48 protein-coding genes and 1 tRNA gene (2 of these 49 running past the window's edge) are annotated in these 57,671 nt (G+C 42.5%); 22 read left to right on the top strand and 27 right to left on the bottom strand.

Annotated elements, in window-relative coordinates; genetic code table 11:
* On the top strand, positions 1 to 52 hold the end of the coding sequence (locus ACZ41C_RS03105; RefSeq protein ID WP_464564252.1) for a DinB family protein. It extends 464 nt beyond the left edge of the window; 52 of the gene's 516 nt are visible here — the last part of the coding sequence; its start codon lies off the left edge, out of view; it ends in the stop codon at positions 50 to 52.
* A gap of 264 nt (positions 53 to 316) precedes the next feature.
* Here the strand turns inward: ACZ41C_RS03105 and rsmG are convergent, their stop codons facing one another.
* Complete coding sequence (rsmG, locus tag ACZ41C_RS03110; RefSeq protein ID WP_464564254.1) at positions 317 to 952, bottom strand: 16S rRNA (guanine(527)-N(7))-methyltransferase RsmG; 636 nt, start codon at positions 950 to 952, stop codon at positions 317 to 319.
* Between the two features lie 119 nt (positions 953 to 1,071).
* Between rsmG and ACZ41C_RS03115 the strand changes: the two genes are divergently transcribed.
* Together ACZ41C_RS03115 and ACZ41C_RS03120 are read left to right on the top strand one after the other, a co-directional pair.
* On the top strand, positions 1,072 to 2,172 hold the full coding sequence (locus ACZ41C_RS03115) for a fatty acid desaturase family protein (protein ID WP_138259368.1): 1,101 nt from the start codon (positions 1,072 to 1,074) through the stop codon (positions 2,170 to 2,172).
* Positions 2,173 to 2,185: 13 nt separating this feature from the next.
* A complete protein-coding gene (locus ACZ41C_RS03120) occupies positions 2,186 to 3,376 on the top strand; it encodes a pyridoxal phosphate-dependent aminotransferase (protein ID WP_464564256.1) in 1,191 nt (396 codons plus the stop codon).
* 80 nt (positions 3,377 to 3,456) lie between these two features.
* Here ACZ41C_RS03120 and ACZ41C_RS03125 read toward each other — a convergent pair whose 3' ends face one another.
* A complete protein-coding gene (locus ACZ41C_RS03125; RefSeq protein ID WP_464564258.1) occupies positions 3,457 to 4,950 on the bottom strand; it encodes a TrkH family potassium uptake protein in 1,494 nt (497 codons plus the stop codon).
* A 1-nt stretch (position 4,951) separates the two neighbouring features.
* Positions 4,952 to 6,301 (bottom strand): Trk system potassium transporter TrkA, encoded by a 1,350-nt coding sequence (trkA, locus tag ACZ41C_RS03130; protein WP_154920665.1) that lies wholly within the window; start codon positions 6,299 to 6,301, stop codon positions 4,952 to 4,954.
* A 264-nt stretch (positions 6,302 to 6,565) separates the two neighbouring features.
* Here trkA and ubiE point away from each other — a divergent pair, with 264 nt between their 5' ends.
* Positions 6,566 to 7,363 (top strand): bifunctional demethylmenaquinone methyltransferase/2-methoxy-6-polyprenyl-1,4-benzoquinol methylase UbiE, encoded by a 798-nt coding sequence (gene ubiE, locus ACZ41C_RS03135; protein ID WP_464564260.1) that lies wholly within the window; start codon positions 6,566 to 6,568, stop codon positions 7,361 to 7,363.
* A 23-nt stretch (positions 7,364 to 7,386) separates the two neighbouring features.
* A complete protein-coding gene (gene porT, locus ACZ41C_RS03140) occupies positions 7,387 to 8,115 on the top strand; it encodes a type IX secretion/gliding motility protein PorT/SprT (RefSeq protein WP_464564262.1) in 729 nt (242 codons plus the stop codon).
* A 15-nt stretch (positions 8,116 to 8,130) separates the two neighbouring features.
* Here the strand turns inward: porT and ACZ41C_RS03145 are convergent, their stop codons facing one another.
* Positions 8,131 to 8,853 (bottom strand): TrmH family RNA methyltransferase, encoded by a 723-nt coding sequence (locus ACZ41C_RS03145; protein WP_464564264.1) that lies wholly within the window; start codon positions 8,851 to 8,853, stop codon positions 8,131 to 8,133.
* A 75-nt stretch (positions 8,854 to 8,928) separates the two neighbouring features.
* On the opposite strand from ACZ41C_RS03145, the gene tamL reads away from it, so the two are divergent.
* From tamL to rpe, 12 genes are all read left to right on the top strand, one after another.
* On the top strand, positions 8,929 to 11,469 hold the full coding sequence (gene tamL, locus ACZ41C_RS03150; RefSeq protein WP_464564266.1) for a translocation and assembly module lipoprotein TamL: 2,541 nt from the start codon (positions 8,929 to 8,931) through the stop codon (positions 11,467 to 11,469).
* A gap of 61 nt (positions 11,470 to 11,530) precedes the next feature.
* Positions 11,531 to 12,598 carry a class II fructose-bisphosphate aldolase gene (gene fbaA, locus ACZ41C_RS03155; protein ID WP_464564268.1) on the top strand — a complete coding sequence of 356 codons (1,068 nt, stop codon included), beginning with the start codon at positions 11,531 to 11,533 and terminating at the stop codon, positions 12,596 to 12,598.
* A gap of 30 nt (positions 12,599 to 12,628) precedes the next feature.
* Complete coding sequence (gene accD / locus ACZ41C_RS03160; RefSeq protein ID WP_464565695.1) at positions 12,629 to 13,498, top strand: acetyl-CoA carboxylase, carboxyltransferase subunit beta; 870 nt, start codon at positions 12,629 to 12,631, stop codon at positions 13,496 to 13,498.
* Positions 13,499 to 13,598: 100 nt separating this feature from the next.
* Entirely contained in the window at positions 13,599 to 13,868 is a 270-nt protein-coding gene (gene rpsO, locus ACZ41C_RS03165; RefSeq protein ID WP_138259359.1) for a 30S ribosomal protein S15, read from the top strand.
* Positions 13,869 to 14,068: 200 nt separating this feature from the next.
* A complete protein-coding gene (locus ACZ41C_RS03170; protein WP_138259358.1) occupies positions 14,069 to 16,291 on the top strand; it encodes a polyribonucleotide nucleotidyltransferase in 2,223 nt (740 codons plus the stop codon).
* A 152-nt stretch (positions 16,292 to 16,443) separates the two neighbouring features.
* Positions 16,444 to 17,307, top strand: a complete 864-nt coding sequence (locus ACZ41C_RS03175) for a sigma-70 family RNA polymerase sigma factor (RefSeq protein ID WP_073180565.1) — start codon at positions 16,444 to 16,446, stop codon at positions 17,305 to 17,307.
* A 209-nt stretch (positions 17,308 to 17,516) separates the two neighbouring features.
* Positions 17,517 to 19,499, top strand: coding sequence for a type I pullulanase (gene pulA, locus ACZ41C_RS03180; protein WP_464564271.1), 1,983 nt, complete (start codon positions 17,517 to 17,519; stop codon positions 19,497 to 19,499).
* Between the two features lie 6 nt (positions 19,500 to 19,505).
* On the top strand, positions 19,506 to 19,718 hold the full coding sequence (locus ACZ41C_RS03185) for a VF530 family protein (protein ID WP_464564273.1): 213 nt from the start codon (positions 19,506 to 19,508) through the stop codon (positions 19,716 to 19,718).
* Between the two features lie 158 nt (positions 19,719 to 19,876).
* Positions 19,877 to 22,519: a c-type cytochrome gene (locus tag ACZ41C_RS03190; protein ID WP_464564275.1), complete on the top strand. Its 2,643-nt coding sequence runs from the start codon at positions 19,877 to 19,879 to the stop codon at positions 22,517 to 22,519.
* A 90-nt stretch (positions 22,520 to 22,609) separates the two neighbouring features.
* On the top strand, positions 22,610 to 25,714 hold the full coding sequence (locus ACZ41C_RS03195) for a WD40/YVTN/BNR-like repeat-containing protein (RefSeq protein WP_464564277.1): 3,105 nt from the start codon (positions 22,610 to 22,612) through the stop codon (positions 25,712 to 25,714).
* A gap of 2 nt (positions 25,715 to 25,716) precedes the next feature.
* On the top strand, positions 25,717 to 26,700 hold the full coding sequence (locus tag ACZ41C_RS03200; RefSeq protein ID WP_464564279.1) for a tetratricopeptide repeat protein: 984 nt from the start codon (positions 25,717 to 25,719) through the stop codon (positions 26,698 to 26,700).
* 67 nt (positions 26,701 to 26,767) lie between these two features.
* Positions 26,768 to 27,433 (top strand): ribulose-phosphate 3-epimerase, encoded by a 666-nt coding sequence (rpe, locus tag ACZ41C_RS03205; RefSeq protein WP_464564281.1) that lies wholly within the window; start codon positions 26,768 to 26,770, stop codon positions 27,431 to 27,433.
* Positions 27,434 to 27,492: 59 nt separating this feature from the next.
* Here the strand turns inward: rpe and ACZ41C_RS03210 are convergent, their stop codons facing one another.
* Entirely contained in the window at positions 27,493 to 27,918 is a 426-nt protein-coding gene (locus tag ACZ41C_RS03210) for a CBS domain-containing protein (protein ID WP_464564283.1), read from the bottom strand.
* A 180-nt stretch (positions 27,919 to 28,098) separates the two neighbouring features.
* Here ACZ41C_RS03210 and ACZ41C_RS03215 point away from each other — a divergent pair, with 180 nt between their 5' ends.
* Positions 28,099 to 29,082: a YpdA family putative bacillithiol disulfide reductase gene (locus ACZ41C_RS03215; RefSeq protein ID WP_464564285.1), complete on the top strand. Its 984-nt coding sequence runs from the start codon at positions 28,099 to 28,101 to the stop codon at positions 29,080 to 29,082.
* Here the strand turns inward: ACZ41C_RS03215 and ACZ41C_RS03220 are convergent.
* From ACZ41C_RS03220 to ACZ41C_RS03310, 19 genes are all read right to left on the bottom strand, one after another.
* Positions 29,079 to 30,482 carry a TolC family protein gene (locus ACZ41C_RS03220; protein ID WP_464564287.1) on the bottom strand — a complete coding sequence of 468 codons (1,404 nt, stop codon included), beginning with the start codon at positions 30,480 to 30,482 and terminating at the stop codon, positions 29,079 to 29,081. The genes ACZ41C_RS03215 and ACZ41C_RS03220 overlap by 4 nt on opposite strands.
* A 15-nt stretch (positions 30,483 to 30,497) precedes the next feature.
* Positions 30,498 to 33,635 (bottom strand): efflux RND transporter permease subunit, encoded by a 3,138-nt coding sequence (locus ACZ41C_RS03225; protein ID WP_464564289.1) that lies wholly within the window; start codon positions 33,633 to 33,635, stop codon positions 30,498 to 30,500.
* Positions 33,636 to 33,664: 29 nt separating this feature from the next.
* A complete protein-coding gene (locus ACZ41C_RS03230) occupies positions 33,665 to 34,786 on the bottom strand; it encodes an efflux RND transporter periplasmic adaptor subunit (protein ID WP_464564291.1) in 1,122 nt (373 codons plus the stop codon).
* A 20-nt stretch (positions 34,787 to 34,806) separates the two neighbouring features.
* Positions 34,807 to 35,265 (bottom strand): GbsR/MarR family transcriptional regulator, encoded by a 459-nt coding sequence (locus ACZ41C_RS03235; RefSeq protein WP_161595367.1) that lies wholly within the window; start codon positions 35,263 to 35,265, stop codon positions 34,807 to 34,809.
* Positions 35,266 to 35,569: 304 nt separating this feature from the next.
* Positions 35,570 to 35,643, bottom strand: a tRNA-Arg gene (locus ACZ41C_RS03240).
* A gap of 117 nt (positions 35,644 to 35,760) precedes the next feature.
* Positions 35,761 to 36,210 (bottom strand): GatB/YqeY domain-containing protein, encoded by a 450-nt coding sequence (locus ACZ41C_RS03245; protein ID WP_464564293.1) that lies wholly within the window; start codon positions 36,208 to 36,210, stop codon positions 35,761 to 35,763.
* A gap of 85 nt (positions 36,211 to 36,295) precedes the next feature.
* Positions 36,296 to 38,206, bottom strand: coding sequence for a cell division protein FtsZ (gene ftsZ, locus ACZ41C_RS03250; RefSeq protein ID WP_464564295.1), 1,911 nt, complete (start codon positions 38,204 to 38,206; stop codon positions 36,296 to 36,298).
* A gap of 40 nt (positions 38,207 to 38,246) precedes the next feature.
* Positions 38,247 to 39,572, bottom strand: a complete 1,326-nt coding sequence (gene ftsA / locus ACZ41C_RS03255; protein WP_464564297.1) for a cell division protein FtsA — start codon at positions 39,570 to 39,572, stop codon at positions 38,247 to 38,249.
* A gap of 4 nt (positions 39,573 to 39,576) precedes the next feature.
* The gene (locus ACZ41C_RS03260; RefSeq protein ID WP_464564299.1) at positions 39,577 to 40,296 is read right to left on the bottom strand and encodes a cell division protein FtsQ/DivIB; all 720 of its coding nucleotides are present in this window, start codon (positions 40,294 to 40,296) and stop codon (positions 39,577 to 39,579) included.
* On the bottom strand, positions 40,286 to 41,638 hold the full coding sequence (murC, locus tag ACZ41C_RS03265; RefSeq protein ID WP_464564301.1) for a UDP-N-acetylmuramate--L-alanine ligase: 1,353 nt from the start codon (positions 41,636 to 41,638) through the stop codon (positions 40,286 to 40,288). Before murC ends, ACZ41C_RS03260 begins: the two co-directional genes overlap by 11 nt.
* Before the next feature lie 5 nt (positions 41,639 to 41,643).
* Positions 41,644 to 42,732 carry an undecaprenyldiphospho-muramoylpentapeptide beta-N-acetylglucosaminyltransferase gene (gene murG, locus ACZ41C_RS03270; protein WP_464564303.1) on the bottom strand — a complete coding sequence of 363 codons (1,089 nt, stop codon included), beginning with the start codon at positions 42,730 to 42,732 and terminating at the stop codon, positions 41,644 to 41,646.
* The gene (locus ACZ41C_RS03275) at positions 42,719 to 43,921 is read right to left on the bottom strand and encodes an FtsW/RodA/SpoVE family cell cycle protein (protein WP_138259341.1); all 1,203 of its coding nucleotides are present in this window, start codon (positions 43,919 to 43,921) and stop codon (positions 42,719 to 42,721) included. The genes murG and ACZ41C_RS03275 overlap by 14 nt, the downstream gene beginning before the upstream one ends.
* A gap of 3 nt (positions 43,922 to 43,924) precedes the next feature.
* Positions 43,925 to 45,259 (bottom strand): UDP-N-acetylmuramoyl-L-alanine--D-glutamate ligase, encoded by a 1,335-nt coding sequence (gene murD, locus ACZ41C_RS03280; RefSeq protein WP_464564305.1) that lies wholly within the window; start codon positions 45,257 to 45,259, stop codon positions 43,925 to 43,927.
* Positions 45,260 to 46,480, bottom strand: coding sequence for a phospho-N-acetylmuramoyl-pentapeptide-transferase (gene mraY, locus ACZ41C_RS03285; protein ID WP_138259339.1), 1,221 nt, complete (start codon positions 46,478 to 46,480; stop codon positions 45,260 to 45,262). It lies immediately after the preceding gene.
* A 76-nt stretch (positions 46,481 to 46,556) separates the two neighbouring features.
* A complete protein-coding gene (locus ACZ41C_RS03290; protein ID WP_464564307.1) occupies positions 46,557 to 48,020 on the bottom strand; it encodes a UDP-N-acetylmuramoyl-L-alanyl-D-glutamate--2,6-diaminopimelate ligase in 1,464 nt (487 codons plus the stop codon).
* A complete protein-coding gene (locus ACZ41C_RS03295; protein WP_464564309.1) occupies positions 48,017 to 50,023 on the bottom strand; it encodes a penicillin-binding protein in 2,007 nt (668 codons plus the stop codon). Before ACZ41C_RS03295 ends, ACZ41C_RS03290 begins: the two co-directional genes overlap by 4 nt.
* A 3-nt stretch (positions 50,024 to 50,026) precedes the next feature.
* A complete protein-coding gene (locus ACZ41C_RS03300; RefSeq protein WP_138259336.1) occupies positions 50,027 to 50,359 on the bottom strand; it encodes an FtsL-like putative cell division protein in 333 nt (110 codons plus the stop codon).
* 10 nt (positions 50,360 to 50,369) lie between these two features.
* Positions 50,370 to 51,284, bottom strand: a complete 915-nt coding sequence (gene rsmH, locus ACZ41C_RS03305) for a 16S rRNA (cytosine(1402)-N(4))-methyltransferase RsmH (protein ID WP_464564311.1) — start codon at positions 51,282 to 51,284, stop codon at positions 50,370 to 50,372.
* Positions 51,253 to 51,726, bottom strand: coding sequence for a division/cell wall cluster transcriptional repressor MraZ (locus ACZ41C_RS03310; protein ID WP_138259335.1), 474 nt, complete (start codon positions 51,724 to 51,726; stop codon positions 51,253 to 51,255). Before ACZ41C_RS03310 ends, rsmH begins: the two co-directional genes overlap by 32 nt.
* 259 nt (positions 51,727 to 51,985) lie before the next feature.
* Between ACZ41C_RS03310 and ACZ41C_RS03315 the strand changes: the two genes are divergently transcribed.
* Positions 51,986 to 52,750, top strand: a complete 765-nt coding sequence (locus ACZ41C_RS03315; protein ID WP_138259334.1) for an alpha/beta fold hydrolase — start codon at positions 51,986 to 51,988, stop codon at positions 52,748 to 52,750.
* 10 nt (positions 52,751 to 52,760) lie between these two features.
* Positions 52,761 to 53,387: a ribosome biogenesis GTP-binding protein YihA/YsxC gene (gene yihA, locus ACZ41C_RS03320; RefSeq protein WP_138259333.1), complete on the top strand. Its 627-nt coding sequence runs from the start codon at positions 52,761 to 52,763 to the stop codon at positions 53,385 to 53,387.
* A gap of 16 nt (positions 53,388 to 53,403) precedes the next feature.
* On the opposite strand, the gene gldC is transcribed toward yihA, so the two are convergent.
* Both gldC and gldB read right to left on the bottom strand, forming a co-directional pair.
* Positions 53,404 to 53,739 carry a gliding motility protein GldC gene (gene gldC / locus ACZ41C_RS03325; protein ID WP_464564313.1) on the bottom strand — a complete coding sequence of 112 codons (336 nt, stop codon included), beginning with the start codon at positions 53,737 to 53,739 and terminating at the stop codon, positions 53,404 to 53,406.
* Complete coding sequence (gene gldB / locus ACZ41C_RS03330) at positions 53,740 to 54,696, bottom strand: gliding motility lipoprotein GldB (RefSeq protein ID WP_464564315.1); 957 nt, start codon at positions 54,694 to 54,696, stop codon at positions 53,740 to 53,742.
* Between the two features lie 89 nt (positions 54,697 to 54,785).
* Between gldB and nadE the strand changes: the two genes are divergently transcribed.
* A complete protein-coding gene (gene nadE, locus ACZ41C_RS03335; RefSeq protein ID WP_138259330.1) occupies positions 54,786 to 55,574 on the top strand; it encodes an NAD(+) synthase in 789 nt (262 codons plus the stop codon).
* Between the two features lie 170 nt (positions 55,575 to 55,744).
* The gene (locus ACZ41C_RS03340) at positions 55,745 to 56,374 is read left to right on the top strand and encodes a response regulator (RefSeq protein ID WP_138259329.1); all 630 of its coding nucleotides are present in this window, start codon (positions 55,745 to 55,747) and stop codon (positions 56,372 to 56,374) included.
* A gap of 61 nt (positions 56,375 to 56,435) precedes the next feature.
* Here ACZ41C_RS03340 and dnaG read toward each other — a convergent pair whose 3' ends face one another.
* A protein-coding gene (gene dnaG, locus ACZ41C_RS03345; protein ID WP_464564317.1) for a DNA primase crosses the window boundary here: on the bottom strand, positions 56,436 to 57,671 show its 3' portion. It continues 744 nt past the right edge of the window; only the last 1,236 of its 1,980 coding nucleotides appear in the window; its start codon lies beyond the right edge, outside the window; its stop codon occupies positions 56,436 to 56,438.

A 57,671-nucleotide genomic window follows, 5' to 3' on the forward strand; every position in this document is an offset into this window, starting at 1 on the left:
ACTTATTGCTTATGCAAGAACTAATGGCGTGGTGCCACCCTGGAGCGAATAATCTTTTTCACAAACTAAATTTAAAGCGCCTTACCGGCGCTTTTTTATTTCCAAAAACATCCAATTGAACAATTTCAATGTAAATTTAACGTTAATTAATTGTAAATTAAATGTATTTTGTAGAATTTTGAATGGATATGAACTTGATTTTCAGAACATATAAGCATTGTAGGATGTACATACTCTGTACTCGGATACATTATTGGAATCGGTTAAAGGAATATGCAAATAAAAGTCGGAAGGTTTATAAGACCATTTATAGTCTTTAGCCTTTAAATTTCATGGGAAGATATACGACCTTTTTGGTATCAAAAAAATCCTCCTCAAAATAATCAGTAAGGTCAAATATTTCAGCTGTGCGATAGCTTTCCAATTCCTCCTGTAAATCCCCTCCCTTCAGGTACAGAATACCGTTTCTTCTTTCATGTTGCGACTCCTTTTTTATTTTTCCCTTTACCCAATGTACGAACGTAGGCATGGCCGCGACCGCCCTACTGACTATAAAATCAAATTGATTTGGAACCTCCTCCACTCTTGAATTAACGGTTTGGACATTCGTGAGGCCAAGCCCCTCCACTACCTCATTGACGACCTTTATTTTTTTTCCGATAGAATCCACCAGGGTAAAATTCACTTCAGGAAATAAAATTGCCAAGGGAATACCCGGAAATCCACCCCCAGTACCTACATCCAAAATTTCAGATCCATCCTTAAATGTTTGGACTTTGGCAATCCCAAGCGAGTGGAGCACATGTCTTAGGTACAGTTCGTCAATATCCTTTCTAGAAACCACATTGATCTTTTGGTTCCAATCTTTGTAGAGCTCCTCTAATGAATTTATTTGTTTTTGCTGCTCTACTGTTAAATTGGGGAAATATTTAAAAATGGTTTCGGCTGTCATGCGTATATTTGTAGAATTAGAAAAAGAATACATTATTTTTTGCAAAGATTTCTATTTTGGGCAACCTACCCAACAAATAAAAATTTATTTGCTCGATTTTTTAAAAAAGATTATCGGTTATGGAGAACAAAACCATCAGATTTCCCCGAAGAGATTCAACACAATTTTTCAAGACCCTGAACGCTAGGGTCAATGATTATTTTAAGAACAACAAGATCAAGAAAACAGGCAACTGGAAATTGCACTTAAAGACCCTAGTAATGTTTACCCTATTCTTGGCTCCCTATTTCCTAATTTTAACCTTGGGACTACCAACTTGGGCCAATATATTGCTTACCATTGTCATGGGCGTTGGAATGGCCGGTGTGGGCATGAATGTAATGCATGACGGAAATCATGGGTCTTATTCCAATAAAAAATGGGTGAATAAAATCATGGGAAGTAGCATTTACATTCTTGCTGGCAACGTTTACAATTGGCAGGTGCAGCATAATGTGCTCCACCACACCTATACCAATATCCATGAACACGACGAGGATATGGAAGCAGGAAGGATATTGCGCTTCTCCAAACATGCGGAATGGAAGCGCTATCACAAGTTCCAACATTATTATTCCATCTTCCTTTATGGGTTATTGACCTTTAACTGGGCCATAACTACAGACTTTATGCAGATGTATCGATATATGAAGCGTAAACTTTCCTATGGCAAGTTGCCCAGCGCGACCATCAATTGGAGTACTTTGATAATCACCAAAATCCTTTATGTGACGATTTGGATCGTATTGCCTATGTTGATTTTGGACATCGCTTGGTGGAAAATCCTCATTGGATTCTTTCTGATGCATTATGTTGCAGGAGTAATTTTAAGTGTGGTTTTCCAATTGGCACATATCGTGGACCATGCCGATACGCCCCTACCCGATGATCACGGCACCATGAAAAACACCTGGGCCATCCACCAACTGTTTACAACCGTGAATTTTAGCACCAAAAATAGGATTGTAAATTGGTTCACCGGTGGTTTGAACCATCAAGTGGAACATCATATTTTCCCGAATATCAGTCACATCCATTACACAAAAATTTCAAAAATTGTGAAACAGACTGCAAGGGAATTTAATTTACCATATCACGAATATGAAACTACTAGAAAAGCTATAATTTCGCACTTCAAACATTTAAGGGAATTAGGCAAGCAGCCTACTTTACAGTACTAGTAATTTTATTGATATGAACAATCAACTTTCGGAAAGGATAAATAGCCTTACTCCTTCCGCTACACTTGAAATGGCCGCGAAAGCCCGTGAACTTAGGGCGGCTGGAAAAGATATTATCGGGTTGAGTTTAGGGGAACCTGACTTTAATACCCCGGAATACATCAAAGATGCCGCTATACAGGCAATCAACGACGATTACAATGCGTACACCCCGGTGGATGGATACGTGGAGCTAAAGAAGGCCATCATCACAAAATTTAAAAGAGACAATAATCTTACGTACGAACCCTCCCAAATCGTGGTTTCTACAGGAGCCAAACAATCCTTGTACAATGTTGCGCAAGCGATGATCAACAAGGGCGATGAAGTAATTCTACCCTGCCCCTACTGGGTCAGCTATGCGGATATTGTTCAGTTATCCGATGGTGTTCCAGTGGAAGTGCCAACTTCATTGGAGAACGATTTTAAAATGACCCCAGAGGAATTGGAAGCCGCCATTACGCCAAAAACCAAAATGCTCTGGTACAGTTCTCCTTGCAACCCTAGTGGTTCTATCTATAGTAAAGAGGAGTTGAGGGCATTGGCCGATGTACTTCAAAAATATCCACAGATTATTGTGGTCAGCGATGAAATTTACGAACACATAAACTACGGTGTTACCAAACACGCCTCCATGGCAGAATTCGAGGACATGTATGACCGTACCGTTACGGTAAACGGGGTAGCGAAAGCCTTCGCCATGACAGGATGGAGAATTGGATACATTGGAGCTCCTAGCTATATTGCCCGGGCGTGTAATAAATTACAAGGTCAGGTGACCAGTGGTGCCAACTGTATTGCGCAGAGGGCCGTAATAACCGCCTTGGAAGAATCTCCCGACCGAATTCAGTATATGGTGGATGAATTCAAAAAACGCAGAAAGCTGATTCTGGATTTGCTGAACGATATCCCAGGATTTAAATGCAATGAACCGGAAGGGGCATTTTATGTATACCCAGATGTAACCGCCTATTTTGGAAAAACCTTGAACGGAACAAAAATCAATAATGCTTCGGATTTTGCCATGTACTTATTGGAGAATGCAAATGTGGCCACGGTCACAGGTGACGCTTTTGGCAATGGAAACTGCATCAGGATTTCTTATGCGGCATCGGTCAAGGAAATAGAGGAAGCGATAGCAAGAATTAAAAAAGCACTTTTATAAATCTAACGAAAAGGATATTTACAAAAATCCCGCATTTTCATAATACGGGATTTTTGTTTTCAAAAGAGTTGATCAATAGTTTAAGTCCTTTTCCAAAAATAAGGATTCAATAATATCAAAACGGTAAAAAGTTCCAACCTACCGGCCAACATCAAAAACCCGCACCACCATTTTGCCAAAGCAGGCAGGCTATTAAAATTGCTAACGGGATTTAAACTGCCCAAGGCAGGACCCACATTGCCCAAGGATGAAGCCGACCCACCAATGGCCGATTCAAAATCAAGACCGAGCATCCCCAATACCAAGGCCCCAATAATGAACAACAGCATATACAGCACAAAAAAGCCAATGATATTGTAGACAATCTTTTCCTTTACCGTTTTGTTGTTGTACCGTACAGGGATGATGGCATTGCTGTGCAAGGTCCTTTTGAATTCCAATAGTCCATTCTTTATGATCAAAAGATGTCGCATGATTTTGATACCCCCGGATGTAGAACCTGCAGATCCTCCCATGAAGAACAAACCGAAAAAGAATATTGTCAAAAATGGGGTCCACTGGGTAAAGTCGGCACTAACGAATCCGGTTGTTGTTATAACGGAAATAACCTGGAACAGGGCATGCCTAATGGAACTTTCCGCTTTTCCAAGTACCATGGGATAACCCGGGGTATCCTGGGTAATATTAGCCTGAAAATAAATGACCCCAGCTACGACTATGGTGAATATCAAAATAGCGAGCGAATAATATTTCCATTCCTCATCCCTTAAAATTCGCTGCACCTTGCCCTTAAAGGCAAAGTAGCTCATTACAAAATTGCTTCCGGCCAAAAACATGAAAAGGATAATGATATACTGTATCAATGGCTGATCGTTCCAATACGCAATACTGGCGTTCTTGGTAGAGAAACCTCCTGTGGAAAGCGTTGCCAAGGCATGGTTGATAGCATCAAAGAAGGACATTCCAGCCAACTTCAAAAGTATAGTTTCCGCTATGGTATATCCCAAGTAGATCAACCACAACCTTTTTGCGGTATCCGTAATTCTTGGATGTAGTTTATCGGCACTAGGTCCGGGTGCTTCGGCCGAAAATAGCTGCATGCCTCCAATACCCAAAAGAGGCAAAATAGCTATGGCCAATACAATGATACCCATACCGCCGATCCAATGCGTAAGGCTTCGCCAAAAAAGGATTCCTTCTGGCATGGATTCAATATCATCCATGATAGAGGCCCCGGTAGTCGTATAGCCCGAAACCGTTTCAAAAAAGGCATTGGTAATATCTGGCACCGCACCGGAAAAAATATAGGGAAGCGTTCCTGAAATGGACATGACCAACCATCCAAAAGTAACTATGATATAGCCTTCCTTTTGCTTTACCTCTTTTCGGTGTCCCCTCGTGTAATACATGGCAAAAACCCCTACAAACATGGTTGCCACGGAAGCCAAGGTAATACTAAGGGTCGCCCCGTCATCGTAGATGCCACTTACCAAAGCGGCCAAAAGCATAAATCCGCCATTGCAAAGAAGCAATAGCCCCATCAGATGAAAAATAATTCTTGAATTCAAGCGCATGCTAGAGGAACATTCGTTCTATTTTAGGGATTTGCTCCGGATGGCAACAAACGACCACCCTGTCCCCAGCTTGGATCGTAAAACCACCCAAGGCAATGATTCCTTCACCGTCCCTTACCACACCACCAATCGTGGCATCTTTGGGAAAGTTCAATTCCCGGATGGTGGAACCGGTAACCTTGGAATCCTTTTTTACGATAAACTCCAAAATTTCCGCATTCAGGTTGTTCAAGCGCATCAAGGCCACGACTTCGCCCTTTCGTATATGACGGAAAATATTGTTGGCAGCCAAGAGTTTTTTGTTGATCAAGGTATCGATACCAATGGAATGGGACAGCTGAAAATAATCCATATTCTCCACCAAGGCGATGGTTTTCTTGATATGTTTGGATTTAGCCACCAAACAGGACATGATATTGGTTTCTGAATTTCCAGTTACCGCGATGAAGGCATCCATGGACTCCAGACTCTCCTCGTCCAACAACTCCACATTTCTTCCATCTCCATTGATGACCAAGGCATTGGGAAGGTCATCGGCCAAATCAAAGGCCTTTTCCTTGTTTTTTTCTATCAATTTAACATTAAAACGTTTGGAGCATAAATCCCGGGCTGTTTTGAACCCAACCTTACTCCCACCAAGAATCATAACGTTTTTAATTTCCTCCTTTTTCTTGCCAGTGAGCTTATAGAGCTCGTCCACCCCTTCCTTAACCGTTATAAAGTAGACCTGATCACCTTCCTTGAAATAGGTGTCACCACGTGGTATCACCGTATATTGTGTCCCCAGTCTTTGGAGGGCGATTGGCATGAAGTGTAATTCCGGAAATACCTTGGCAGCCTCCTTGACCATTTTACCAACAAAAGGTGCCGACTTGGGCAGGGATACCCCCACCATTATCAACTCCCCGTCTTCAAATTCGTAGGTGTCGTTAAATGCCGATTTGTTCAACAATAACTGAATCTCTGTAGCGGCGAGCTCTTCCGGAGAAATAAGCTCATCAATGCCCAATTGGGAAAATTTCAACAATTCCTTGTTATCAACGAACTCCGTATTGGAAATTCTGGCTATGGTTCTTTTACAGCCCAATTGTTTGGCCAACATACACAAGGTCAAATTCGTGGTCTCCGAAGATGTTACACCAATAACGAGCTCGGAATCCTGTACCGATGCATCCTTTAAAATTGAAATGGAAGTGGCATCGCCCCTGAGCACCCTAATGTCCAAATGGTTGTCCGCATATGCCAGACTTTCCTTATCAGTATCGATCAAAGTAATATTCTGGGATTCGTAGGAGAGTAATTTCGCCAAATGAAATCCAACCTCACCAGCTCCAGCAATTATTATTTTCATTTAAAATCTTAAGCTAGCTTCCCTGGAAACGTGTCTTCACCTCCAGGTCCTAACCCTCATTGGGTCAATAGCTATGTTCTACAAGTAAGTGAATTAATGGGTACAAAATTACATAATTTTATGAGGTTTCAATTTATTTTCAAGCTTTTAAGAAGGATTTAATCGATACCTAAACCAACCTTATTGTTAGTCCTAATGGCATTTAAAGAAAAAGAATCTCGGTCTTGAAACGGTATTGGATTTCCATGCGCTTCGACGCTACCAATGAATTCCGTAAAATTTGAAAGAACCTCTTGCTATATTGTATCTTTGCCCAAAAATTTGCAAATGGCCAAAAAGGTTACCCCATATAAGGACTCCAACTTAGGGAAAAAAGAACAGGTCACTAAGATGTTCGATACCATTTCTACGGATTATGATGGCCTAAACCGCGTAATTTCCTTTGGTATAGATGTAAAATGGCGAAAAAAGGTAGTGGCTATTCTAAAGGAGGAAGCTCCCAAAACCATTTTGGATATTGCAACAGGAACCGGGGATCTTGCGATAGCCATGGTAAAAACGGGGGCAAAAAAAATTGTGGGTTTGGATATTTCCCCAGGCATGCTTGCGGTTGGAGAAAAAAAAATCAAGGAAAAAAACCTATCCCCCATTATTGATATGGTGGTGGGCGACAGTGAAAACCTGAGCTTCGAAACCAATTCCTTTGATGCCGTAACCGTCTCCTTTGGGGTCCGTAATTTCGAAAACCTTGAAAAGGGTCTGGCCGAAATCCTGCGTGTTTTACGACCTGGTGGGACTTTGGTTATTCTCGAAACGTCTATACCTACCAGAACACCTTACAAACAAGGGTATAAAATTTACTGTAAATACATACTTCCTTTGATAGGAAAACTGTTTTCAAAAGACAATTCCGCGTACGGCTACCTCAGCGAATCTGCAGCCGCCTTTCCCCATGGAGAAAACTTCAACAATATTTTACGGGAAATCGGGTTTATAGATGTAGCGAACAAACCTCAAACTTTTGGCGTATCGTCAATTTACATCGCCAAAAAACAAGGGTAGCACAACGATTGACATTTGAGTAAATGAAAAAATGGTTTTTCACATGTTTGGGTGTACTAATATTGACCCCGGCCCTTTATGGCCAGTTCAATGAAAATCCCGTACTAAATAAGGAGAACGAAGATAAAAAATTCCTGAACTGGGGATATTTTTTAGGTTTGAACCAGTATGACTTCAAGTTTGAATACGAGGACGATTTGGGGTTCGATGCCAACGGCAAGGATCTTACCAACGTACAAGTTGCCAAGTCATTGGGATTCAACGTAGGATTAATTGGGGAAATGCGTATTAACGAATTTCTGGACGTACGGTTGGAACCGGGCCTTCACTATACTTCAAGACTTTTAGGTTTTCCCTCCCCATTATTGGAAGAAGAAAGGGATGCACTTAGAGAGGTAAAATCGACCTACATAAACTTTCCGTTACTTTTAAAAGTAAGCACCCGAAGACTAGGTAACTGGAAACCGTTTTTAATAGGTGGTGGTTCAGCGTCCCTAAATTTGGGTAGTAACGAAGCTAGCTTGGACGATAACCTTTCCCGTACCTTTAGAATGACCAAATGGGTCTATAATTATGAGTTGGGCTTTGGTATCGATTTCTATCTGGAGTATTTTAAATTCAGCCCGTCCATAAGAGGGGTATTTGCACTTACCGATGAATTGATAAGGGACAACGATCCCAACAGCCCCTGGACCGGGAATATCGCCTCCATGAAATCCCGAGGCATCTTTATCAATTTCACCTTTGAATAGAGGTGGATAAGTTTGCTACTTGCGTTTAATTTCATTCAAAAATATGGCCGTGGCAGTGGCCACGTTCAAACTTTCGGTGGTTTTTTTCCCGAATTGCGGAATACTAACTTCATAATCACACAACTTTCGAACGGTATCTGAAATACCGTTTCCTTCATTTCCAAGAATCAGGATGCCATTTTCCGGCAATTTTGTTTTATGGATATTTTCACCTTCCATGAAAGTGCCGTATATAGGTACTTTGGTAGCGTTTAGAAAGTTTGTCAAGTCCGTATAAAAAATAGTGACGCGGGCAATGGAGCCCATGGTGGCCTGCAACACCTTTGGATTATAGCAATCTACGGTCTCTTTGGAACAAATGAGGTTCTCAATCCCGAACCAATCGCACAACCTGATGATAGTACCTAAATTTCCGGGGTCTTGTACACCATCCAAAACGACCGTCCACCCATCCACCTTTAAATCGGTAGTTATTTTCTTATGGAAAACCCCCAAAACCCCGTTCGGATTTTTTAAACTGCTGATCTGCTTCAGTTCCTTCATGGATATAGGTGCTACTTCAAAAGCCTTTGCTCCTTGCAATTCTTGTCCAGTCGTAAAGATATTATAGGCCTTAAATCCAGACTCCAAAAGTTCCTCCACCGCCTTTTTACCTTCCATCACAAAAAGGCCATTTTCATTTCGGTATTTTTTTTGCTGTAGGTTTTTTATAAGTTTCAATTCACTTTTTACAACCATTCAAATGATGTATTTTTGATTTCTATGAAGACGGTAGCATGCTATAAATACCACATAGCTAAAATAAGCTTAATCTTGCTACTGGCAATAGGTTCCACATCCTGTAATTCGCTCAAAAAGGTTGAGGAAGACGAGTATCTGATCGTGAAAAACACCATCTTGGTGGATTCTGTGAAGGTAACGAACGAGGACGTTCAAAGTCTCATTTATCAGAAGACCAATACCGCTATTTTAGGATATCCCTTGCGACTGAACCTCTATAACCTGGCAAAGGAAAATCCGGATTCCCTTTATCAGGCTTGGCTCAACAAAAAACCGAATAGGGAGAAGCGACTTGAGAAACTGCTCTCCAAAAAACAAGTGGACCGATTGGGCGAGTCCTTTCTGGTAAAGGGTCTAAGTTTATGGCTCAAGGATGTGGGCGAGGCCCCGGTAATTTTGGACACCACCCAAACCAGACGAAGTTTGGAACGGCTGAGTGCCTTCTACAACAGCAAAGGGTATTTTAACAACAGTACCACCTACCTCATTGATTCCACGAACGGAAAAAGAAAGGTGGCGGTAGATTATAGGATCAATTTGGGTAAGCCTTATTACATCGATTCCCTTTCCAATGATATTTCCTCAAAAGCGATCGATTCCCTTTATTTTTTACATGCTGATGCATCCCTGGTGAAGAAAGGCGAACAATTTGACCTCAACAATTTTACCCTGGAGCGGGAACGTTTGACGGGCATTTTTAGGAACAGTGGCATTAGAAATTTTCAGGAAAGTTCCATCACATTTGATATTGAAAGGGATACCGTAAGGGCATCGGACGATCAAAAGATGAATATCAATCTCAATATTGGCGATTTAAGGAGACGGGGCGAAAATCAGGTTACCACATCGGAATATAAGGTAGAGAAAATCAACAAAATCAATGTTTTTACGAATTTCTTATCGAGTGTGGACAGTGCCCCCTTGGATTCCGTTCAATACGAGGACCTGAATATTTACTACTCCGGAAAATTCAAAATCAGGCCAAAGACCCTGGCCGATGCCATTTTCTTTGAAAAAGACAGTATCTATAGGGATCTGGACAAGATCAGAACATCCAGACAGCTGAACAGTCTTAACATTTTTAAATATCCCAATATTATTTTTGAGGAGGACAGTATCCAAAATTTGGTCAACACCATTATCTATCTCGCACCAAAATCAAAATATTCCTTGGGCACGAATTTTGAAGTGAGCCGGTCGAATTTACGTCGCATCGGTGTGGGTATGGGTGCCTCTTTGTTGATACGGAACATTTTTAAAGGCGCGGAAAATTTAAGTATTTCTGCCGATGGCACCTTTGGCCTTTTAAGTACCGATATTTTCCCCGATGATTTTTTCTCCGAAATCGGTGGGGACATTTCCCTCGATTTCCCAAGAATATGGTTTCCGTTTGTAAACAAGACCAACCTAATACCCGATTATTCCCTACCAAAAACAAGAATTTCAGTGGGAACCAGTTTTCAAAAAAATATTGGTTTGGACAAACAAACCCTGAATGCCATCTTGGGTTACAATTGGTCCCCCAACGATTTTAAAAAACACGCCGTTGAACTATTGAATATCCAGTTCGTTAGAAATGTGAACCGGGATCGTTTTTTTGATGTGTACAGAACAACCTACAATCAACTAAATGCAATAGCGGCCGATTCCGATGTTGTCAATCCAGATTATTTTGATGAGAACGATAACCTCTCCACCGTAACCACGAGCACTAATGATACCATTGGTACTTCCAGCTTTATAAGGGACGTAATTTCAGGTGAAATAAACGATCTCAACCAAGAACAAATTGGCGATGTGAGAAGTATCGCAGAGCGGGAACAACGGTTAACGGAAAACAACCTAATTTTCACCACCAACTATACCTTCAATAAGAATAACCGAAATGGTATTTTGGATAACAATTTTTATCAGTTCCGATTCAAGGTTGAAAGTGCCGGGAACTTACTCTCCGGTTTTTCCAATTTTATCCCTTTTAATGAAAATGATGATGGACAACTTTTGGTTTTTAACGTACCCTTTTCACAGTATATAAAGACCGAGTTCGACTATGTGAAATATTGGGACCTGTCCCGTTCCAATGTATTGGCGGCCAGAACCTTTTTTGGTATCGCTATCCCCTATGGAAATTCGGACAACATACCCTTTGTGCGTAGTTATTTTGCCGGAGGCTCGAACGACAACAGGGCCTGGTTCCCCTATTCCTTAGGGCCGGGGCGTACGTCTGCCCTAAATGACTTTAATGAAGCTAATTTAAAATTGGCCTTAAACCTGGAGTATCGGTTTCCACTTTTTGGCGATTTAAACGGCGCCTTATTTGCGGATGCCGGAAATATCTGGAATGTTTTTGACGATGTGGAAAACGAGGATGCCACCTTTAACGGACTGGAATCCTTACGGGATATTGCCTTGGGCTCGGGTTTTGGGCTACGCTATGATTTCACCTACTTTTTATTCCGGTTAGACCTTGGATTCAAGACCTATAATCCCGCTGAAATTCCTTCAAAAAGATGGTTTCGCGATTATAATTTTGCCAATTCAGTTTTGCAAATTGGCATAAACTATCCCTTCTAAGTATATTTGTTTTATTACTTTTGTTGCACATTTTTAGAAACTAATTAGACCCACAAAGATTATGGCTCACAATATTAAGCCGGGCGTAGCTACCGGAGATCAGGTTCAGGAAATTTTCAAGTATGCAAAAGAAAAGGCATTTGCATTACCTGCAGTAAACGTAATAGGTTCCAACACCATAAATGGAGTACTTGAAACCGCCGCAAGCTTGAACGCACCGGTCATCATCCAATTTTCAAATGGTGGTGCCCAGTTCAACGCAGGAAAAGGGCTTTCCAATGAAGGGCAGAAAGCGGCCATATTAGGAGCGGTTGCCGGTGCCAAACATGTACATCAATTGGCTGAAGCGTATGGAGCCACGGTAATCCTGCATACAGACCATTGTGCAAAAAAACTATTGCTATGGATCGATGGACTTTTGGACGCCAGTGAAAAACATTATGCCGAAACTGGAAAATCCCTGTTCAGTTCGCATATGATAGACTTATCAGAAGAGCCTTTGGAGGAAAACATCGAAATCTGCAAGCAGTACTTGGAGCGCATGAGCAAGATGGAAATGACCTTGGAGATAGAATTGGGAATTACCGGTGGAGAGGAAGATGGTGTGGATAATTCTGATGTGGACGATTCTAAACTGTATACCCAACCGGAAGAAGTAGCATACGCTTATGAGGAGCTCTCCAAAGTAAGTCATCGATTTACCATCGCAGCGGCCTTTGGGAACGTTCACGGTGTATACAAACCAGGAAACGTAAAGCTTACCCCAAAAATCCTTAAAAATTCCCAAGAATTTATTTCGGAAAAATACGGCGTTGGGCACAACCATATCGATTTTGTATTCCACGGTGGATCCGGTTCTTCCGTTGAGGAAATCAGGGAAGGCATCAGCTATGGGGTGATAAAAATGAATATCGATACAGATTTGCAATATGCCTTCTTGGCGGGCGTACGAGATTATGTCCAGGACAACAAGGATTATCTACAATCCCAAATAGGGAACCCAAAAGGTGCCGATGAGCCCAATAAAAAGTTTTATGACCCAAGAGTTTGGTTGAGAAATGGCGAGACCTCCTTTGTAGAGCGCTTAAAGAAAGCCTTTGAGGATCTCAATAACGTGAATACGCTATAATTTTAGTCGATAACTTTTTAAATGGAAGACATGACGGCTTGGTTTAAAAGAAAGGAAAAAGGAATCCAGACTTCCACAGAGGAAAAAAAGGACACCCCTAAAGGACTTTGGTATAAATCCCCTACCGGTAAAATCGTAGAATCTGAGGACCTTGCCAAAAACTTTTACGTAAGTCCGGAAGATGATTACCATGTACGTATTGGCAGCAAGGAATATTTCCAGATTTTGTTCGATGACAACAAATTCACCGAATTGGATGCCAAACTTTCTTCCAAGGACCCATTAAAGTTTGAGGACACCAAAAAATACGTTGACAGGTTAAAGGCCGCCCAAAAGAAAACAGGTCTTACCGATGCAGTTCGTACCGGGTTCGGTAAATCCTTGGGAAAGGATATCGTAATCTGCTGTATGGACTTTGCGTTTATTGGTGGATCCATGGGTAGCGTCGTAGGTGAAAAAATCGCGAGGGGAATCGATTATGCCATCAAGAAAAAGGTTCCCTTTGTCATGATTTCAAAGTCTGGGGGGGCCCGAATGATGGAAGCTGCCCTTTCCTTGATGCAGTTGGCCAAAACCTCGGCCAAACTTGCGCAATTGGCAGACGCTGGCCTACCCTATATTTCGATTTGTACGGACCCAACTACGGGTGGCACCACGGCCTCCTATGCCATGTTGGGCGATATCAATATATCGGAGCCCGGGGCCTTGATCGGCTTCGCGGGACCAAGGGTAGTGAAAGATACCACAGGTAAAGAATTGCCGGAAGGTTTCCAGTCCGCCGAATTTGTTTTGGAACACGGGTTTTTGGATTTTATTTCACACCGAAAGGACTTGAAGAAGAACATCAATCTATACATAGACCTCATCCAAAATCAACCCATCCGAAAGGCAAAAGCCTGAGCATTGTAAAAATGTTCGTCGGGTAATGAAAAAAGACCTATCTTTGCACCCTGATTTACAAAAAATCGGATACATAAAAATCATTTAAAACAATATTGGAATGTATTTAACCAAGGAAATTAAGGCCGACATCTTTAAAAAGCATGGCGGGAAAGCGGAGAACACAGGTTCTACCGAGGGACAAATCGCTTTGTTCACACACCGGATCAATCACTTGACCGGACATTTAAAAAACAACCACAAAGATTATAACACCGAGCGGTCTTTGGTAAAATTGGTAGGTAAGCGTAGAAGCTTGTTGGACTATCTTAAAAATAAGGATATCGTCAAGTACAGGGAGCTTATCAAAGAACTTGGTATTAGAAAATAAACACAAAAGGGGATGGTTGACCATCCCCTTTTTTTAAAATATACTCCATGTCCAAGGAGCCAAAAAAATAGACAAACACAAAAAGCTACACACAGTTTTTCATTGGTCCACACAACAACACAACAACACCCGACCATACAAAACGTCGGAGAGACCATTGTTTAACGAACCTGAAATGATTCGGGTTTTAATCACATTTTATGATTCCAAAAGTATTTAGAGAGGTCATTGACCTTGGGGACGGTAGGGAGATTTCTATCGAAACCGGAAAATTGGCAAAACAGGCACATGGTTCTGTTGTTGTTCAATCTGGAAAATGTATGCTGTTATGTACAGTTGTTTCCAACTACAAGGCAAGCGATGTGGATTTCTTGCCACTAACGGTGGATTACCGTGAAAAATTTGCCGCCGCGGGGCGTTACCCTGGCGGATTTTTCAAGAGAGAGGCCCGTCCCAGCGATGGAGAGGTTTTGACCATGCGTTTGGTGGATAGGGTTTTGAGACCCTTGTTTCCAAAGGACTATCATTCCGAAACTCAAGTAATGATTCAGTTAATGTCCCATGACGAAAACGTAATGCCGGATGCTATGGCCGGTTTGGCAGCTTCTGCTGCTATTCAGTTATCTGATTTCCCTTTTGAATGCCCAATTTCAGAAGTACGTGTAGGAAGGGTCAACGGTGAATTCGTAATCAACCCTACGTTAGCTCAATTGGCGGAATCCGATATCGATATGATCATTGGCGCATCTGCCGATTCTGTAATGATGGTGGAAGGGGAAATGGATGAAATTTCCGAAGAGGAAATGACCGAGGCCATTAAATTTGCCCACGAGGCCATAAAGGTACAGTGTGCGGCCCAGGTTCGGTTGGCAGAGGCATTCGGAAAAAAAGAAACCCGTGAGTACGAACCGGAAGCAGAGGATGAATCGTTGGCGAAAAAAGTGCACGATCTTACTTACAGTAAGGTGTATGAAATAGCGAAAGCCGGTTCTGCTAAACATGAAAGAAGCGCAGCTTTTGAGGCAATAAAAGAGGAGGTGAAAGCCTCTTTCAGCGAAGAGGAGCAGGAAGAATTTGGTGGATTGATCTCCAAATATTTCTATAAGGCCGAAAAAGCAGCAGTAAGAGACCTTACTTTGAACGAAGGTCTGCGATTGGACGGTCGAAAAACTACGGACATACGGCCTATTTGGTGCGAAGTGGATTATTTACCATCCACACATGGTTCTGCTATATTCACCAGAGGAGAGACACAGGCATTGGCTACGGTCACCTTGGGTACTTCTAGGGATTCCAATCAAATAGACATGCCGTCTTTTGAAGGCGAGGAGCGTTTTTACCTACATTATAATTTCCCTCCTTTTTCAACGGGAGAGGCTAGACCAATCCGTGGCACTTCCAGAAGGGAAGTCGGTCATGGCAACTTGGCACAAAGAGCCCTAAAAGGCATGGTTCCTGAGGATTGTCCATATACAGTAAGGGTAGTATCCGAAGTGTTGGAGTCCAACGGTTCTTCATCCATGGCAACAGTTTGTTCGGGAACTATGGCACTAATGGATGCCGGTGTCCAATTGAAAAAACCCGTTTCAGGTATTGCCATGGGATTGATTACCGATACGGAATCAGGTAAATATGCCGTGCTTTCCGATATTTTGGGAGATGAGGATCACTTAGGGGATATGGACTTTAAGGTAACCGGTACGGCCGATGGTATCACTGCTTGCCAGATGGATATCAAAGTAAAGGGACTTTCTTATGAAATCTTGGTCAAGGCCTTGAAACAAGCCCGTGACGGACGTTTACATATATTGGAAAAATTGGTGGAAACTATTGAGGCACCAAGAGCGGATGTCAAACCGCATGCACCTAAAATGGTTACACGAATCATCCCGAACGAGTACATAGGTGCCTTGATCGGACCCGGTGGAAAAGTAATCCAAGAGCTTCAAAAAGAGACCAAAACGACGATCGTTATCAACGAAGATCCGGTTACAGAAGAAGGTATCGTGGAAATTCTGGGTACGGACCAGGCGGGAATCGACGCAGTAATTGCAAAAATCGATTCTTTGATGTTCAAACCTGAAGTGGGTAGCGTTTATGAAGTGAAGGTCATTAAAATGTTAGATTTTGGTGCCGTTGTGGAATATATGGAAGCACCGGGCAACGAAGTATTGTTACACGTTTCGGAATTGGCATGGGAGCGTACTGAAAATGTATCCGATGTGGTAAACATGGGCGATGTGTTTGATGTGAAATACTTCGGTATTGATCCAAGAACTAAAAAGGATAAGGTTTCCCGTAAGGCTCTTTTGCCAAAACCTGAAGGTTTTAAGGAAAGGCCTCCACGCGATAACAATCGTAGGGACGACCGTCGTGGAAACGACAGAAACCGCGATCGCGATAGAAAACCAAGAAGGGATTAAAAATCCTTAAAATTTAGAGCCCCGACCATTTGTTGGGGCTTTTTTATTCACTTAATCGATTATTTGAAGTTTTTTATACCCAATTGTAACATTCTGGAAAAATCTACGTATAAGTATATGCAGTCTATGCAAATTGAACTTAATTTACTTTAATGAGACAGCTTAAGATTACAAAACAGGTCACCAATAGGGAGACCGCATCCTTGGACAAGTACTTGCAAGAAATTGGAAAAGTGGACTTGATTACCGCTGATGAAGAAGTAGAGTTGGCACAACGCATCAAGGCAGGCGACCAGATCGCTCTTGAAAAACTAACAAAGGCCAACCTCAGATTCGTGGTATCGGTTGCGAAGCAATACCAAAACCAAGGGCTTACTTTACCGGATTTGATCAACGAGGGAAACCTTGGTCTGATCAAAGCTGCACAGCGTTTTGACGAAACGCGGGGATTTAAGTTTATCTCCTACGCCGTATGGTGGATCCGTCAATCTATATTACAGGCATTGGCGGAACAGTCTCGTATCGTTCGTTTGCCTTTGAATAAAATTGGTTCTATTAACAAAATTAACAAGACGTTTGCCTTCTTGGAGCAAGCGCATGAACGGGTACCCTCTGCAGAAGAAATTGCCAAGGAATTGGATATGACCGTTGAGGACGTAAAACAATCCCTGAAGAACTCTGGTCGTCACGTATCCATGGACGCCCCTTTAATCGATGGAGAGGATTCCAACCTGTACGATGTTTTACGTAGTGGTGAGTCCCCAAATCCGGACAAGGAATTGCTACATGAGTCGCTTCGTACAGAAATTGAACGCGCATTGGAAACCTTGACTCCAAGGGAAGCCGATGTTATCAGACTTTATTTTGGCCTTGCAGGGCAACACTCCATGACCTTGGAGGAAATTGGTGAAACTTTTGACCTTACTAGGGAAAGGGTACGACAAATCAAGGAAAAAGCCATTCGTAGGTTAAAACACACCTCTAGAAGTAAGATTTTAAAGACCTATCTAGGTTAAACGTAAAAATTACACGTGAAACTTATGTTAAATTGCAAATTTGGCATATAAGTTGTAATTTTAAGGTTACAAACAGTTTATCATGACTGTTCGTTTTTTGATTGATGAATAAACTCCGGCTGATTACCGGAGTTTTTTCATTTTAGACACTTTCCTTAATAGTGTAACCCTACTATATATTTTCTATCTTGTTAAAAAGAATTCTCTTAATGAAATACGTTTTTATCCCTACCATTTTGATGTTATTGACCACTTCTTGCCGAAAGGGTTTTGATAAATCCGACTACCACGCCTACCCTACCGCACAAAGGATAGACCTTTGGCCTAATTATACAAAAGAAGCTACGGAGTTTAAACTATGGGCACCAACGGCGAAGGGAGTAAAAGTCAATCTCTACGAAAACGGCAACGAATCCCCAATAAAGGAGAGCCACTTGATGGAAAGTTCAGAGAATGGCGTTTGGATAAAAAAACTAACAGGAGACCTGAACGGCACGTATTATACCTTTCAGGTTAAAACAGATTCGGGATGGTTGTTCGAAACCCCAGGTATTTATGCCCAAGCGGTTGGAGTCAACGGTAACAGGGCCATGGTACTAGATTTGGCAACTACCAACCCTCAAGGCTGGGAAATGGACAAAGGGCCCAAACTTGAAGCACCCAATAAAGCGATAATCTACGAGCTGCATGTACGGGACATGACCCTACATCCACAATCGGGAGCGGAACAAAAAGGAAAATTTCTCGGGTTGGTGGAACAGGGCACCAAGGGGCCGGGGAATATAAAAACAGGTATTGATCATCTACAGGAACTTGGTATTACCCACGTACATTTATTGCCTTCCTTTGACCACTATTCCATTGACGAAACAAAACTGGATACACCTCAATTTAATTGGGGCTACGATCCCAAAAATTACAATGTACCGGAAGGTTCTTATTCGACCGACCCTTATGACGCATCGTTGCGAATCAAGGAATTCAAACAAATGGTGAAATCCTTTCATGAAAACGGTATCGGGGTGATTCTAGATGTTGCTTACAACCACACGGGCAAGACGGAGGAATCGCTGTTCAATCAGGAAGTACCCGGCTATTATTACCGTCATAACGAAGATGGCAGCTATTCAGATGCGGCCTCCTGTGGGAATGAAACGGCATCGGAAAGAATCATGATGCGAAAATTCATGCTGGAATCCCTTTTATATTGGACAAAGGAATACCATATCGATGGTTTTCGGTTCGATTTAATGGGCATCCATGATATTGAGACAATGAACGAAATCGCATCGGCCCTAAAAAAAGTAAATCCAGACATACTCTTATATGGCGAAGGCTGGACTGCCAAGGACTCCCCGTTACCCGAGCAAAAAAAATCCCTAAAAAAAAACATGCAACAACTGCCGCAAATTGCGGCCTTTAGCGATGATATTCGGGACGGTTTAAAGGGTTCGGTCTTTGAAGATTTGGACACCGGTTTCGTAAATGGGGGAACCAAAAAGGAGGAATCCATAAAGTTTGGACTTGTGGGCGGCATCCAACATCCTCAAATCGATTATGGTAGTGTCAACTACTCCAAGGCCCCGTGGACAAATGCCCCTTGGCAATCCATATCCTACACCTCCTGCCACGATAACCACACCTTATTTGATAAACTGGAAATTTCGAATCCGGCCGCTGGTCAAGAGGAATTGATCGCCATGCACAAACTGGCCAATGCCATTGTTTTGACTTCGCAGGGCACCCCGTTTTTACACGCTGGTGTTGAATTTTTGAGGTCCAAACAAGGTGAACACAATTCCTATAACCTACCGGATAGTATCAATCAAATCGATTGGAATTTGAAAAATATACACCAAGATGTTTTTACGTATTACCAAAATCTAATTCGTTTACGAAAGTCGCATCCAGCCTTCTCCATGTCCAATGCCAAGGCGGTCAATGAAAACCTAAAATTTCAATTCGTAGCCGATGGCCTTATTTCATATACTCTGGAGAATTCCTACAATAATGACTCTTGGGAGGAGATTCTGGTCATTTATAATGCCAAAAAAGAAGCTTTTCGGTATCCATTGAAAGAAGCCTATAAATTGGTAGTATATAAGGATATGTTTGATTTCAGCGGCTCCAAAACCATACAGGAATACATCGATGTTCCTCCCATATCCATGTTGGTAGCCTTTAAATATTAAAAAATAATGGAACAAAAAAACAACCCACTACATGGTGTAAAATTGGTCGATATCCTAGAACACCTTACACAAATTTACACTTGGGAAGAATTATCGAAAGAAATAAATATCAACTCCTTCAAGAATAATCCATCCATAAAGTCGAGCCTAGTTTTTCTAAGGAGAACGCCGTGGGCCAGAGAAAAAGTAGAAGCTCTTTACTTAAAGAGTCTGGCCTAGATACTGCAATTTTTTAGGCCCTTTTAAGGTGGGCCCAAATGTGGGCAACATTGTGGTAAATATTCTTTAGTAAAATGGGCAGTTCAAAAAAATAACTATTGAATTCTTTAGTGCAAGTTTTGTATCTTTTAGCTATCTAAAAGACCAACTTTTAATCCATGAACAATTCTTTCTTAAAATACATCGCAATAATGGCATTTGTTGCGACAATGATTGCCTGTAAGGACTATACCCAAAACGAAGCAGCCACACCAGCTTCAGAAATCAAGTTCAATATTCCCGATGGATTTTCATTAGAAGAAATCTATCATCCCAGTGCCAATGAGCAAGGATCTTGGGTCGCCTTGGCCCAAGGACCCAATGGCATTATCTATTCCTGTGATCAGTATGGCAAAATTTTCTCCTTTACCCCTCCTAAAAATGGGGAAGAACTTTCCAAAGAGGATGTTTCCCCGTTGGATATTGAAATAGGACAGGCTCACGGTCTACTTTGGGCTTTCAATAGCCTGTACGTTTCCGTGAATAAAAGATGGGAGGAAGATTCGGACTATGGAAGCGGCATCTATAGAATTTTAGATACCGATGGGGACGGAGTTCTGGACCAAAGCACCATGCTTTTAAAATTGCAGGGCGATGGGGAACACGGGCCCCACAGTCTGGTCCTTTCGCCCGATGGAAATGAAATTTACTTTATTGCGGGCAACCATACCTTGGTTCCAGATGTTTTAAAAAACAACAGCAGGTTGCCCAACAACTGGAACGAGGACAACCTATTACCTACCTATTTGGATGCCAGGGGCCATGCAAACGATATCAAGGCGCCCGGTGGCTGGGTCGCAAAATTTAATGCTGATGGTACGGAATGGGAGTTGCTATCGGCCGGTTATAGGAATCCATTTGATATTGCCTTCAATAATGACGGGGAATTGTTCACGTATGATTCGGACATGGAATGGGACATCGGAATGCCTTGGTACAGGCCCACGCGCATTTGCCATGTGGTACCGGGAAGTGAGTATGGATGGCGTACCGGATCGGGTAAATGGCCAGCTTATTATCCCGATAATTTACCGGCAGTTCATAATTTGGAGCAAGGGTCGCCCACGGCCGTCCTTTCTGCCGCTTCCCTAAATTTTCCATCGAAATTTAAAAATGGACTTTTGGTCATGGATTGGAGTTTTGGAACGGTATATTTTATTGATTTGGTTCCAAAAGGTAGTAGCTACGAAGCCAATAGGGAACAGTTTTTTTCAGGGACTCCCTTACCGTTGACCGATATGATCTCCGGCTCGGACGGTAACCTCTACTTTGCTACCGGAGGCAGAAATTTGGATTCCCATTTTTACCGGTTGACCTATACCGGTGATGCTATTTCCGAAGCGGATATTACCGAAAATGCGGAAAACAAAAAATTGAGGGACCTAAGGCACACCTTGGAATCCTTCCAAAAAAGCGCAACGGAAGAAGGTCTTTCCCTTGCGTGGGAAAATTTGAACCATGAGGACCGATTTATTCGTTATGCTTCGCGCATGGTCTTGGAGCATTCGAGTTTCGATGCTTGGAAAGACAGATTTACATCAGAAACCGATGCTACAAAACTTATCAATTCAAGCATCGCCATTGCCAGAACGGATGACCCAAAGAACCAACAACTGATTTATGAAAAACTGAATCCCATTCAGCTGGAAACACTTACGAAAGAAAATCAGTTGGCCCTCCTACGCGCCTACTCACTATCCTTTATTAGGATGGGCAAACCTGCGAATGCCATGGGAAATGCCATAGCTAAAAAACTGAACAACCACTTTCCCAATGCCAACAACAGCGTGAACAAGGAATTGAGTCAGATTCTTCTATATTTGGAGGCAGATGGCATTACAGAGGGATTGGTCAATCAATTGATAAAACATACGGAAGAAAAGACGGTTTCGGAAGGGGTTGAGCTTTTAGATGAAGAAACCACCCTTAGGAGCGAACAATATGGGGAAATCATTAGGGAGATAATCGCACAAATGCCTCCTAGCGAAGCTATTTATTACGGGATGCTTTTGAGCAATGCAGAAAAAGGATGGACGAAAGATTTAAGGGAAACCTATTTTTCTTGGTTCTATGACGTCCTTGGAAGCAAGGGTGGAATGAGCTTTAAAGCCTATATGGAAAATGTCCGCCAACGGGCCATGTCACATGTACCTGAATCTGAAAAAGATTATTTCAAGGAAATTTCGGGCGAATATTCCCCAACGGATGCCGTGGCAGATCTTCCCCAGCCCATGGGCCCTGGAGGCACCTATACTGCAGGAGACATACAAGATATTGTATGGAGTGAAGAAATGAAAGGGGGTGAATTTGAAGCGGGAAAACGAGCCTTTGAAGCGGCCATGTGTGTTTTATGCCATAGAATACGGGGCGAAGGAGGCGCCGCAGGACCTGACCTTACCCAAGCCTTTACGAAATTCGGCACGTATGACCTCATCCATGCCGTTGTTAGTCCCAACGATGAAATATCGGATCAATACGCCCATACTTTACTTGAGCTATCGGACGGAAAAAATCTGGCGGGTAGGATAAAATCGGAAAATGGGGACGAAGTTGTTTTAATGCCCAATCCCTACAATGAAACCTATTCCGTTTCTATAAAAAAAGATGAAATTGTACAGCGAGGACCTTCCCCTATTTCACCCATGCCGGGAGGTTTATTGAACCGACTCAATCCGCAAGAAATTAAGGACCTGTTCAAATATTTACAATCGGGAGGGGATAAAAACCATGAATCCTATAATGAAACCGAAAGTGAGGATTAAAATAGTTTTCCTTTAATTTCAAGTTATAAAAACAATTAATAGAAACGCATTCATTTTAATGCTACAAGAATAATTAAAATCAACACCCTTATGAATCCGAAGTACAAAACTCTACTACTCGTTATTTTTATTTTCTGCATTACCTCCGCTTTTTCTCAAACGGAAGAACTGCCCATTGATCCATCATTTTACGAAAAACTGGAATGGCGCAATATTGGTCCATCGCGTGGTGGTAGATCTTTGGGTGCTTCGGGAAGTCCATCCAGACCCAATGAATACTATTTTGGGGCCACAGGGGGAGGTTTATGGAAAACGACGGATGGTGGCAACGAATGGAAACCCGTTACGGATGGGCAGGTTACCAGTTCATCCGTAGGTGCCGTAGCCGTAGCCGAAACCAATCCGGATATTGTATATATCGGTATGGGCGAGGTACAGTTACGGGGTAGCATTACACAGGGAGATGGTGTCTATAAATCTACGGATGCCGGAGAGACTTGGAAACATCTAGGACTTAAGGAAACCCAAGCGGTTGCCCGGATCAGAATACATCCTACGAATCCTGATGTGGTCTACGTGGCGGCTTTAGGCCATCCCTATGGCGATAATGAGGAACGCGGGGTTTTCCGTAGTAAAAACGGTGGCGAAACCTGGGAAAAAGTATTGTACGTGAGTCCAAAAGCAGGTGCTGTGGACTTGATTATCGACCGCAATAATCCAACTGTGCTGTATGCCAGCACTTGGGAAGTACAACGAAAAGCTTGGAAAATGTGGGGCGGTGGTGGCGATTCCAAATTATGGAAATCCACGGATGGAGGAGATACCTGGTCCGATCTTACCAGCAACGAGGGAATGCCCGCACCACCGATCGGAAAAATAGGTGTTACCGTTTCCCCTGTGGATTCCAACAGGGTTTGGGCCATCGTAGAGGCCAATGAAGGCGGTGTTTTTAGGTCCGATGATGGTGGAAAAACATGGGAGAGAACCAATGACGAGCGAAAATTGCGGCAACGTGCCTTTTACTACTCTAGAATTTATGCCGATCCGGTGGATAAGGAAACGGTCTATTGCCTAAATGTCGATTTTTGGAAATCTACAGATGGTGGAAGAACCTTTGATACCGAAATAAAAGTGCCACACGGGGATAACCATGACCTATGGATCGATCCAAATAATCCAAATCGAATGATTTCTTCCAACGATGGCGGAGGAATCGTAAGTATTAACGGTGGAAAGACCTGGACGGAAGAAGATTATGTGACCACACAATTTTATCATGTGATGGCCACCAGTGATGTCCCCTATCACGTAGCAGGTGCGCAACAGGACAATAGTACCTTAGCCATGCCCAGCGATGGCTGGGACCACATGCAGGCCCGCGGACCCAATCATGGGTGGTACTATGCCGTGGGTGGCGGGGAGAGCGGATGGATCACACAACACCCGGTTAACAAGGATATTTTTTATGCAGGTAGCCAAGGTGCCCTTTTAACACGCTACGATAGAAGCAATGGTCAAACCCGGGATATACAGGTATATCCAAGGTTTTTCTCGGGCGAACCGGCAAGTGCCTTACCGGAACGTTGGCAGTGGACCTTCCCCATTATGTTCGCTCCCCAAGACCCCAATGTCATGTATACCTGTTCCCAACATGTTTGGAAAACGACGGATGATGGCCAGTCTTGGGAGAAGATAAGCCCGGATCTAACCTATGCCGACCCATCCACTTTGGGAAAAACGGGCGGTGTCATTACCATGGATATGAACGGCCCCGAAATTTATGCCACGGTTTTCGCCCTTGCACCTTCAACCCATGACATCAATACCATTTGGGCCGGTTCGGACGATGGTAAAATTCATATTACTAGGGATGGCGGAAAAAATTGGGAGGATATCACGCCGGAAGGCCTCCCCAAATTCTCAAGGGTCAGCATTATTGACGAGTCAGTTCACAACCCCGGCACCTTGTATGTTGCGGCAAACCGATATCAGGTGGATGACAGGCAACCTTATGTTTTCAAGACCCATGATTATGGAAAAACATGGAAGAAGATCATCAACGGAATTTCGGACGGACATTTTGCAAGGGCAGTACGTGAAGATCCGGTTCGGGAAGGGCTTTTGTTCCTTGCCACGGAACATGGCGTTTACTTCTCAATGAACGATGGGGAATTATGGCAAAGTCTACAGTTAAAACTGCCCGACACCCCTGTAAGGGATTTGGTCATTAAGGACAATGATGTAGTACTTGGAACCCACGGGCGTGGATTTTGGATATTGGACGATATACAACCTTTACGACAGTACACCCCTGAAATGAAGGATCAAGATGCCGTTCTCTTTAAACCGATGAACGCCATTCGCGGCATCACCGATGCAACCATCCAATATTATCTCAAATCGGAACAAGACACGATTACTTTTGAAATATTGGACGCAACTAATAAGATAATCGACACTTTTACGGGAAGTAAGCCAAAATATGAAAAAGATCCGGACGCACCTTGGTGGGAACGAGGTGGATCGTCCAAACCCACGACGGCAAAAGGCCTGAATACGTTCACATGGGACTTGCGCTACCCTGGTGCAACCGTTTTCGACGGAATGATCATTTGGAGCGGACGCCCTCAACGAGGACCTAAAGCTCCCTTAGGGACATACAAGGTGAAAATGAAAACGGGCGACTATGAAGAAATATATACTTTCGACATAGAAATGGACCCTAATTTAAAGGGTATAACCAAAGCAGATCTTCAAGAACAATTTGAACTGGCTAACAAGATTATGAATAAGACCAGTGCCGCCAATGAAGCTGTCATTAAAATACGAAAGGTTAGAGAACAATTGAATGCGCATAAAGAGGCCTTTTCGGGTTCCACTTACAAGCGGAAAGTCGCTCCATTTTTGGATAAGTTGACAGCCATTGAAGAAGAACTATATCAAGTAAAGAACCAGTCCCCACAGGATCCCTTGAATTTTCCGATCAAGTTAAACAACCGTTTGGCCTCCTTACGTAGAAGTGTTGAGTCCGGTGATGCAAAACCTACTGACGGGGCATATAAGGTCTTTGAGGAGCTTTCTGCGGAACTTGAAACCCACTTGTCTAATTTGAATAAAGTAATGGATTCTCAATTGCCCGAGGTAAACGCCATTTTAGATAAAGCCGGGAAAGACGCGGTTCAAATTGGGGAATGAACATGAATAAATTCAGAATAACAGTAGGCCAGGCATTTTTGCTCTTGGGTTTTTTGATGGTTCTTTCAAGCTGCCGAGAAGTTAAAAAAGGAAAAACTGACGCTCTGGAAGCAATAACCACTAGCTCAGAAACATCTGATCGATTCACAACGCCCTTGGGCAAGGAATTCAGCATACCTGAACCTTCCGAAAAAATGATAGCCCAGTACGAAGAGGCCAAACAAGCGTATGAAAGCAATCCAGATAGCGCTAATGCCCTAATTTGGTACGGCAGACGGACCGCCTATCTTGGAAAGTATGAAGATGCCATCGATTTATACTCCAAAGGAATCGAGAAATTCCCTGAGGACGCCCGTTTTTACCGACATCGCGGACATCGATATATCTCGATACGGGAATTCGAAAAGGCAATCTCAGATTTGGAGTTGGCGACAAAACTCATTGAAGAAAAGCCCAATGAAATAGAACCCGATGGAATGCCCAATGCCATGAACATTCCGGTAAGCACACTACACGGAAATATCTGGTATCATTTGGGTTTGGCTTATTATCTAGAGCACGACTATGAAAAAGCATTTGATGCGTATCTAAACTGCAGGAAATCAGGAGAGCTTGATGATAATATAGTTTCAAGTACACATTGGCTATATATGATACAACGAAGGCTTGGAAACGAAACATTGGCAAATGAAATGCTGGAACCAATTACCCAGAAAATGGATATTATTGAAAACCAAAGCTATTACGAACTCTGTAAACTGTACAAAGGATTGATTCCCATAGATTCCCTTCTGCGAACCAAATCTGGAAATCCATCAAACGATGCAGTGGCCTACGGACTTTCTAACTGGTATTTTTATAACAACGATAATGAAAAAGCCAAAGAGATAATGTTGGATTTAGTGGATAGCCCTTCATGGAGTTCTTTTGGATATATAGCGGCTGAAAGTGATTTGATACATTACTTTGATAAAATAAAACCGTAAAGTGAATCACCTTGGATTATGCAAAACTCAAATCACTATTTTTGCATGATCATTTAGCAGTTACAAAATGCAAAACACAAAAATAGCCCCATCACTACTTGCAGCGGATTTTGGAAATTTACAACGTGATGTTGAAATGGTGAACAACAGTGTTGCCGATTGGCACCATATCGATGTCATGGACGGCGTTTTCGTTCCCAACATTTCCTATGGAATGCCCGTTATCAAGGCTATTCAAAAACATGCTAACAAACCCTTGGACGTACATTTGATGATCATTGACCCTGACCGCTATATTGATAAATTTGCAGAACTGGGAGCCACAATTCTAACCGTTCATTACGAAGCTTGTACCCATCTACACCGAACCATACAGGCCATTAAGGCAAAAGGGATGAAAGCTGGAGTTGCCTTAAATCCTCATACCAATATCAATCTGTTGGAGGACATTATCAGTGATATTGATTTGGTATTGATCATGAGCGTGAACCCAGGTTTTGGGGGGCAATCCTTTATTGAAAATACCTACGAAAAAATTAAAGCCCTAAAGGAACTTATCCAGCGTAAAAATGCTTCGGTCCTAATTGAAATAGATGGGGGCGTAACCACGGAAAATGCCAAACAATTGGTTGATGCCGGTGCGGATGTATTGGTAGCGGGCAGCTTCGTTTTTAAAAGTAAAAACCCTATGCAAACAATTTCGGAACTTAAATCGGTAGCAGACGGAAAATAAAAAACGAAAGGTGGCCAATGTATCACAATGATTTTGACCACCCTTTGCGTAACCTAAAACTAATACTGCTCCAAAAGGTATTTTATCAAATCTGTAGTGGTAACAATACCTACCAATTTTTCGCCATCAACTACGGGAAGCGCATGAAATTCATTATGCGCCAGGATTTCGGCCACTTCCTTTATCGGGGTATCCGAAGAAATACTCTTAAGATTTTTGGCCATTACCTGTGAAATGGTGAACATATTGTAAACGATGGTTTCCACATCGGCATCCTCTTCGTAGGCGCCATCGGCAAAACTGATTCGAAGCAAATCCGTCAAGCTCAACATTCCAATAATGGCATCACCTTCCACAACGGGAATATGGCGAATATGGTTCTCCTTAAAAAGGCGTTCCGCAGTTTCCAATTGATCGTTACAGTTTAAGGTGATGATCTTTTTTGTCATAATTGTTGAAACGGGCACTCTATGTCTTAGACTCATAACTCTGGTTTTTAAATGCTGTTTAAAGTTCGAGTTAACAACGTTCATAGAGCATGATAAAAATCATAGATACCAATTATTTTCAACCCTTTTCAATCGCTATCCAGGTCATTTTTGTTAACTAAAATGTCTAGTTTTGTAGAGAAACACAAAGAAATTTATTCCGATAAAATAAGGATAATGGGGTTAATGGATATTGCAATCATAGGAGGTGGACCAATCGGTATCGCATGTGGGCTGGAAGCCCAGAAAAATGGCCTGTCCTATGTTATTTTGGAAAAAGGGCCCATTGTGAATTCCCTTTTCAACTACCCAGCAAACATGCAGTTCTTTTCATCTTCGGAGCGATTGGAAATCGATGAAATACCCTTTATAAGCAAAGAGGCAAAACCCAAACGGGACGAAGCCCTGGAATATTACCGAAGAATCGTGACTTCCAACAAACTGAATATACAGCTTTTTGAAAAAGTGTTGGAAGTTGAAAAGGCTAACGATATTTTTCATGTAAGGACAAACAAGGGACAGTACCAAACAAATCACGTTATCGTAGCCACGGGTTTTTATGATATTCCCAACCTACTGAACGTACCTGGGGAAGATTTGCCAAAAGTCTCCCATTACTATAATAATCCCCATTATTATGCCGGTCAAAAGGTAGCGGTCGTAGGGGCCAGCAACAGTGCCATAGACGCTGCTTTGGAATGTTGGAGAAAGGGAGCGGAGGTTTCGTTGATCATTAGGGGTCCGGAAGTAGGACAACGCGTGAAGTATTGGGTACGCCCGGATATCATCAACAGAATCGAGGAAGGTAGCATTACGGCATACTACAATAGCACCGTAAAGGCCATTCACGAAGATTCCTTGGAAATTACCGATGAAAAGGGAGCGACCCAAACGATTCCCAATGATTTTGTACTGGCCCTTACAGGCTACAAGCCCAATTTTCAGTTCTTGGAAATGCTGGGTATACATATTTCCGAAGACGAAAAGCGATTACCGGAATACGACCCGGAAACTATGGAAACCAATGTGGAGAATCTTTATTTGGCGGGAGTGATTTGTGGCGGTATGGAAACCCACAAATGGTTTATAGAAAATTCAAGGATCCATGCAAAAATGATTGTTGCGCATATTCTGGACAAAAACCATAAAAGACATCCTTAATTCCAGCCTCCACCCAAAGCAAGGTATAAGTTTACCACGGCTTGTAACTTATTGTTTTTGGTAGAGATAAGGTCCAAATTTGTATTCAGCGCATTTTGTCTTGCGTTCAATACTTCCAGATAATTAGCCAAACCATTATCCAATAGTTCTTGGGAATATTCCCGAGCCATTGTATAAGCTTCATATTCCTTTTTCTTCACTTCAATTTTTTTCATGGCCGCATGGTAGGAATAAAGTGCATCGGATACTTCCTTAGAGGCGTTTAGCAAGGTAAATTTAAAATCCAACATAGACTGTTCTTGTTGGGCCTGACTTACTTCATATTGTGTTCGTATTCTCCTACCATTGAACAATGGCTGTGTAAGACCCCCAACTACGGATGCAAATAAGGAATTTGTATCAAACAATGTATTAAAATCCAAACTTTGAAGTCCTCCATTGGCGGTTAGGGTAATGGATGGATAAAAATTACTTCGGGCTACATTGGTAAGTTCAAAAGCATTTACCAGGCCATACTCGGCGGATATAACATCGGGCCGGTTTGCCAAGAGTTGGGTGGGTACCCCAATACTCAGTGGTGTATTTATTTTTTGCTCTTCCAAGGTACTTCTTACAATTTCCTTTGGTTCATCACCCAAAATCAAGGAAATGGAATTTTCCAAAAGGTTTACTGAATTTTCCAAGTCGATCAACAAGGCTTGGGCCGTATACAATTGGGCCTCCGTTTGTTTTACGGCGACCTCCGTAACATTTCCCGACTCTTTTAAAGCTTTGGTAGTCTCCAATCCGCTGGAACGGGTTTCTATGGTCAATTTCGTAATCTGGATTTGCTCGTCCAAAGACAATAGTTGATAATAGAGAGAAGCTATATTTCCCACCAAGGTACTTTTTACTGCTTTATGGGCGGCGACTGATTGTAGGTAACTCGCCTCGAAAGCCCTTTTATTACTTCTGATTTTACCCCAAATATCTGCCTCCCAAGACAGTCCACCACTTACCTCGTATTGATCCAACCTACTAAAAAGACCTCCAAACTGACTATTCCCGGAAATCTCCGTATGGGTATATTTTGGGTTGAGATTCAGGGTAGGAAAATAGCCGGCCTTTCCCTGTTTCAGATAAGCTTCAGAAATCAAAATGCGTTGAATGGCCTTTCTAATGTCAATATTATTTTGAAGACCTTCTTCTATATAACCTTGAAGATATGGGTCTGTAAACAATTCCTTCCATGAAATTGTTGCCAGGGAAACACTATCCCTCTGTAAGGAATCCGTTCTAAAATATTGTGACTCCAATACCACATCCTTTGGTCTTTCATACGTTTTGGCAGAAAAGCATGAAACCAAGATTATTGGCAAAAGTACCGTACAACCAATTTTTATATATTTTGACAATCGCATACTATATTAGTTATTCTATTTTTCTACCGTTTCGAATTTTGGCCCTCCGGATACTTTTTCCTGTAACCACTGAAAGAAAATGAACAAAGTGGGAATAACGAAGACACCCACTACGGTACCAATGAACAAACCTCCTACGGCACCAGTACCAATAGACCTATTTCCTTCTGCCCCTACTCCACCTGCGAGCGCCAAGGGCATTAAACCCAATATGAAAGCAAAGGAGGTCATCAAAATTGGACGTAGTCTTGATTCTGCACCTTCCACGGCAGCGTCTAGGATTGATAACCCATGCTTTCTTCGCTGCAGGGCAAATTCCACAATTAAAATCGCGTTCTTGGCAAGAAGACCTACTAACATGATTAAGGCGATTTGGAAGTATATATTATTTTGCAGTCCCGCCAATTGTGTAGTGAAGTAGGCACCAAAAACACCTAAGGGCAACGAAAGCAATACAGAAAAAGGTATTAGATAACTTTCATATTGCGCCGCAAGCAGGAAATACACGAAGACCAGTGACAATAAAAAGATGGTCGTGGTCTGGTCTCCGGCATTCACTTCTTCACGTGTCAGGCCAGAATACGCAATTGAAAACGTTGTTGGTAAGGATTGGGCCACTTCTTCCACGGCCTTTATAGCATCTCCCGAGCTATATCCTGGATTCGTGGCGGCCGTAATTTTCGTGGAGTTGAACAAATTAAACCGTGTTACGGATTGTGGTCCATACACCCTTTCCAAACTGATAAATTCCGTAATGGGGGTCATGACACCTTCGGAAGTTCTAACGAACATTTGGTCCAGATTGTCGCGATCGGCCCTATCCTCTGGAAGCGCCTGAACATACACACGGTACTGTTTACCAAAACGGGAAAAATCCGCAGCAAAGATACTCCCGATATACCCCTGTAGGGTAGCAAAAATACTACTTATGGATACCCCAAGTTCCTTGGCCCTTGGCACGTTTATTTCAAGCTCATACTGTGGATATCCCGTATCAAATGAGGATTGTGCGTACTGAATCTCCGGCCTTTGGGTCAAGTTGGCAATAAATTCCTTGTTCACCTTATCCAAATCTGTAAAAGAACCACTGGCGCGATCTAATAAATTTACCTCTACACCCGAAGAACGTCCAAAACCTGGAATACTTGGAGGGGCAAAGAATACTATATTGGCTTCAGGAATCGTTGCCGCCGCTCCAAACATTTTTGCGGTTATGGCTTCCATAGACAAGGTATCTGCTCCCCGCTCGTCCCAATCCTTAAGACGAACAAAACCTAGACCATAATTACTGCCTGCACCACCCAAAAAGCTACGCCCCTCAATAACGGACCCATCCAAAACCCCTGGTATCTGCTTGATTTTAGAATACAACTCTTCGTTGACCTCATGGGTTCTGTCAATGGAGGAACCCGGGGGAAGCTCAATGTTCATAAATACGATACCACGATCTTCATCGGGAACAAAACCAGTCCTGACCATACTTGATGACCACCAGATACCAACAAAGGCCAGGACAAGAATAAATACGGTTACCCACTTATGTTTGTACAGAAAATGAACGGAACGGCCATATTTCTGGGTAGTAGCCCTAAAAGCGCTATTAAACGCATCGAAGAATCGCTCCTTAAAATTTTTCTTTTTTCCTTCATCCTTCTCCGTATGCGGCTTTAAGAACAATGCACAAAGCGCCGGGCTCAAGGTAAGCGCATTAATTGCAGAAATAATGATAGCCACAATCAAGGTTACACCAAATTGTTCATAAAATACCCCTGTAGGTCCCGTAACAAACGTTACTGGTATAAATACGGCCGCCATGACCAGAGTGATGGATATAATCGCGCCCGATATTTCGTTCATAGCCGTTAATGTTGCCTGCTTGGCATCCTTGGCTCCCTTATCCAATTTGGCGTGTACTGCTTCCACAACAACAATGGCGTCATCCACCACAATACCAATTGCCAATACCAAGGCAAACAAAGTCAACAAGTTGATGGAATAACCAAAAAGATTCAAGAAGAAAAATGTTCCAATTATGGAAACAGGAACGGCTATGGCAGGAATGAGGGTAGACCTAAAGTCCTGTAGAAAAATAAAAACGACGAGGAATACCAACAAAAAGGCCTCTACCAAGGTACTGGCCACCTTTTTTATAGAAGCGTTCAAGAAATTGTTGGTGTTATACGGAACAAAAACTTTGATACCAACCGGGAGGTCTTCCTTAATTAGTTCTAGCCTATTTTCAATTTCAAGAATTATTTCCCTGGCATTAGAACCTTTGGTTTGATAGATTCCCATATTTACTGCCGGATAGCCTGACGTCATGGAGCTTGCCGAATACGATTGGGCACCTAATTCTATTTCGGCAATATCTTCAAGCCTCAGAAAACGTCCATTATCCAAAGCCTTTACCACAATATTACTGTACTGTTCCTGCGTTTTAAACCTTCCTCCATATTTTATTACATAGCTAAAGGCCTCACCGTCGTTTTCACCTAGGGAGCCTGCTGCAGCTTCTAAACTCTGTTCGTTCAAGACGGCTACCACATCCGAAGGTATTAATCCATAGGCCGCTAATTTTTCGGGCTGCAACCAAATTCGCATGGCGTAATCCTTGGAGCCAAATACATTGACATTACCAACACCATTTACCCTCTGAATCTCAGGAATTACATTTATTTTAAGGTAATTCTGCACAAAGGTTTCATCATAATCCGGATTGGTACTATAAAAAGACATAAACATCAGCGCACTGGTCTGTTGTTTTTGTGTAGTAACACCTGTCTGTATAACGGCCTGTGGTAGAAGTGAATTGGCCCTAGCTACCCGGTTTTGAACGTTTACCGCCGCGATATCGGGACTTACATCTTGGTCAAAAAATACGTCAATAGTGGCAGTACCGCTATTGGTGGCCGTGGATGTAAGATAGGTCATCCCTTCCACACCGTTAATTTGTTCCTCCAAGGGAATAATTACACTTTCCAAAATAGTCTCGGCATTCGCACCGGGATAGTTGGCACTCACGCTAATAGTAGGAGGCGCAATGTCCGGATATTGGGTAATGGACAGTGACGTAAGACCCATTAATCCCAAGATGACGATTATAATCGAAATTACGGTTGAAAGTACTGGCCGTTCAATAAACTTTTTTAGCATATTCTAATGTGTTATCCGCAGTTCTACTATTATCTGAATAAAATTTTAATGGGCTTTGCAACGCTATCGAAGGCAACGGATTTTGGAATAATCTTGGTGTCCCCCCTTAATTTGTCAATCCCTAGACCCACAATTTTATCACCTTCTTCGATACCGCTTTCCACCATGTAGAGATTATCCACCTCGTTAATAACAGCTATACTCTTGGATACGGCCATACTATCTGAACGGACCTGGTATACATATACACCGCCCTGTCTGTCAAAAGTGCTTTCCTTGGGAACTACCACAACATTCTCAAACTTTTTGGGTATTCTGATCTTAGCGCTGTTACCATTGGTCAAAATCCTTGAAGGGTTGTCAAATTTGGCCCTAAAGGTGATAGCACCCGTAGCGGCGTCCACTTGTGAATTTATGGTCTCGATTTTCCCTTTTTGATCATATACCCTTCCATTGGCGAGAATTAATTCAACTTCGGGTAAGTTCTGTATCTTTTCGTTTATGGTATTGCCTTTCGTATCTTGAATAAAATTCAGATAATCCTTTTCGTTCATGGAGAAATAAGCATACACTTTACTGATATCCGCAACAATAGTAAGAGGCTGGGCGTTGTTTGGACTGACCAAAGCTCCTCTTCTAAATCTGATGGACCCTACAAAACCATCAACTGGACTTTTAATACTCCCGTAGTTGATGTTGGCATTGATGGAATTATACGTGCTCTTTGCCTGTTGCAACTTTGCCTTTGCAGTTTCCAGCTGCACACTGCTGATAATATTCTTTTCAACCAAAGGTTTTAATTTATCCACTTCCACTTGAGCGGCATTGACGTTTGCCAAAGCAGCAGCGGCATCCTGACTTAGGGATTGGGTTTCCAATTTAAAAAGGGTCTCTCCTTTTTTTACCTGTTCCCCCTCATCCACCAAAACATCCGTAATATAACCTGAGATTTTGGCCCTAACCTCACTATTAACAATGCCCTCAATACTTGCCGGATAGGTAGTAAAAGAAGTGACATCCTTGGTGGGTATTTCTATTACCTGAAATGAAGGGGCTGCGGATTGATTACCCGAATTTTCATTGGTTTTACCTCCACAGGAAATTAAGATCAGAGTTGAAATTACAAATAGGAGCGTGTAGATTTTCTTCATTTTGAATAACTAAATAGTTTTTAATTTTGTTCTTTGAAATCCCTTATTCGTTGTAAGGTCTGTTCAATATTCAATTTTTCCTGCTCTAGGAAGTCGTGGAATATATTTCCGATATACCCCTTTTTTCTATAATTTTCAGGATTGTTCTCCTGATTGAACTTATTTACTTTTTGGGTAAGTTCTAGATCAGAAATTATCGTTTCAAACCGCTCTTTTAGCATGTTTTGCAAAAAACTACCAGAACTCCTAAAATATCTTTTCCGCTTACCGGGCCGTGTATAGTATTCCAAGTACTTTAATTGCAACAGGAGATTTAAATTTGTGGAAACAGAACTTTTACTGGCCTGGGTAATCTCCATGAGCTCTTCAAAAGAAAAGCCCTCTTGAGAGGATAAAACCATTATCGCATAGATTCGGGCGGCCAATGGTGGCAAATTGTGGCGCCTTTCAAAATAAAGCCCCAATTCCTCTATCAACATTCGTTTATGTTCTGAGCATAGCCCCATAGTACAAATTCTGTAACAAAGCTACCTTACAGTTCGTTTTGTTCCGAACTAACTATAATAAAATTTCGTTAATTTTTTAAAAATAGAATCGAGAGAATTGAATGATATTTGTGGAATACCAACAAAAAATCCAGATACATTTAAATGAATCTGGATTTAATTAGTGACCGCGGAGGGATTGGCTGCGCCTTTCCCTCAAAGCTCCGCTTTGAAAATAGTCCAAACAAAAAAAAGCTCAAGCAAGTTTGGCGTTTTTTCTTTTTGAACTATTTATTCGTGACCGCGGAGGGATTCAAACCCCCAACCCTCAGAGCCGAAATCTGATGCGCTATTCAGTTGCGCCACGCGGCCTTATTTAATAATATGAGTAAAAAACTCAAATTTACCGTTACAATATTCAATTCACAAATCCGATGCTGGATTCTCCCGGTAGCTATCGGGAGTGCCACTCGGTCATTATATTATAAACTAAGAACTTAATTTTTGTTTTACGATGGCTGATATGGTCTTACCATCCGCCTGACCGGCCAACTCCTTGGACACGATTCCCATTACCTTGCCCATGTCCTTCATGCCAGAAGCACCCGTGGCATCAATGGTTTGGACCACAACTTTTTCAATTTCTTCCTCAGTAAGCTGTTCTGGCAAGAACTGCTCGATTACGGCAGCCTGGGCCAACTCCGGTTCCGCCAAATCCTGTCTTCCTTGTTCCACAAAAATAGCGGCACTGTCCTTCCGTTGCTTAACCAATTTCTGCACCAGCTTTATTTCATCCATTTCGCTTAATTCCTTTCCTGAGCCGCTGGTACTTTCCAACAAAAGAGCGGATTTGATGGCCCTTAAAGACTCCAAGGCCACCGTGTCCTTGGCCTTCATAGCGACCTTCATTTGCTCCATTACTTTTGCCTGTAAACTCATCGTTTGTGGTTTTTGGATTGCAAAGATAAATAATAAACCCGAAAACAAAATTTGTTTTCGGGTTCAAATAGATATCGAAATAACACTAATCTACATTATCGTGCAAGAACGAATTATTGGACCGCAATTGAATCTCATCGTTACTATCGTCACTTAAGGTCGTTCTTGAAATTTTTTTTTCCCTAGGGTTTTCGTTCAAATTAACGCCCTGCCTCTTATAGGCAGGCTCTTTCTCAATTTCATCAATATTGCTCAAGCTGTTTTTGAACTTGTAATTGAAATCCTTTAACTTTCTCCTTCGTTCGTCCGCACGCTGTCTAAGCAATTCCTCAATTGGGGTCTCCATGGGATCTATAGAGGTTTCATCCCTATTATGTTCCTTTGGGGCAACCGTTCTTTTTTCAAAAACCAGTTCGTCCTCTATAATTTTGGGTTCAAATTCCTCTGCTTTGGATTTGGCCCCGGTTAACCTATTCTCCAATTCCATATAATCGTCCAAACTGTATCGAGTCTCTCCTTTTTTATTGTACTCCAAAACAGGGATTATCTCCACGCTATCGTTTACGTCCAAATCCTTGATTTCATCATCCAAGTTAAAGACTACAACATTGTCCTTTTCATCATCCTCCAAGGGCATTTCAAAACTCATGGCAAATTGTTCCTCTTCTTCCCTTTCGTACCTTAAAACTTCAGGCTCTACCACTTCGATATCCCTAATTTTGGCCGTTGCATCTATAATTACAAAATCATCCTCGGACACACATTCGGCAATTACCTCGTCATAGAAGACGTTAAAATTCCGGATATAATTGGTAGTAGGAATCAAGTCAAAATCGCCCGAATCCAAAAACTGATAGCGCTCCTGGGGTTTTTCAATCTCCTCCTCTTCCTCTTCAACTTCCAAGGTATGGACAGTACGTTTTGTAGTTAAGAGTTCAGCTTCCGCCTTTTGGTTGTCCTCCAATGTATGGATGATTTTTTTTGACTCGGTGTTTACGATATCATCCTGTTGTTCCACGTTAAATCCCGTGGCGATAACGGTAACCGCGATAGATTCGCCCAAGGACTCGTCCTCACCAACACCCATAATGATATTGGCACCATAACCCGCTTCAATTTGAATGTGATCGTTGATTTCCCCAATTTCGTCAATCGTAATTTCCTGCGCCCCGGAAACAATAAGCAACAATACGTTCTTGGCACCGGTAATCTTGTTATCGTTCAATAATGGGGAATCCAATGCCTTCATAATGGCCTCGTTCGCCCTTGAGGAACCTGAAGCTATGGCTGAACCCATGATTGCTGTTCCGCTATTGGAAAGAACGGTCTTGGCATCGCGCAAGTCGATGTTTTGTGTATAATGATGTGTTATCACCTCTGCAATTCCCCTAGCAGCGGTTGCCAAAACCTCATCGGCCTTTGAAAAACCTGCCTTAAACCCAAGGTTTCCATAGACCTCCCGTAATTTATTATTGTTGATAACAATCAAGGAATCTACATTCTTCCGCAACTTTTCTATACCCTGATGGGCTTGATCACAACGCATTTTACCTTCAAACTGGAACGGCATGGTAACAATACCCACCGTTAGAATATCCATTTCCTTGGCAAACTTGGCAATTACGGGAGCAGCACCAGTTCCTGTTCCCCCGCCCATACCAGCGGTAATGAAAATCATTTTTGTCGTACGGTCCAGCATTCCTTTGATATCTTCCATGCTCTCCATAGCGGCCTGCTCACCGATTTCCGGATTGGCACCAGCTCCCAATCCCTCCGTCAATGATACGCCCAATTGAATCTTGTTGGGTACCGGACTATTGTCCAAGGCCTGTGCATCCGTATTGCAGATGACGAAATCTACCCCGTTGATACCGGCCTGGAACATGTGGTTTATGGCATTACTGCCCCCGCCACCCACTCCAATGACCTTAATGACATTGCTTTGATTTTTTGGAAGATCAAAAGAGATACTATCAAATTCGTTGTGATTACTCATACTATTATTATTACTGGTTATTATGCGCTTATTCTAGTTCTTATTCGGCGTTATCCAAAAAATCCTTCAACTTTTCGGACCATCGGTCAAAAACGGATTTCCGCTCCTTCATAGGTTGATTCACCTTAACCTCTTCTTCAAAACCGGCCATGACAGGTTCCTCCTCCTTCTTGATCTTATTTTTATTGATGGCCGACTTCCTTTCTTCGTTCCTAATAGCGTTCATTAACAAACCTACGGCCGTGGCGTAAAGTGGACTGGCCACTTCCTCGTCTGAATCCCCTGCCAAATGCTCGTTGGGGTAGCCTATACGGGTATCCATTCCCGTAATATATTCCACCAACTGCTTTAGGTGCTTCAATTGACTTCCACCTCCTGTAAGTACGATGCCCGCAATCAATTTCTTTTTTTGCTCATCATGACCATAGTTCTTGATCTCTACATATACCTGCTCTATAATTTCGACCACTCTGGCATGTATGATTTTGGAAAGGTTCTTTAAGGTGATTTCCTTAGGTTCACGGCCCCTCAAACCTTGTATGGATACGATTTCATTGTCCTTGTTCTCCCCGGGCCAAGCGGAACCAAAACGTACCTTAAGACTTTCGGCCTGTTTTTCTATGATGGAGCAGCCTTCCTTAATATCCTCGGTTATAACGCCGCCACCAAAAGGAATCACGGCCGTATGGCGAATAATCCCATCTTTAAAAATGGCCAGGTCCGTAGTACCGCCCCCTATATCGATCAAAGCTACTCCCGCTTCCTTCTCTTCCATGCTCAACACGGCATCGGCAGATGCCAGTGGCTCCAGGGTAATGTTCCCCAAGTCCAATCCGGCACTTTTGATACAACGGCCTACGTTCTTGATAGAGGAAACCTGGCCCACCACAACATGGAAATTGGCCTCCAGCCTGCCCCCGTACATTCCGATAGGCTCTTTTATTTCGGCCTGGCCATCCACCTTATACTCCTGTGGCAATACATGAATGATTTCTTCCCCGGGGAGCATAATCAGTTTATAGACCTGATTGACCAAGGAATCCAAATCGTCCTCATTGATAACTTCCTCTGAATCCTTTCTGGTAATGTAGTCACTGTGCTGCAGGCTTCTGATGTGCTGACCGGCAATCCCTACCACAACGGAACCTATTTTTAGTCCGGAATTGGTTTCGGCCTGTTCCACGGCCTGCTGTATGGATTTTATCGTTTGCGTGATATTGTTAACAACGCCCCTGTGCACGCCGAGACTTTTGGATTTACCGATTCCCAAAATCTCGATTTTGCCGTACTCATTCTTTTTTCCGATGATAGCCACAATCTTAGTGGTCCCTATGTCCAATCCTACCGAATAATTTCCTTGTTCCATGTTGTTATATTTTAGTGCACACTACCTGGTTATTGAATTCCAAAGTTACTTCCGCAAAATCCTCCAAGGTATTATCCTTGTTGGCCTTGGCATAAAAGGCCTTAAAATTGCTGAACTTCCCTTCCAAATTATCAATACCCCCTAAATTCACCACAAACTGGTTCAGCCTAAACTTCAATTGGTAATCATCCTCCGCCTTTATATGAATACCTATCACGTTCTTTCGTAAAAAATCGTCCTTGTTTATAAACTCTAAAATCCTGTACACATCCTCGAGGCTCTTACCCGTTATATTGCCTGTTATAATAGGCACCCTAGCCGAATAATTGGATGAAAACGGCATACGTTTTCCTTCATCATCCAGATAGAACTTTGAATCCCCCTCAATGCGTCCGATGGGTTTGCGTTGAACAATTTTAGACGTTAGCTCACCGTCTATAGTGACATAGACTTGGGCACTTTTCACCATTTCATTGGCCTCAAGGGCCTTTTCTATAGTATTCAAAACTATATTTTCTTTAGGCACATTTTCGAGCCGCCCATAATTTTGTATTAACAATTTATTAACCGCTCCCTCTGTAATATAGAGGTTTTGGTCACCCAGAAATTCCACTTTGGAACGGACTACGTTCTTCTTATTGCTCCTATTGTTAGAAAACGCGTAAAGCCCCATTATTACGAACAATAGCGCAACTATTTTCAATAAGTTCCAATCAATGCGCATACTCCAATTCTTTTGTTACTTTCATAATTTCCAACCCAATATCACCTGCACCCATCATGACGAGCACTTCTGGATTTTGGGCTTTTATTTCCGATACCAAATCCCCTTTTTCCACAACTTTTGTTTGGGCGTTGGTCATCTTTCCCATCAACCAAGCAGCATCAATTCCCTCCATGGGCTCTTCCCTGGCCGGATAAATTTCCAATAGCAAAACACTCGGAAATTTTGATAGACTTTTTGCAAAATCATCCCCAAAATCCTTGGTCCGACTGAACAAGTGTGGCTGAAAAATGGCCAAAATCCTTTTGTTGGGATGCATTTCAACAATGGCATCATACACGGCATCTATTTCAGTGGGGTGATGGGCATAGTCATCGATGAGGACAAAATCCTCGTTCTTGATACGGTAGGAAAATCGTCTCTGAACACCCTTGAAAGATGCCAAAGCTTCGGCCAGGCGATACGGTGGGGAACCTGCTTGTATCGCCATGGCAAAAGCGACCAAACCGTTCAACAGGTTGTGTCTTCCCGGTTTGTTGAATCGAACCCCGGTAAATGTTCCTTCCGGAGTTCCCAAATCAAAAATGTAGGTACCATGTTCTATTTTTAAATTCCGGATGCAATAATCCGAATCATCCTCTATCCCATAGGTTATGCCGTTTAAAGGCAAACCCTTACGAACAAAAAGCTTTCCTCCAGGCTTTATTCGGGCCACAAAGTCAAGAAACGACTTTTGTAGTTCCTGGGCATTCCCATAAATATCCAAATGGTCCGCATCCATAGAGGTTATACAGGCCACATTGGGCGACAATCTCAAAAAGGACCGATCGAACTCATCCGCTTCCACCACGGAATACTCGGTTCCCTCTAAAAGAAAATTGCTGTTAAAATCCTCCGAAATACCGCCCAAAAATGCCGTTAACGGAGTTCCCGTTTCACGAAGCAAATGAGCAAGAATGCTTGATGTGGTCGTCTTTCCATGGGTGCCCGCAACGGCGAAACAGAAGGAATCCTTGGTAATCAAACCCAAGACTTCAGAGCGCTTTTTGATGACAAAATCGTTCCTTAGAAAATATTGATATTCTGAATGTGTACTTTTTACCGCCGGCGTATACACCACCAAGGTTTCCTCTGGGTTTAGAAACGGTTTGGGAACCAATTCCAAATCATCCTTATAATGCACGGAAATAGCATGGTCGGATAGTTCAATGGTCAGAGGAGTTTCGGTCTTATCGTAACCAGCCACTTCCTTCCCGATAAACTTGAAATACCGGGCCAATGCGGACATACCTATACCTCCGATACCAATGAAGTAAACCCTATGTATATCCTTTATTTTCATGTTGGCTAATTCAACAATTTTTCAATTTCATCACAAATGTCCTTCGTGGCATTGGGCAGTGCCAAAGCCTTTATATTTTTAGAAAGTCGTTCCCGTTTTTCTTCCGATTCGAAGACCGACAAAAACTCTTCTTTAAACTTTTCTTCCAAATCACTTTCCTTAATCATGACGGCGGCATCTTCGGCCACCAAGGCTTGTGCATTTTTTGTCTGATGGTCCTCCGCCACCACAGGTGATGGAATAAAGATGGTAGGCTTTCCTACCAAACATAACTCCGAAACCGCTCCCGCTCCAGATCTGGAAATGATCATATCCGCCGCGGCATAGGCCTTTGCCATATCGTTCAAAAAGGCATGTACCTTTACATAATCCGAATTTTCACCTTCGTACATCTTTACATACCCCTTTCCACATTGCCAGATCAACTGAAGGTTCAAGGATTTGAAAAACTCCAGGTTATCCGCAATCAAGGCATTGATTCGCTTGGAACCCAAACTGCCCCCTAGCACCAAAAGGGTTTTCTTTTGCGTGTTCAAACCAAAAAATCGTAACGCATCAGACCTATCCTCCTGTAAGGAAATTAAATCGGCCCTTACGGGATTTCCGGTTTTCACGATTTTATCGGCAGGAAAAAATCGTTCCATACCATCGTAGGCCACACAAATCTTGGCCACCTTGTCCTTAAGTAGTTTGTTCGTGATTCCGGCAAAGGAGTTTTGTTCCTGTAGTACACAAGGTATTCCGCTGCTTGTAGCCACTTTCAATAAAGGACCACTGGCAAAACCGCCCGTACCCACTACGGCGTGGGGCTTAAATTTGCTTACTATTTTACGTGCCTTTATCAAACTACTTATCAGTTTCAATGGAAACATTACATTTTTTAGGGTCAGTTTCCGTTGTATCCCCGTTATCCACAATCCCTCAATTTTGTATCCCGCTTGCGGGACCTTCTCCATTTCCATTCGGTCTTTTGCCCCAACAAAAAGGAACTCCGCATTGGGATGTCTTCTTTTAAGTTCGTCGGCAATTGAAATCGCCGGATAAATATGTCCCCCCGTTCCGCCACCGGATATGATAAACCTATAACTGCCCACTCAATACTTCTAAAGGGTTGCTTTCATCAATATCCACGGTACTTTCCGTCGTCTGCTGCATGCTTTTGTTACTGGCACTTAGAATGATGCCTATCGCCAGACAGGTCATCCAACTGGAAGTTCCCCCACTACTGATCAATGGTAAATTTTGACCCGTTACGGGAAACAGCTCCACGGCCACTGCCATATTGATCAAAGCCTGAAAAACTATGGGCAAACCAACACCTAGCACCAACAATTTGCTAAAAATGGTGGTACAGCCATTGGCGACCACCACGATCCTGAACAACAAAAACAGGTAAAAAAACATAAGGGCAAATCCGCCCAATAGCCCATATTCCTCTACAATAATGGCATAGATAAAATCCGACGAACTCTGGGGAAGGAAATTTTTCTGTACGCTTTTCCCAGCACCTTTGCCCATAACACCGCCCGTAGCGATGGCTATTTTGGCCTTTTCTATCTGATAGTTGGCCTCGGTATCCTCCGGATTGCTAAAACTATCGATACGGCTCATCCAGGTATCGACCCTATTTGGGAACAAATCGGGTGCCGCCTTGGCCACCAAAATGAACAGGGCCAAACAGGCGATGCCCGTTCCAACGATACCCAATAAATATTTTATGGGATATCCCCCCAAAAAGCAAAGCATCAAGACCATAGAAAAAATAATCCCGGCCGTAGAAAAATTTGCGGGCAGGATCAACACCACTACCAAAAAGACGGGCAACCATAAGGGTACAATACTTTCAGAAAAGGTAACCTTTACATCCCGAACCTTGGAAAGATACCGGGCAACATAGATCATCAAAACTACGGCTGCCAAGTTGGAAGGCTGAAACCCGAATCCTACCAAGGGTAAACGAATCCAACGGCTTGCATTGGTTTCCCCCGCAGTAGTCCCCTGGGCCAGCACAAAGATCAAGAGCACGATGACAATTGGCATGGCTATTAAGGAAAGACCCTTGAAAAAATGGGTGGGTATTTTATGTACCCCGTAAATGATACCGAAACCTAAGAACAATAACAAGGCATGCTTCACTAGATGGCCAACCGTTGTGCCATTACCCACTACATAGACCAAATTACTACTGGCACTGTAAACGGGCAAAAACGAAAACAACGCCAAAAGTGCCGCAATGGCCCAAATGGCTTTGTCACCGTTGATATTTTGCAATAGGTTTCGCACGGATTATAGGTTTTTTACACAGTTTTTGAATTGATTGCCCCGATCTTCATAGTTCTGAAAAAGGTCAAAGCTTGAACAGGCTGGGGACAACAATACCGTATCGCCCCTTTCCGCGATTTTATAAGCGACCTTTACAGCTTCCTCCATGGCAAAAGTTTCCACCAATAGGTCCACTACGTTACCAAAGGTTTCCTTTATTTTTTCATTATCGACTCCAAGACAGATAATGGCCTTAACCTTCTCCCTCACCAAGGGCATCAACTCCTTGTACTCGTTGCCCTTATCAACACCACCAACAATCCAGACAACGGGAGTTTTTACGCTCTCCAAAGCATAGTAAGTGGCATTTACATTGGTGGCCTTGGAATCATTGATATACTGTACATGGTGTATTTTCAATACCTTCTCCAACCTATGGGGAGCTCCCTGAAAATTGGAAATGCATTCCCGAATGGTTTCTTTACGGATACCCACCAATTTTGCTACCATAGCGGCTGCCATGGTATTCTTTAAGTTATGCTGGCCTTCCAATGCTAAGCTGTCTGTCATCATTTTTATCGTGTATTCTTGAGTTGTTATTTTAATTTCATTTTTATCTAAACTGGCCCCTTCCTTCAATGTTCGCTTCACCGAAAAAGGGAGTAATTTGGATTTGATCGGGTGCTCGCTCAGCCAACTGCCAATAACTTCATCATCTTGGTCATAGATGAAATAATCGGCCGAATCCTGGTTTTTTGTTATCAGGAATTTGGAGGCTATGTAGTTCTCGAATTTGTACTCATAGCGATCCAAATGGTCTGGGGTAATGTTCGTTAGGACGGAAATATGCGGTCTAAAATCTTGGATTCCATCCAACTGAAAACTGCTGATTTCCAATACATAGTAATCAAAGCTTTTCTCAGCGACCATTTTTGCAAAGCTGTCACCTATGTTACCCGCCATTCCTACGTTTAGTCCACCATTTTTCAAAATGTGGTAGGTAAGCATCGTGGTGGTAGTCTTGCCGTTACTTCCGGTAATCCCTATGATTTTTGCATCGGTATATCTGGATGCAAATTCGATTTCGGATATTACTGGAATTCCCTTTTCGACCATGGTTTTTACCAATGGAACGGTATCCGATATTCCCGGACTCTTCATGACCAAATCGGCCTTTAATAGTTTGTCCTCAGTATGCTTGGATTCTTCCCAATCGATTCCAAAATGTTCAAGAACGTTCTTATACTTTTCCTTTATTTTCCCTTTATCGGAAACAAAAACCTCATAGCCTTTTTGCTTCCCTAAGATGGCCGTACCCACGCCACTTTCTCCACCGCCAAGCACCACCAAAAATGCCATCTATCGTATTTTTAAGGTAACGATTGTGGCCACGGCCAGCATAATCCCAACAATCCAAAAACGGGTCACGATCTTGCTTTCATGGTAGCCTTTCTTCTGGTAATGATGATGCAAAGGGGACATCAAAAAAATACGTCTTCCTTCCCCAAATTTCTTTTTGGTATACTTGAAATAGGCCACCTGCGTCATTACCGATAGGGACTCCGCGAAAAAAATACCGCATAAGACGGGAATCAAGAGTTCCTTTCTAACGATGATGGCGATAACCGCAATCACCCCGCCTATTGTCAAACTTCCCGTATCACCCATAAAAACTTGGGCGGGATAGGTATTGTACCAAAGAAAGCCTACCAAGGCACCAACAAATGCTGTGATGAATATTAGCAACTCTCCTACCCTTGGGATATACATGATATCCAGGTATTCTGAAAAAATGATGTTACCGGAAACCAGGGCGAATACCCCCAATGTAAATACAATAATGGCGGAAGTCCCTGCTGCCAGACCGTCAATACCGTCGGTTAAATTGGCACCGTTTGAAACGGCCGTAACGATCAAGATGATAATAGGAATGAAAATCAACCAGGCGTACTCCTTGGCGCCTTCTCCCATCCAACCAATAAAACTGCCGTAATCGAATTCATTGTTCTTGAAGAAGGGAACCGTGGTCATGGTCGATTTGATTTCCTCACCTCGTACCTCTTCAACCGTAAATTGCTCCGTAATAATGGTCTTATTATGGTCTCGCATGGTAACTTCTGGATGAAAGTATAGTACCGCACCCACAATGAGGCCCAAAACGACCTGACCCATTACCTTAAACCTACCTTTTAAACCTTCCTTGTTCTTTTTGAAAACCTTGATATAGTCATCGATAAAACCGATAACCCCCATCCATACAGTTGTAAAAATCAATAAAATGATGTAGATATTCTCCAATCTGGCAAAAAGTAGCACAGGGATCAAAGTGGCCATGATGATGATGATTCCCCCCATTGTAGGAGTTCCTGCTTTTTGCTTTTGCCCTTCCAGACCTAGGTCTCGGATGGTCTCGCCCACCTGTTGTTTTTGAAGAAAAAGTATGATTTTTTTACCGTAAGCTGTAGCGATTATCAGCGAAAACAAAATGGCCATACCCGCACGAAACGTACTGAACTGGAACAGGCTCGCCCCAGGTAGCTGGTATTGTTTCTCCAAATATTCGAACAGGTAGGTTAACATAATTTATTCAAGTTCAAGCGCAAGTGTCAAGTTCAAAAAATATCGAATCAACGCTTAACCATTAATTTTCGTTTTCTTATTTATCCAAGCTTTGCAACAGTTCCTTAACTATTTTAAAATCATCGAAATCAATGCGTGTACCATTGGTTTCCTGATAGGTTTCATGCCCCTTTCCGGCAATCAAAATGATATCATTGGCATTTGCCAGTTGGCAGGCGGTCTTAATGGCCTGCTCCCGATTCTCAATAGATAAAATTTTTTTGGTGTTCTGCGGCTCAACCCCTGCTTCCATTTCGGCGATAATGGCGCTTGGCGATTCCGTCCTTGGATTGTCCGAAGTGAAAATTGCCGTGTTGCTCATTTCCGAAGCGATATTGCCCATTACCGGACGCTTTGATCTGTCTCTGTCGCCACCACACCCCACAACGGTGATGACGTTTTCATTTCCAGTCCTCAACGTGCCGATTGTCTCGAGCACATTTTTTAAAGCATCCGGCGTATGGGCATAATCAACTATAGCCGTTATTTTATCCTTTGATATATAATATTGAAATCTTCCATCCACATTTTCCAATTCGCTCAGCAAACGCAGGCATTCCAACTTTTCAAGCCCCAACAAATCAGCCGCGGCGTAAATGGCCAAGATGTTATAGGCGTTGAAATGACCTATTAGCTTTGTCCACAATTCGTTATCGTCTATTTTGAGCAATTGCCCGTCGAATTGGTTTTCCAAAATCTGCGCCCTGTAATCAGCATAATTTTTTAAGGCATAAGTAAACTTTCTTGCCTTTGTATTTTGGAGCATTACCAAGCCGTTCTTATCGTCAATATTCGTTAGTGCGAAAGCCTTTTTGGAAAGGTTGTCAAACAATTTCTTTTTGGTATCCCGATATTCCGCAAAGGTCTTGTGGTAATCCAGGTGATCATGGGATAGGTTCGTAAAAATGGCCCCTTCAAATACCAATCCCTCCGTTCTCTTCTGATGGATTCCATGGGAACTTACCTCCATAAAACAGTACTCTACGCCAGCATCGTTCATCAACTTAAGATGCTTATTGATGACCAGGGCATCTGGAGTGGTATGGCTAGTTGGGTATTCCGTGTCATCGATCATAATCTTAATAGTCGATAGCAAGCCCACTTTAAAGCCGGCCTTTTTGAACAGTTGGTACAAAAGGCTGGAAACGGTCGTTTTTCCATTGGTCCCCGTTACCCCTACCAGTTTTAAGTTTTTGGATGGCGTATCGTAATAATTGGAAGCCATAATGGCCAAGGCTTGTTGGCCGTTTTCTACGGCAACATAGGTAACGCCATCCACCATTTTCTTGGGAAGTTCCTCACAAATAATGGCCCTCGCCCCAAGCGCTACCGCCTTGTCCATGTATTTATGTCCATCTGTGACCGTACCCCTAGTGGCAACAAAGGCATCCCCATTCTGTACCTTTCTGGAGTCAAAGCATACCGAGGCCACTTCACAGTTCGTGGTACCACTTACTGCGGAAATATGCACACCGTACAATATGTCCTTCAATACCTTCACGATAGTTCCAATACTATTTTTTTCACCTTCTTTAAATCGGTTCCTTTGGATATGGACTGATTTTTAACTTTTCCGTTCCCTTTCACCTCAACTTCCAATCCCAGATTTTCCAAAATGGAAATCGCATCCATTCCGCTCATGCCACGCACGTTGGGCACTTCCTTATATTCCTTTTGGATATTGGCATAATACCCCTGATAAGCATCCTCCAACCTCGTTTCCAACACCTCCTTAACATCAACTTCATCAATCAATGGGGAGGTGGCATATATTTTTTGAGCGATGGACTTAAAGACAGGACCGGATACATCTGCCCCATAATAGCCAACACTTTTATCTGGCTCGTGTATAACCACGATACAAGAGTATTTTGGGTCATCCGCTGGAAAATAACCTGCAAACGAAGAGATGTATTTTAGCTTGTCCGGATCTTTGCTCACGTAATTTTTCTGGCAAGTGCCAGTTTTTCCAGCCATTGAGAAATTGGGAGAATACAGCCCATGGCCGGTTCCATGCTTCTTCTCTACCACATCCTTTAATAGCTGTTGTACCTTTTTGGCAGTTTCCATGGAGCAGATGGACGGGTTCAACACTTCCTTATCAAATTTCTTGACAGTTTTGTTCCATTCTTTTACCTCCTTGATCAAGCGAGGCTTTATCAATTCCCCATCATTGGCGATGGCATTGTAGAAAGCCAAGGTTTGTAAAGGGGTCATGGCCACTTCATATCCGTAGGCCATTTGCGCCAAGGATAGTCCGGACCATCCTTTGTCCCCAGGATATCTCAATACAGGCTTGCCCTCACCTTTTACTGGGAGGCCCAACTCTTTATGGATATCCATGCTCATGAGTCGGTTTACATATTTCTCCGGGTCTTCCTTGTAATTGTTATGTATAATTTTGGCAAAGGCCGTGTTGGATGATACCTCGAAAGCTTCCGCTACGGAAATTTCACCATACCCGCCATTTTTTGAGTCCCTTACATAATGGTTATAAATTTTCCATCTTCCTTTTTCCGTATCTACCACGGTACTGGTATCGACAACCTTATCCTCCAAGGCAGCCACCAGATTCACCAATTTAAAAGTAGAACCTGGTTCATGGGATTCTCCAATGGCATAATTAAGACGCTCATAATACTTACCCTCTGAAGTCCTGCCCAAGTTGGAAATGGCCTTTACCTCTCCTGTTTTGGTTTCCATAACTATTACAGTTCCATGGTCTGCCTTGTACTTTTCCAGTTGCTTCAAAAGTGCATGGTGCGCAATATCCTGGATATTGATATCAATGGTGGAATAGACATCGTAGCCATCCTTTGGTTCTACGATATTATCATAACCAATGGGTTTCCATTGGTTTTTCGCAATCTTTACTTTGGACCTTTTCCCTTCAATACCACTTAAGTAATCACTAAAGGCGCCTTCCATTCCCACCCGGGTTCTGTAACCGTTTTCGTCCACGCGTTCGTAACCTACGCTTCTCTCAGCTATTTTCCCAAGCGGATGTTCCCGTTTTGTGTTTTGGTCGATAACGATACCACCTTTAAAGGGGCCTTTGTTGAAGAGCGGAAAACTTTTCACCGCCATATACTCCGAATAATCCAAATTTCTGGCGATCAAGGCGTACCTATTTTGATTCTGCCTGGCCTTTCTTAGAATTTGTTGGTAATAGGAAGACTCTTTGTTAAATAGTTTTGCCAATGCATCCGACAAGGGCTTAACATTTTCCTGAAAATCCTTTTCACTTACGGTAACCGCATCGAAATGTATGTTGTACTTTGATACGGAGGTAGCCAGTAGACTGCCATCATCGGAATAAAGATTGCCCCTATTGGGAGCTATGGTGAACATTTTGGTGGTTCTGGTTTCGGCCAAGGCCATATACTTCTCACCATCAATCACTTGTATGGAAACCAATTTGAACAATACCGCACCTGCAAAAACCACAAGGCATGCCGCAACGATATACAATCTGGACAATATGGATTTTTCAGTTACCGGCATTGGTTAATTAGAAGCTTTTAATGATTTTACCTTTATTTTTTTTGGAGGTGTTTCCGATGGATACAAACCCTTTTCTTCCACCGTACTTGTTATGGTGGATTCCAACTTTAACTTTTGCAGGTCTGACCGAGCGTCCACAAACTCATTTTTCAATTCTTTGACACTTTCGTTCAGAGCGGCGATTTTATGCACTTTCTTGTCCGCACTATGCGAACTGCTTATCATGATTGCCGCTAAAAAGGAGGTGAAAATGATGAACCTCCAGTTCTTAAGCGAATCCCCATCCACTAAAAACTTTCCCTTCAAAATGTCTAGTATGCCTTTTTTTACTTTCATCAATCCGTAATTATATACGTTCAGCGACTCTAAGCTTTGCGCTTCTTGCCCTATTATTATTAGCTATTTCCTCCTTTTTTGGGACGATAAGCGATCCTACTTTTTTCAAAGGCACATTGGTGTTGCCGTAAAAATCCTTTTCGGGCTCTCCCTCAAACTGCCCGGCCCTTATGAACCTCTTCACCAAACGGTCTTCCAGTGAATGGTAGCTGATCACACTCAACCTACCCCCTATATTCAAAAGATCCGGCACTTGCTCCAAAAACTCTTTGATGACCGCCACCTCTTGGTTCACCTCAATACGAATCGCCTGGTAGACCTGTGCCAAAATTTTGTGCCTTTTGTGCTCCGGCAAAAACTTCTTTAGCACCTCCTTCAATTGTTCCGTAGTACTTATAGGTTCACGCTCCCTTTCTAACAGTATGGTGTTCGCCATAGCATTTGCATTTCTCAAATCCCCGTACTCAAAAAGCACGCGCCTCAACTCATCATAGGAATAACCGTTAACCACTTCTTTAGCGGATAGGGCGTTGCGCTTGCTCATCCTCATATCCAAGGCCGCGTCAAACCTGGTGGAAAAACCTCTTTCCGCTTCATCGAACTGGTGTGAGGATACCCCGAAATCCGCCAGGATCCCATCCACTTTCCGTATGCCATAGAACTTTAAAAACTGGGTCAGATACCTGAAATTTTCACTGATCAACACGAATCTACCGTCATCCAACCGATTCAATTGCGCATCCTCATCTTGATCAAAAGCAAACAACTTTCCTGTTTCGCCCAATCTTTTCAATATTTCACTTGAATGCCCACCACCGCCAAAAGTCACATCCACATACACGCCACCTTCCTTGATTGCCAGCCCATCCACGGATTCTTTTAGCAAAACTGGATTATGATACATCCCCTTCCGGCTTTTCTGCATATTTCACCTGGTAGGCCAACTGCTCCCTTTCCTCTGGGGAAGATTCCACATCCCCGTCATAAGTGGCCTTGTCCCAAATCTCCAAGTGCCGGTCCATTGGGGACAACACCACGTCCTTTTTTATATCCACAAGACCTATTACATCCTTGGGAATCAACAATCTACCCGCCGAATCTATTTCCACCTGCCTTAATCCCGAAGTAAATTTTCGCTTAAACTCACGGTCCTTCCTGCTGTCCCCTAGCTTTTCATTGAGCTTTTTGACCTCAGATTCCCACTCGTGCTTTGGATACAGTTCCAAACACTCATCGTAATAGGACTTTTTAATAAAAAAGCCATTTCCCAACATTGGAGCCATTTGATTCCTAAGGGATATAGGTAGCATTACCCTTCCCTTGGCATCCGCCTTGCAGTTGTAAACACCTGAAAAATAGATTTCCAAAATTGTTGGCCTTTCTTATATAACTCAAATATATAAATATTATTACCACATTTTACCACAAAAAACCACTTTGTTAATAAAATAGCTAATTTTTGCGGCATTTTTGACACAAGTTGATTCCAAATCACCACTAATGACATTTTCCAACAAAACTTTAATCGCATGAACTGGCCGTGACCCTGCATTTTTGGATGGTATATTAATACCACGCTATTCTATCTAAATACCTATATTTGCCCAAATGTCAGAACCCTAGTAGATGGATGACGAAATAATCAAAGACGGGAAGTTCAGGTATATTGAAAAAGGGGAAGGAACTCCCATCATTATCCTGCACGGTCTCATGGGCGGCCTGAGCAATTTTCACGGTGTTACGGATCATTTCCCTAAAAAAGGGTATAAAGTTCTGGTTCCAGAACTTCCAATATATGATATGCCCATGCTCAAGACCAATGTAAAGAACTTTGCCAAATACTTGGAAAAGTTCATTGAATTCAAAGGCCTTAAAGACGTTATTTTATTGGGAAATTCCTTGGGGGGCCATATTGGTCTGCTACATACCAAATTATATCCGGAAATGGTAAAGGCCTTGGTCATTACCGGTAGTTCTGGGCTCTATGAAAGTGCCATGGGCGACGGATATCCCAAAAGGGGCGATTATGAATTCATCAAAAAAAAGGCGCAGGATGTTTTCTACGACCCGGAAGTAGCTACCAAGGAAATCGTGGACGAGGTCTATGCAACGGTTAACGACCGCATGAAATTGGTCAAAACACTTGCCATCGCCAAGAGTGCCATTAGGCACAACATGAGTACTGATTTACCCACAATGCATACTCCCACGTGTATTATATGGGGCGAAAACGATACGGTAACCCCACCCGATGTTGCTGAACTCTTCCACGAGCTGCTACCGGATTCCAATTTGTTTTGGATCAAGGAATGTGGCCATGCACCTATGATGGAACATCCGGAGGAGTTCAATTCCATATTGGAAAAGTGGTTACAGGAGCGTAATTTTTAGACCAAACCAAATGAAAATTTCATCGGCGGAATTTGTGATGAGCAATTCAGAGGTTGCCAAATGCCCCAATGAACCCCTGCCCGAATACGCCTTTATTGGAAGGTCCAACGTTGGAAAATCGTCCCTGATCAATATGTTGACGGACCGAAAAAACCTGGCCAAGACATCCGGCAGGCCTGGAAAGACCCAATTGATAAACCATTTTAAGATCAACAATAATTGGTTTTTGGTGGATCTTCCCGGTTACGGTTATGCCCAGGTTTCCAAAAAGGACAAAAAGACCTTTCAAAAATATATCACCAACTATTTTCTAGAGCGCCAACAACTGGTATGCTCCTTTGTCTTGATCGATATCAGACATAAACCACAGACCATTGATTTGGAATTTATGCAGTGGATGGGCGAAAACGGAATTCCCTTTTCAATCATTTTTACAAAAGCCGACAAGTTAAGGCCGATGGCCATTCAAAGACAGGTCGCGGACTATATAAATTATTTACAAAAGGATATGTGGGAAGAGGCACCGCACTATTTCATTACATCATCTAGCAAGAAAGCAGGAAGGGATGAGGTTCTGGCGTATATCGACACCATAAACCTAGAATATTTTGAGGCGCAGAAAAACAGGCCGATTTAGTAAATCCTAATAACAACTATTTTTTGAGTTCCAATTTTTCCGCAAAATAATCGCAGAAATCCTTCATGGTGGCCGTCATTTTCTCATCCTGGGTGGCCCTCATAAATGTATCCGATAATGAAACCAAGGTCTGATGAAAAAATACTTTCATTTCATCTACAGGCATGTCCTTGGTCCAAAGGTCAATTTTAAGGGATTCCCGGTTTTTACTGTCCCAAACGGAAAGTAACATGGCTTTGGCTTCCTCATTATCTATGCCTCCGTCCTGAGCGGACCATGAAAGTGTTTCTGGTACTCGGTTTTCGTCAAGCCCCACTTTCAGGGTAATTTCCGACTCATGTAAATCTGCCATCTAACTTCTTGGTTTATAATTCGATTTCTTGAAAATTTCCTCTGCCGGCATGGTCAGCAATTGTTTCAAATTGACCTCGTTGTTTTCCATGAAAGCCCGCACGATCTGCCAACCAATATATCTACCTAAGCGTCCAGGGGACTCATTGTCCAGTTCCAGACCAAATTTTGAAAAAGGAGCCGGATCCAAAAATCGTTGGTTCAATCGGGTTTCCGTACTATATAGGTATTCGTTCTCAATAAAATTTCTCCAGATGGGTTCTTCATTGGCCACGGCCCAATCCATTTCATCTGCTGTATATCCGATTTTGAGCTCGTCCTTGGCATAAGGCATCAATTTGTCCTTTAAATAAAGTTCCTTCCCAAAATAAATCATTCGGGCCAAATAAGTCCGGTCCCTAGGTCTGGGAACCACTTTTTTGGCAAAGGCACTTGCTACATCGCTCACCATGAACTTTCGGTCCAAAATTTTTGCAACATACCGTTGAAAACCACCGTAGTATTTATGTTGGGAACCTAGATAATTGTCCAAGCCAATAAACAATAAGGTATCTGCCAAGATGATCCGGTTATCGTAGTCAACGTCATTGGTAACGGTGATGATTTTAGGGGTTTGCTGTTCGGGAAAATAATACTTGATATGTTTGAAAAGATCCGCCAGCCCTTCTTCCTCGTCCTCAAAACTATTGAAGGTATTACCTACCTGTTGAAACAGCTCAATTTGTAGTGAATCCTTCATCTTGGCAACCCAAACACTGTCAGGGGCAGGGAAAAGGTAAGGATACATTTTGCGCAATTTAGGGAGGCCTTCTTCCCCGGCATCGGCAAACAATCGATCAAACCTTTCTATTTTAAGGTCCATAGGAACTTTTGAAATTTCCTCTTCGATCTTATCGCTGTCATTACATCCAATAAAAATCAGTAAAATTGATAAAACGATAAAAATGGGTTTTCTCATACCAAGTATTTCCGAATACATTTTATTTTTAAATAAGGACAACTTATTTTTAGGCAAAGTTAATCGATCCAAACAAATTTAATACGGGTATGCAAACGGAAAAAGTTATCGATCACATAGTAGGTTGGCTGAAGGATTACGCAACGAATGCAAACCAAAAAGGGTTTGTAATAGGTGTTTCCGGGGGGATAGATTCTGCAGTCACTTCGACCTTATGCGCCAAAACGGGTCTGGACCTTCTTTGCCTAGAGATGCCCATACACCAAGCGGCCAATCAAGTGGACAGGGCTTCCAACCACATCGATTGGTTGCAAAGGAATTTCCCCAACGTGAGCAGACAACCCGTGAACCTCACCCCTGTTTTTGATAGCCTCGTAGCAGCATTTCCCAAAGTGGAGAACGAGGAGGAGCGCTTTATGTCCTTGGCAAATACCCGGGCCAGGTTACGTATGACCAGTCTTTATTATTTCGCCGCATTGCATAAGTATCTGGTGGCCGGAACGGGCAACAAGGTGGAAGACTTTGGTGTTGGATTCTACACAAAATACGGGGATGGCGGTGTCGATTTAAGTCCGATTGCCGACTTGTTAAAGACCGAAGTCTATGAGATTGCAAAAAAAATGGGCGTTAACGAAGAAATTATTAAGGCGGCTCCCACCGATGGACTTTGGGGCGATGACAGAACGGACGAAGACCAGATTGGGGCGTCCTACCCAGAACTGGAATGGGCCATGCGGATGAAGAACGAAGGCAAAACCCTGGACGATTTCACGGGAAGGGACAAAGAAGTTTTTGCTATCTTCACAAGATTCAATACCATGAACCGTCATAAAATGGAACCCATCCCAGTTTGTATAATTCCAGAATCCATTAAATAACCACTCACCTATTAATCAGGTTAATAAATCGAATAATAATTCGATTTTGATCGCGTTTTAGAAAAATAGTACATCTTTGCTTTCTAAATTTGATATTTTAGTCCTACATTGCATGTACTCTTTTTCCTTAAAAAGCTAAACCGACTAAACTATCTTGAAAAAACAACATAATGATAAAAGTTTTAATTGCGGACAACCATCCTATCATCCGAATGGGAGTAAGGGCGGTTCTGGATTCCGCTAATGGTTTTGAAATGGTGGACGATGTTTCCACCACTGAAGAGCTTTTCCAAAAACTACAGATTGTAACCCCCGATGTTGTAATGCTTGAAATGGACATTCCGGAGATGAACGGAATTGCCGCTTTAAGAAAAATTAAAAAAGATTATCCCAACGTAAAAGTACTTATGTACAGTGGACAATCTGAGGATGTCTACGCACTTAGTGCCATTAGGGCAGGAGCTTTTGGATATCTATCCAAGGCCTCTGATGTGGATTATATCATCTCGGCGGTGAAAAAAGTTAGTGAAGGTAGTATGTTCATAACCAATGAGTTGGCCCAAAGATTGGCCTTTGATGAAGGAACCAAAAAACCAAGAAGGTTCTTCCGTAAACTATCCACAAGGGAAATTGAGGTGCTTAAATTGTTGGCCAGTGGAAAAAGAAACAAAGAGGTTGCCCAAGGTTTAAATCTAAACGAAAAAACCGTAAGTACCTACAAAGCTCGTTTAATGAAAAAATTGAACGTAGACAATATGGTAGATTTGCTTCAGCAAGCCAAAGCCTTGGAACTCTATTAAAAAATAGTTTGACATTATAAAGAAGACCCGCCATTAATGTGGGTCTTTTTCGTTGAGTACCTTACGATAGTACCCTATTGAGCTTTTGGTTCAACAGCTTATTTAACTGTAGGTAGTTCATTATTTCCTCCAAAATTTCCTTATTGTCCTGCTCCGGGGTTTCGGTTTCATTTTGCAGGGCCTGCATCCTTTTTTTTATCAAGAAACAACGTAGGGTAAGGATGGTCTCACTGACCAATTGGGCGATACCACTCCCCTTTTCCTTTGGGTAGATATCCTTACGTTCCCAATTATGTAGGGCATATTTTTCCTCTTCCATGAGAATGGACGATACTTCATTGGCCATTTCCTGTTCCAAGGCGGCGATAAAATCACTGACCTTAAAATCCTCATTTTCATTCAGTGCGGCAATCAACTTGTAATATACGTCCCTAAATGTTGGGTTTGCCAACTCTATCTCATCTTCCTGTAAATCCAAGTACACTTTTTCGTAGACTTTGATCTCAAGCGATTCCGGTTCCAAAACCAAGTCTCCGCTTTCGTTTTCCTTTAAAACCAGGTCTTCAAACTCCTCTTTCCTATTCCCATATAACAAAAGGCTTTCAATAATCTTGCGTTCCAGTTCATATTGCACATCCAATTTTTCACCAACCGGCTCACTCCGCACCACATCAAAGGCCTTCTGCTTCTGTTTTTCCTGCTTTAGGGCATCGGCTTGGTCCTTTTTTCCAATTTGCGCCAAGGTACTGAAGAGCACACTTTCTGAAATGTTCATGATCTGTGCACATTCCTGCACATAGATTTCCTTTTTGATCCGGTCCGGAATCTTCGAAATACTGTTTACGATATCGCGTACGGTATCGGCCCTTTTTATGGGGTCATCCGATGCTTCCTTAACTAGCAATGAGGCCTTGAACCTTATAAAATCCTTGGAATTGTCCTTTAAAAACTGTTCTACCTCGTCCAATTCATTGTTCTTGGCAAAACTATCCGGATCCTCACCTTCTGGAAACGTACAGATACGCACGTTCATTCCCTGTTCCAAGATCAAATCCACACCCCTCAACGAAGCCCGTAAACCGGCGGCATCCCCATCAAAAAGTACGGTAACGTTTTTCGTCAACCGGTTTATCAATCGGATTTGCTCTGGGGTCAAAGCCGTACCACTGGACGAAACCACGTTGTGGATTCCACGTTGGTAAAACTGGATAACATCGGTATAACCCTCCACCAAAAAACAATTGTCCTCCTTGGCAATGGCCTGTTTGGCATGGTAAATACCATAGAGCACCTTGCT

Source organism: Maribacter sp. C-4077 (assembly GCF_055378385.1).

Coding starts and splice junctions, on each gene's coding strand:
- rsmG (WP_464564254.1), bottom strand. CDS start 952: ATGACAGCCGAAACCATTTTTAAATATTTCCCCAATTTAACAGTAGAG.
- ACZ41C_RS03115 (WP_138259368.1), top strand. CDS start 1,072: ATGGAGAACAAAACCATCAGATTTCCCCGAAGAGATTCAACACAATTT.
- ACZ41C_RS03120 (WP_464564256.1), top strand. CDS start 2,186: ATGAACAATCAACTTTCGGAAAGGATAAATAGCCTTACTCCTTCCGCT.
- ACZ41C_RS03125 (WP_464564258.1), bottom strand. CDS start 4,950: ATGCGCTTGAATTCAAGAATTATTTTTCATCTGATGGGGCTATTGCTT.
- trkA (WP_154920665.1), bottom strand. CDS start 6,301: ATGAAAATAATAATTGCTGGAGCTGGTGAGGTTGGATTTCATTTGGCG.
- ubiE (WP_464564260.1), top strand. CDS start 6,566: ATGAATTCCGTAAAATTTGAAAGAACCTCTTGCTATATTGTATCTTTG.
- porT (WP_464564262.1), top strand. CDS start 7,387: ATGAAAAAATGGTTTTTCACATGTTTGGGTGTACTAATATTGACCCCG.
- ACZ41C_RS03145 (WP_464564264.1), bottom strand. CDS start 8,853: ATGGTTGTAAAAAGTGAATTGAAACTTATAAAAAACCTACAGCAAAAA.
- fbaA (WP_464564268.1), top strand. CDS start 11,531: ATGGCTCACAATATTAAGCCGGGCGTAGCTACCGGAGATCAGGTTCAG.
- accD (WP_464565695.1), top strand. CDS start 12,629: ATGACGGCTTGGTTTAAAAGAAAGGAAAAAGGAATCCAGACTTCCACA.
- rpsO (WP_138259359.1), top strand. CDS start 13,599: ATGTATTTAACCAAGGAAATTAAGGCCGACATCTTTAAAAAGCATGGC.
- ACZ41C_RS03170 (WP_138259358.1), top strand. CDS start 14,069: ATGATTCCAAAAGTATTTAGAGAGGTCATTGACCTTGGGGACGGTAGG.
- ACZ41C_RS03175 (WP_073180565.1), top strand. CDS start 16,444: ATGAGACAGCTTAAGATTACAAAACAGGTCACCAATAGGGAGACCGCA.
- pulA (WP_464564271.1), top strand. CDS start 17,517: ATGAAATACGTTTTTATCCCTACCATTTTGATGTTATTGACCACTTCT.
- ACZ41C_RS03185 (WP_464564273.1), top strand. CDS start 19,506: ATGGAACAAAAAAACAACCCACTACATGGTGTAAAATTGGTCGATATC.
- ACZ41C_RS03190 (WP_464564275.1), top strand. CDS start 19,877: ATGAACAATTCTTTCTTAAAATACATCGCAATAATGGCATTTGTTGCG.
- ACZ41C_RS03195 (WP_464564277.1), top strand. CDS start 22,610: ATGAATCCGAAGTACAAAACTCTACTACTCGTTATTTTTATTTTCTGC.
- ACZ41C_RS03200 (WP_464564279.1), top strand. CDS start 25,717: ATGAATAAATTCAGAATAACAGTAGGCCAGGCATTTTTGCTCTTGGGT.
- rpe (WP_464564281.1), top strand. CDS start 26,768: ATGCAAAACACAAAAATAGCCCCATCACTACTTGCAGCGGATTTTGGA.
- ACZ41C_RS03210 (WP_464564283.1), bottom strand. CDS start 27,918: ATGAGTCTAAGACATAGAGTGCCCGTTTCAACAATTATGACAAAAAAG.
- ACZ41C_RS03215 (WP_464564285.1), top strand. CDS start 28,099: ATGGGGTTAATGGATATTGCAATCATAGGAGGTGGACCAATCGGTATC.
- ACZ41C_RS03220 (WP_464564287.1), bottom strand. CDS start 30,482: ATGCGATTGTCAAAATATATAAAAATTGGTTGTACGGTACTTTTGCCA.
- ACZ41C_RS03225 (WP_464564289.1), bottom strand. CDS start 33,635: ATGCTAAAAAAGTTTATTGAACGGCCAGTACTTTCAACCGTAATTTCG.
- ACZ41C_RS03230 (WP_464564291.1), bottom strand. CDS start 34,786: ATGAAGAAAATCTACACGCTCCTATTTGTAATTTCAACTCTGATCTTA.
- ACZ41C_RS03235 (WP_161595367.1), bottom strand. CDS start 35,265: ATGTTGATAGAGGAATTGGGGCTTTATTTTGAAAGGCGCCACAATTTG.
- ACZ41C_RS03245 (WP_464564293.1), bottom strand. CDS start 36,210: ATGAGTTTACAGGCAAAAGTAATGGAGCAAATGAAGGTCGCTATGAAG.
- ftsZ (WP_464564295.1), bottom strand. CDS start 38,206: ATGAGTAATCACAACGAATTTGATAGTATCTCTTTTGATCTTCCAAAA.
- ftsA (WP_464564297.1), bottom strand. CDS start 39,572: ATGGAACAAGGAAATTATTCGGTAGGATTGGACATAGGGACCACTAAG.
- ACZ41C_RS03260 (WP_464564299.1), bottom strand. CDS start 40,296: ATGCGCATTGATTGGAACTTATTGAAAATAGTTGCGCTATTGTTCGTA.
- murC (WP_464564301.1), bottom strand. CDS start 41,638: ATGAAAATAAAGGATATACATAGGGTTTACTTCATTGGTATCGGAGGT.
- murD (WP_464564305.1), bottom strand. CDS start 45,259: ATGGCATTTTTGGTGGTGCTTGGCGGTGGAGAAAGTGGCGTGGGTACG.
- mraY (WP_138259339.1), bottom strand. CDS start 46,480: ATGTTAACCTACCTGTTCGAATATTTGGAGAAACAATACCAGCTACCT.
- ACZ41C_RS03295 (WP_464564309.1), bottom strand. CDS start 50,023: ATGCCGGTAACTGAAAAATCCATATTGTCCAGATTGTATATCGTTGCG.
- ACZ41C_RS03300 (WP_138259336.1), bottom strand. CDS start 50,359: ATGAAAGTAAAAAAAGGCATACTAGACATTTTGAAGGGAAAGTTTTTA.
- rsmH (WP_464564311.1), bottom strand. CDS start 51,284: ATGCAGAAAAGCCGGAAGGGGATGTATCATAATCCAGTTTTGCTAAAA.
- ACZ41C_RS03315 (WP_138259334.1), top strand. CDS start 51,986: ATGGATGACGAAATAATCAAAGACGGGAAGTTCAGGTATATTGAAAAA.
- yihA (WP_138259333.1), top strand. CDS start 52,761: ATGAAAATTTCATCGGCGGAATTTGTGATGAGCAATTCAGAGGTTGCC.
- gldC (WP_464564313.1), bottom strand. CDS start 53,739: ATGGCAGATTTACATGAGTCGGAAATTACCCTGAAAGTGGGGCTTGAC.
- gldB (WP_464564315.1), bottom strand. CDS start 54,696: ATGAGAAAACCCATTTTTATCGTTTTATCAATTTTACTGATTTTTATT.
- nadE (WP_138259330.1), top strand. CDS start 54,786: ATGCAAACGGAAAAAGTTATCGATCACATAGTAGGTTGGCTGAAGGAT.
- ACZ41C_RS03340 (WP_138259329.1), top strand. CDS start 55,745: ATGATAAAAGTTTTAATTGCGGACAACCATCCTATCATCCGAATGGGA.